General features: G+C 62.5%; 58 protein-coding genes and 1 pseudogene (2 of these 59 only partly in view). 27 read left to right on the top strand and 32 right to left on the bottom strand.

Going from position 1 to position 55,129, the window contains the following annotated elements:
* Both RX328_RS05630 and RX328_RS05625 read right to left on the bottom strand, forming a co-directional pair.
* Positions 1-81 carry the 5' portion of an alpha/beta hydrolase gene (locus RX328_RS05630; protein WP_213253313.1) on the bottom strand. The gene continues 969 nt to the left of window position 1, outside the view, so 81 of the gene's 1,050 nt are visible here — the first part of the coding sequence; it begins with the start codon at positions 79-81; the stop codon falls past the left edge of the window.
* Positions 82-296: 215 nt separating this feature from the next.
* Positions 297-773, bottom strand: coding sequence for a hypothetical protein (locus tag RX328_RS05625; RefSeq protein ID WP_213253312.1), 477 nt, complete (start codon positions 771-773; stop codon positions 297-299).
* Between the two features lie 563 nt (positions 774-1,336).
* On the opposite strand from RX328_RS05625, the gene RX328_RS05620 reads away from it, so the two are divergent.
* The gene (locus RX328_RS05620) at positions 1,337-2,164 is read left to right on the top strand and encodes a metallophosphoesterase (protein WP_213253311.1); all 828 of its coding nucleotides are present in this window, start codon (positions 1,337-1,339) and stop codon (positions 2,162-2,164) included.
* Here the strand turns inward: RX328_RS05620 and RX328_RS05615 are convergent.
* Positions 2,103-2,588 carry a Crp/Fnr family transcriptional regulator gene (locus RX328_RS05615; RefSeq protein WP_213253310.1) on the bottom strand — a complete coding sequence of 162 codons (486 nt, stop codon included), beginning with the start codon at positions 2,586-2,588 and terminating at the stop codon, positions 2,103-2,105. The genes RX328_RS05620 and RX328_RS05615 overlap by 62 nt on opposite strands.
* A gap of 128 nt (positions 2,589-2,716) precedes the next feature.
* Positions 2,717-3,034 carry an ArsR/SmtB family transcription factor gene (locus RX328_RS05610; RefSeq protein ID WP_213253309.1) on the bottom strand — a complete coding sequence of 106 codons (318 nt, stop codon included), beginning with the start codon at positions 3,032-3,034 and terminating at the stop codon, positions 2,717-2,719.
* 55 nt (positions 3,035-3,089) lie between these two features.
* On the opposite strand from RX328_RS05610, the gene RX328_RS05605 reads away from it, so the two are divergent.
* The 3 genes from RX328_RS05605 to RX328_RS05595 all read left to right on the top strand — a co-directional run bounded on the left by RX328_RS05605 (position 3,090) and on the right by RX328_RS05595 (position 7,137).
* Positions 3,090-4,055 (top strand): threonine/serine dehydratase, encoded by a 966-nt coding sequence (locus RX328_RS05605; protein ID WP_213253308.1) that lies wholly within the window; start codon positions 3,090-3,092, stop codon positions 4,053-4,055.
* Positions 4,056-4,251: 196 nt separating this feature from the next.
* A complete protein-coding gene (locus RX328_RS05600) occupies positions 4,252-5,277 on the top strand; it encodes a Fe(3+) ABC transporter substrate-binding protein (RefSeq protein WP_213253307.1) in 1,026 nt (341 codons plus the stop codon).
* 213 nt (positions 5,278-5,490) lie between these two features.
* Positions 5,491-7,137: an iron ABC transporter permease gene (locus tag RX328_RS05595; protein WP_312018058.1), complete on the top strand. Its 1,647-nt coding sequence runs from the start codon at positions 5,491-5,493 to the stop codon at positions 7,135-7,137.
* Positions 7,138-7,306: 169 nt separating this feature from the next.
* Here the strand turns inward: RX328_RS05595 and RX328_RS05590 are convergent, their stop codons facing one another.
* The 3 genes from RX328_RS05590 to RX328_RS05580 are packed head-to-tail and all read right to left on the bottom strand — an operon-like array spanning position 7,307 to position 9,351.
* The gene (locus tag RX328_RS05590) at positions 7,307-7,960 is read right to left on the bottom strand and encodes a GNAT family N-acetyltransferase (RefSeq protein ID WP_213253306.1); all 654 of its coding nucleotides are present in this window, start codon (positions 7,958-7,960) and stop codon (positions 7,307-7,309) included.
* A gap of 3 nt (positions 7,961-7,963) precedes the next feature.
* A complete protein-coding gene (locus RX328_RS05585) occupies positions 7,964-8,614 on the bottom strand; it encodes a CoA transferase subunit B (protein ID WP_213253305.1) in 651 nt (216 codons plus the stop codon).
* On the bottom strand, positions 8,614-9,351 hold the full coding sequence (locus RX328_RS05580) for a CoA transferase subunit A (RefSeq protein ID WP_213253304.1): 738 nt from the start codon (positions 9,349-9,351) through the stop codon (positions 8,614-8,616). The genes RX328_RS05585 and RX328_RS05580 overlap by 1 nt, the downstream gene beginning before the upstream one ends.
* A 265-nt stretch (positions 9,352-9,616) precedes the next feature.
* On the opposite strand from RX328_RS05580, the gene RX328_RS05575 reads away from it, so the two are divergent.
* A complete protein-coding gene (locus tag RX328_RS05575; RefSeq protein ID WP_213253318.1) occupies positions 9,617-11,560 on the top strand; it encodes an AsmA family protein in 1,944 nt (647 codons plus the stop codon).
* Positions 11,561-11,619: 59 nt separating this feature from the next.
* Here the strand turns inward: RX328_RS05575 and RX328_RS05570 are convergent, their stop codons facing one another.
* Together RX328_RS05570 and RX328_RS05565 are read right to left on the bottom strand one after the other, a co-directional pair.
* Complete coding sequence (locus RX328_RS05570; RefSeq protein ID WP_213253303.1) at positions 11,620-12,105, bottom strand: hypothetical protein; 486 nt, start codon at positions 12,103-12,105, stop codon at positions 11,620-11,622.
* Between the two features lie 396 nt (positions 12,106-12,501).
* Positions 12,502-12,786, bottom strand: a complete 285-nt coding sequence (locus tag RX328_RS05565; RefSeq protein ID WP_213253302.1) for a hypothetical protein — start codon at positions 12,784-12,786, stop codon at positions 12,502-12,504.
* A gap of 96 nt (positions 12,787-12,882) precedes the next feature.
* Between RX328_RS05565 and RX328_RS05560 the strand changes: the two genes are divergently transcribed.
* The 8 genes from RX328_RS05560 to RX328_RS05525 all read left to right on the top strand — a co-directional run bounded on the left by RX328_RS05560 (position 12,883) and on the right by RX328_RS05525 (position 19,538).
* A complete protein-coding gene (locus RX328_RS05560; protein ID WP_235984094.1) occupies positions 12,883-13,062 on the top strand; it encodes a DUF3072 domain-containing protein in 180 nt (59 codons plus the stop codon).
* A gap of 305 nt (positions 13,063-13,367) precedes the next feature.
* Positions 13,368-13,529 (top strand): DUF2934 domain-containing protein, encoded by a 162-nt coding sequence (locus RX328_RS05555; protein ID WP_213253301.1) that lies wholly within the window; start codon positions 13,368-13,370, stop codon positions 13,527-13,529.
* A gap of 27 nt (positions 13,530-13,556) precedes the next feature.
* The gene (locus RX328_RS05550; protein ID WP_213253300.1) at positions 13,557-14,111 is read left to right on the top strand and encodes a hypothetical protein; all 555 of its coding nucleotides are present in this window, start codon (positions 13,557-13,559) and stop codon (positions 14,109-14,111) included.
* A gap of 20 nt (positions 14,112-14,131) precedes the next feature.
* Positions 14,132-15,385 (top strand): SDR family oxidoreductase, encoded by a 1,254-nt coding sequence (locus tag RX328_RS05545; RefSeq protein ID WP_213253299.1) that lies wholly within the window; start codon positions 14,132-14,134, stop codon positions 15,383-15,385.
* On the top strand, positions 15,385-15,861 hold the full coding sequence (locus RX328_RS05540) for a DUF2269 family protein (RefSeq protein WP_213253298.1): 477 nt from the start codon (positions 15,385-15,387) through the stop codon (positions 15,859-15,861). Before RX328_RS05545 ends, RX328_RS05540 begins: the two co-directional genes overlap by 1 nt.
* A gap of 362 nt (positions 15,862-16,223) precedes the next feature.
* Positions 16,224-17,603, top strand: coding sequence for an ABC transporter substrate-binding protein (locus tag RX328_RS05535; protein WP_213253297.1), 1,380 nt, complete (start codon positions 16,224-16,226; stop codon positions 17,601-17,603).
* A gap of 214 nt (positions 17,604-17,817) precedes the next feature.
* Positions 17,818-18,690 (top strand): carbohydrate ABC transporter permease, encoded by an 873-nt coding sequence (locus RX328_RS05530; protein ID WP_213253296.1) that lies wholly within the window; start codon positions 17,818-17,820, stop codon positions 18,688-18,690.
* The gene (locus tag RX328_RS05525) at positions 18,687-19,538 is read left to right on the top strand and encodes a carbohydrate ABC transporter permease (RefSeq protein WP_213253295.1); all 852 of its coding nucleotides are present in this window, start codon (positions 18,687-18,689) and stop codon (positions 19,536-19,538) included. The genes RX328_RS05530 and RX328_RS05525 overlap by 4 nt, the downstream gene beginning before the upstream one ends.
* Positions 19,539-19,636: 98 nt before the next feature.
* On the opposite strand, the gene RX328_RS05520 is transcribed toward RX328_RS05525, so the two are convergent.
* Genes RX328_RS05520 through RX328_RS05510 form a run of 3 tightly spaced genes read right to left on the bottom strand, consistent with a single transcriptional unit; the run spans position 19,637 to position 22,481 of the window.
* Entirely contained in the window at positions 19,637-20,452 is an 816-nt protein-coding gene (locus RX328_RS05520) for an ABC transporter permease (RefSeq protein ID WP_213253294.1), read from the bottom strand.
* Positions 20,452-21,366, bottom strand: a complete 915-nt coding sequence (locus RX328_RS05515; RefSeq protein WP_213253293.1) for an ABC transporter permease — start codon at positions 21,364-21,366, stop codon at positions 20,452-20,454. Before RX328_RS05515 ends, RX328_RS05520 begins: the two co-directional genes overlap by 1 nt.
* Complete coding sequence (locus RX328_RS05510) at positions 21,363-22,481, bottom strand: ABC transporter ATP-binding protein (protein ID WP_249726702.1); 1,119 nt, start codon at positions 22,479-22,481, stop codon at positions 21,363-21,365. Before RX328_RS05510 ends, RX328_RS05515 begins: the two co-directional genes overlap by 4 nt.
* 235 nt (positions 22,482-22,716) lie before the next feature.
* Here RX328_RS05510 and RX328_RS05505 point away from each other — a divergent pair, with 235 nt between their 5' ends.
* On the top strand, positions 22,717-23,217 hold the full coding sequence (locus tag RX328_RS05505) for a GlcG/HbpS family heme-binding protein (RefSeq protein ID WP_213253292.1): 501 nt from the start codon (positions 22,717-22,719) through the stop codon (positions 23,215-23,217).
* A 34-nt stretch (positions 23,218-23,251) separates the two neighbouring features.
* On the top strand, positions 23,252-24,562 hold the full coding sequence (locus RX328_RS05500; RefSeq protein WP_249726694.1) for a tetratricopeptide repeat protein: 1,311 nt from the start codon (positions 23,252-23,254) through the stop codon (positions 24,560-24,562).
* Between the two features lie 24 nt (positions 24,563-24,586).
* Here RX328_RS05500 and RX328_RS05495 read toward each other — a convergent pair whose 3' ends face one another.
* The 4 genes from RX328_RS05495 to RX328_RS05480 form a co-directional block, all read right to left on the bottom strand.
* Positions 24,587-25,603: an adenylate/guanylate cyclase domain-containing protein gene (locus tag RX328_RS05495; protein ID WP_213253291.1), complete on the bottom strand. Its 1,017-nt coding sequence runs from the start codon at positions 25,601-25,603 to the stop codon at positions 24,587-24,589.
* A 15-nt stretch (positions 25,604-25,618) separates the two neighbouring features.
* Positions 25,619-27,079 (bottom strand): glycerol-3-phosphate dehydrogenase, encoded by a 1,461-nt coding sequence (locus tag RX328_RS05490; protein WP_213253315.1) that lies wholly within the window; start codon positions 27,077-27,079, stop codon positions 25,619-25,621.
* 113 nt (positions 27,080-27,192) lie between these two features.
* Positions 27,193-28,719, bottom strand: coding sequence for an ABC-F family ATP-binding cassette domain-containing protein (locus RX328_RS05485; protein ID WP_213253290.1), 1,527 nt, complete (start codon positions 28,717-28,719; stop codon positions 27,193-27,195).
* 402 nt (positions 28,720-29,121) lie between these two features.
* Positions 29,122-31,827: an EAL domain-containing protein gene (locus RX328_RS05480; protein ID WP_213253289.1), complete on the bottom strand. Its 2,706-nt coding sequence runs from the start codon at positions 31,825-31,827 to the stop codon at positions 29,122-29,124.
* 258 nt (positions 31,828-32,085) lie between these two features.
* On the opposite strand from RX328_RS05480, the gene RX328_RS05475 reads away from it, so the two are divergent.
* Complete coding sequence (locus RX328_RS05475; protein WP_213253288.1) at positions 32,086-33,189, top strand: NAD(P)/FAD-dependent oxidoreductase; 1,104 nt, start codon at positions 32,086-32,088, stop codon at positions 33,187-33,189.
* A gap of 86 nt (positions 33,190-33,275) precedes the next feature.
* Here the strand turns inward: RX328_RS05475 and RX328_RS05470 are convergent, their stop codons facing one another.
* Positions 33,276-33,461 carry a YdcH family protein gene (locus tag RX328_RS05470; RefSeq protein ID WP_213253287.1) on the bottom strand — a complete coding sequence of 62 codons (186 nt, stop codon included), beginning with the start codon at positions 33,459-33,461 and terminating at the stop codon, positions 33,276-33,278.
* Between the two features lie 239 nt (positions 33,462-33,700).
* Between RX328_RS05470 and RX328_RS05465 the strand changes: the two genes are divergently transcribed.
* The 3 genes from RX328_RS05465 to RX328_RS05455 all read left to right on the top strand — a co-directional run bounded on the left by RX328_RS05465 (position 33,701) and on the right by RX328_RS05455 (position 34,585).
* Complete coding sequence (locus RX328_RS05465) at positions 33,701-33,907, top strand: YdcH family protein (protein WP_028350152.1); 207 nt, start codon at positions 33,701-33,703, stop codon at positions 33,905-33,907.
* A gap of 192 nt (positions 33,908-34,099) precedes the next feature.
* The gene (locus tag RX328_RS05460; protein WP_213253286.1) at positions 34,100-34,306 is read left to right on the top strand and encodes a hypothetical protein; all 207 of its coding nucleotides are present in this window, start codon (positions 34,100-34,102) and stop codon (positions 34,304-34,306) included.
* A 27-nt stretch (positions 34,307-34,333) separates the two neighbouring features.
* The gene (locus tag RX328_RS05455) at positions 34,334-34,585 is read left to right on the top strand and encodes a hypothetical protein (protein ID WP_028350150.1); all 252 of its coding nucleotides are present in this window, start codon (positions 34,334-34,336) and stop codon (positions 34,583-34,585) included.
* Between the two features lie 143 nt (positions 34,586-34,728).
* Here RX328_RS05455 and RX328_RS05450 read toward each other — a convergent pair whose 3' ends face one another.
* A complete protein-coding gene (locus RX328_RS05450) occupies positions 34,729-35,412 on the bottom strand; it encodes a GGDEF domain-containing protein (protein WP_213253285.1) in 684 nt (227 codons plus the stop codon).
* Between the two features lie 151 nt (positions 35,413-35,563).
* Here RX328_RS05450 and purE point away from each other — a divergent pair, with 151 nt between their 5' ends.
* Both purE and RX328_RS05440 read left to right on the top strand, forming a co-directional pair.
* Positions 35,564-36,052 (top strand): 5-(carboxyamino)imidazole ribonucleotide mutase, encoded by a 489-nt coding sequence (purE, locus tag RX328_RS05445; RefSeq protein WP_213253284.1) that lies wholly within the window; start codon positions 35,564-35,566, stop codon positions 36,050-36,052.
* Positions 36,049-37,152 (top strand): 5-(carboxyamino)imidazole ribonucleotide synthase, encoded by a 1,104-nt coding sequence (locus tag RX328_RS05440; RefSeq protein WP_213253283.1) that lies wholly within the window; start codon positions 36,049-36,051, stop codon positions 37,150-37,152. Before purE ends, RX328_RS05440 begins: the two co-directional genes overlap by 4 nt.
* A gap of 121 nt (positions 37,153-37,273) precedes the next feature.
* Here RX328_RS05440 and aqpZ read toward each other — a convergent pair whose 3' ends face one another.
* Entirely contained in the window at positions 37,274-37,996 is a 723-nt protein-coding gene (gene aqpZ, locus RX328_RS05435; RefSeq protein WP_213253282.1) for an aquaporin Z, read from the bottom strand.
* Between the two features lie 254 nt (positions 37,997-38,250).
* Between aqpZ and rpsU the strand changes: the two genes are divergently transcribed.
* Positions 38,251-38,553 carry a 30S ribosomal protein S21 gene (rpsU, locus tag RX328_RS05430; protein WP_028350145.1) on the top strand — a complete coding sequence of 101 codons (303 nt, stop codon included), beginning with the start codon at positions 38,251-38,253 and terminating at the stop codon, positions 38,551-38,553.
* Positions 38,554-38,761: 208 nt separating this feature from the next.
* Entirely contained in the window at positions 38,762-39,406 is a 645-nt protein-coding gene (locus RX328_RS05425; protein WP_213253281.1) for a tetratricopeptide repeat protein, read from the top strand.
* A gap of 306 nt (positions 39,407-39,712) precedes the next feature.
* On the opposite strand, the gene RX328_RS05420 is transcribed toward RX328_RS05425, so the two are convergent.
* The 13 genes and pseudogenes from RX328_RS05420 to RX328_RS05360 all read right to left on the bottom strand — a co-directional run bounded on the left by RX328_RS05420 (position 39,713) and on the right by RX328_RS05360 (position 50,288).
* Positions 39,713-40,735 carry a hypothetical protein gene (locus RX328_RS05420; RefSeq protein ID WP_213253280.1) on the bottom strand — a complete coding sequence of 341 codons (1,023 nt, stop codon included), beginning with the start codon at positions 40,733-40,735 and terminating at the stop codon, positions 39,713-39,715.
* A gap of 174 nt (positions 40,736-40,909) precedes the next feature.
* Complete coding sequence (locus tag RX328_RS05415) at positions 40,910-41,194, bottom strand: cupin domain-containing protein (protein ID WP_213253279.1); 285 nt, start codon at positions 41,192-41,194, stop codon at positions 40,910-40,912.
* 15 nt (positions 41,195-41,209) lie between these two features.
* Positions 41,210-42,306: pseudogene (locus RX328_RS05410) on the bottom strand (calcium:proton antiporter).
* Positions 42,303-43,160 (bottom strand): alpha/beta hydrolase, encoded by an 858-nt coding sequence (locus RX328_RS05405; protein WP_213253278.1) that lies wholly within the window; start codon positions 43,158-43,160, stop codon positions 42,303-42,305. Before RX328_RS05405 ends, RX328_RS05410 begins: the two are co-directional and overlap by 4 nt.
* 18 nt (positions 43,161-43,178) lie before the next feature.
* Positions 43,179-44,576 (bottom strand): NAD(P)(+) transhydrogenase (Re/Si-specific) subunit beta, encoded by a 1,398-nt coding sequence (locus tag RX328_RS05400; RefSeq protein ID WP_213253277.1) that lies wholly within the window; start codon positions 44,574-44,576, stop codon positions 43,179-43,181.
* Positions 44,577-44,623: 47 nt separating this feature from the next.
* A complete protein-coding gene (locus RX328_RS05395; protein WP_161850089.1) occupies positions 44,624-44,941 on the bottom strand; it encodes a proton-translocating transhydrogenase family protein in 318 nt (105 codons plus the stop codon).
* A gap of 11 nt (positions 44,942-44,952) precedes the next feature.
* The gene (locus tag RX328_RS05390; RefSeq protein ID WP_213253276.1) at positions 44,953-46,080 is read right to left on the bottom strand and encodes a Re/Si-specific NAD(P)(+) transhydrogenase subunit alpha; all 1,128 of its coding nucleotides are present in this window, start codon (positions 46,078-46,080) and stop codon (positions 44,953-44,955) included.
* A 134-nt stretch (positions 46,081-46,214) separates the two neighbouring features.
* Positions 46,215-46,367: an aa3-type cytochrome c oxidase subunit IV gene (locus tag RX328_RS05385; RefSeq protein WP_213253275.1), complete on the bottom strand. Its 153-nt coding sequence runs from the start codon at positions 46,365-46,367 to the stop codon at positions 46,215-46,217.
* A gap of 84 nt (positions 46,368-46,451) precedes the next feature.
* Positions 46,452-46,838, bottom strand: a complete 387-nt coding sequence (locus RX328_RS05380; protein WP_213253274.1) for a type II toxin-antitoxin system death-on-curing family toxin — start codon at positions 46,836-46,838, stop codon at positions 46,452-46,454.
* Positions 46,835-47,107, bottom strand: a complete 273-nt coding sequence (locus RX328_RS05375; RefSeq protein WP_213253273.1) for an AbrB/MazE/SpoVT family DNA-binding domain-containing protein — start codon at positions 47,105-47,107, stop codon at positions 46,835-46,837. Before RX328_RS05375 ends, RX328_RS05380 begins: the two co-directional genes overlap by 4 nt.
* A gap of 142 nt (positions 47,108-47,249) precedes the next feature.
* Positions 47,250-47,837: an intradiol ring-cleavage dioxygenase gene (locus RX328_RS05370; RefSeq protein WP_249726692.1), complete on the bottom strand. Its 588-nt coding sequence runs from the start codon at positions 47,835-47,837 to the stop codon at positions 47,250-47,252.
* Positions 47,838-47,939: 102 nt separating this feature from the next.
* The gene (locus RX328_RS05365; RefSeq protein WP_249726691.1) at positions 47,940-49,766 is read right to left on the bottom strand and encodes a M3 family oligoendopeptidase; all 1,827 of its coding nucleotides are present in this window, start codon (positions 49,764-49,766) and stop codon (positions 47,940-47,942) included.
* Positions 49,767-49,934: 168 nt separating this feature from the next.
* On the bottom strand, positions 49,935-50,288 hold the full coding sequence (locus tag RX328_RS05360) for a hypothetical protein (protein ID WP_213253271.1): 354 nt from the start codon (positions 50,286-50,288) through the stop codon (positions 49,935-49,937).
* A gap of 408 nt (positions 50,289-50,696) precedes the next feature.
* Here RX328_RS05360 and RX328_RS05355 point away from each other — a divergent pair, with 408 nt between their 5' ends.
* From RX328_RS05355 to RX328_RS05340, 4 genes are all read left to right on the top strand, one after another.
* On the top strand, positions 50,697-51,038 hold the full coding sequence (locus RX328_RS05355; protein ID WP_317258621.1) for a hypothetical protein: 342 nt from the start codon (positions 50,697-50,699) through the stop codon (positions 51,036-51,038).
* Between the two features lie 117 nt (positions 51,039-51,155).
* Positions 51,156-51,800 (top strand): TerC family protein, encoded by a 645-nt coding sequence (locus RX328_RS05350; protein WP_213253269.1) that lies wholly within the window; start codon positions 51,156-51,158, stop codon positions 51,798-51,800.
* 101 nt (positions 51,801-51,901) lie between these two features.
* Positions 51,902-53,401 carry a sigma-54-dependent transcriptional regulator gene (locus RX328_RS05345; protein ID WP_213253268.1) on the top strand — a complete coding sequence of 500 codons (1,500 nt, stop codon included), beginning with the start codon at positions 51,902-51,904 and terminating at the stop codon, positions 53,399-53,401.
* A 366-nt stretch (positions 53,402-53,767) separates the two neighbouring features.
* Positions 53,768-55,129: the 5' portion of a L,D-transpeptidase family protein gene (locus RX328_RS05340; RefSeq protein WP_213253267.1), read on the top strand. Its footprint extends 786 nt past the window's final position; the window shows 1,362 of its 2,148 coding nt (coding positions 1-1,362); its start codon is at positions 53,768-53,770; its stop codon lies beyond the right edge, outside the window.

Genomic DNA, 55,129 nt, shown 5'->3' with positions numbered 1-55,129 from the left:
CGCTCTGCCGGATGAGAACGCTGCGAACGTGGCCAAAGCCGCGGCCGTCAGCAACGTGACGATTTGTGCTCTGTAAGGCATCGTTCTGAGCCTCCAACAACGGTGAATTTTGGCGGTCGATGTCCGTTCGCGAAGTCGCGGCCCATATGACCGCAAGTGCAGGCGATTTACCCTCACTCTGCCGCGCGATCACGCGCAGACCGCCGAGTCATAGCGGAACCGACAACCCTCCGTCAGATTTGGAACCGCGCCTCACGGCACTAGAGTTGCGGAGGCGCGTCTGTGTGTAGGGCCTTTTACGTACCGGGCGTCTTGACGACCAATTTTATGTCCAAGAGGTTGACGCCCTTGAACGGGTTCGGCACGCTTTCGATACTGCCCGTACCCTTAGCGTTGGCATAGGCACCGGTGTCCGAGAGGATCGTGTATTCGCCCTTTGACAGGCCGTCTTTGGCCAAGCCGGTGTAACGCGCCGTGATCGAGCCATCCTCGAAGGTGTAGGTGCTGTAGCCGTAGAAGGGTCCCGAGCCTTTGAGCAGGTCTGCGGAATGGGCGAACTCCTTCACCCCGATACGGCCGTCCTTGAAGACGGCGACGCCAAAAAACTTGCCGGACATGACCGTCTGTCCTTCGACGTTTGCTGCCTCTGTTACCTTGACATCGATGGGCTTGGTGACGAGCTTGAATTCTAGCACCTGTTCTCCGGCTAGAGCGGTCGACGCGGCAATGACCAGCGCCACGCCAGAAAGGAAAACGGCGAGAGACTTGCGCATAGGCTTCTCCTCCGCTTGCTGGAATTAAGATGTGGAATGCTTGCCGTGCCCGCCAGCGGCTGAAGTTTTGGGGATCGTCCAGCGTGCAGGCTCGAACACAATTACGATCTTAGCACCAGCCGGGGACAATTCCATGTCGAAGCCGCCCTTCACCATCGTCCGGAACCGGCGGAACTGACCTAGTGCCAACCCTCGGTAGGCAGGCTCCGCACAAGCGCTGCACGGCGCGAGCGCGTGAGATAACAGATGCCACTTTGTGCGATGTTCGCGCTGTGCTTGGTCTATTCACGCTGAAATTGATCGGATTGGGGGCCAAGCCAGGGTATGTCCGGATTTGGCACTTAGCGTCGTTCGCTGCGATGCGGAATTTGGTCCGCTATCCCCGCATATCGGACGTCGAGTAGCCATCAAGCTCGATTATGGTATCCGCCCTGGTCCTTCCAGCGGGGCGATGGATGCCGTTTGAAGTCATGACCGGCACAATTCTTGCTCGAATCCAGTCTGCCTGAATACATCCGCCTGCGGGTCGCCTGTTTCCCGGGCATTTTTTGGATTTGATTTTTATGCGTTGCCTTGTCGTTGCCGATTTACATTATTCATTGCCGCAGTTCGACTGGCTGCTTGCGGCAGCGCCTGAATTCGACGTCGTCATTTTCGCCGGCGACGCGCTCGATATCGGATCGTTCGTTGATTTCCGCGCCCAGATTCTGGTGGTGAAAAAATACCTGTCGCTGCTCTCCCAAACGACGCGCGTCATTCTCTGCTCGGGCAATCACGATCTCGACGACCGCAGCGCCGAAGGCGAAAAGGTCGCGCGTTGGATCGGCGAGGTCCGCGAGCTCGGCATCGCCTGCGACGGCGACAGCCTGACCGTCGGCGACGTCGGCTTCACGGTGTGTCCGTGGTGGGACGGGCCGCTGGTCAAGAGCCGCATCGAAACCCAGCTTCGCGACGCCGCGGCAGCACGGGCGCCGCGCTGGATCTGGGTGCATCACGCGCCGCCGGCGAATTCGCCGACGAGCTGGGGCGGCAAGCGGTTCTTCGGTGACGTCGAACTGGTGCAATGGATCGCGCAGTACCAACCGTCGATGGTGATCTCGGGCCACGTGCATCAGTCGCCATTCATTTCGGATGGTTCGTGGTTCGACCGGCTGGGCCCAACCTGGGTATTCAACGCCGGCCTGCAGCCGGGTCGCCCGCCGGTCTATATGGTGCTCGATCTCGATGAGAGCACGGCGTTCTGGCTGCCGGCGGGCGAGGCGCATTACATCGATCTCAAGGCACCCCTGCAGCGGCCGGCCGCGCCGGTCACGATCGTTCCAGCGTGGCTCAAATCCTTGGGTCGGATTGCCGATCCGAGCCTGGCGAGACCTGCGTCGGCGGCAGGTTGATCATGCTCTGCAGGAGTTCGCCGACCATCGAGAGATGGTTACCCTGACCGGCATATTGATGCATCAGGTCGGCCAGATAGGTGTTGGCGACGTTGAGGCGCTGCGCCAGCAGGCGCGCGATCAAGAGTGCCATCGCCGGCTGATCGCGCAGGAACGCCGCGGCGTCGTCGAACTCGTAGACGACGGAATCGGCGGCGGCGCGCACGGTCGCGGTATGCGGCTGCTCGAGTAGCACCGACATTTCGCCCAGCATCGCGCCGGGCTCGGTCAGGACGGCGACGACGCTATCGCCCTTGATGACCTCCAGCCGTCCTTCGAGCAGCACGAACAGATGTCCGGTCCTGCTGCCCTCATGGAGCACGAGCGTGCCCGCCGGCACGGCTCGCTTCGTTCCTCCGGTACAATAGTCCAGCACCGCGCGCATTAGCATCTCCTTGTCGGTCAAGACTAGGCACTGATGATGCCAAGGTCGAACGGTAAGGCACGTCTGGTTGCTCAAAATATCGGCAATGCCAGCGTTCACAGACAGCATCGCCAGAGCAAGCCGAAACTTCAGATTCTCGCGAGCATGGCCGCTTTCAGCTTTGCGATGCGTGCTTCATCGCGCTTGTAGAACGTCCACTGCTTGACGCGCTTGGCGCTCACCAGTCCCGCTTGCGACAGTATTTTCAGGTGCTCGCTCACGGTGGGTTGGCTGACGCCGAGCTTTTCGGCAATCAAGACCCCGCACACGCCGTCCTTGACGAGATCGCCGTCGACCTGCTCGCGAAAATGCGCCCGAGGGCGTTTCAGCCACTCCAGGATCAAAAGCCGCCGATCGTTGGCGAGCGCGCGAAAAGCAGACTCGACGTCGTCTTGCAAAGAAGGCATATTGCCAATTAGCTAAATGACTAATTCCTGTCAATGAGTGGGGGAGCGCCTTGTGATGGCCGCGCCGGTGGATGCCGTAACCTCGGAAACGATCTTACAATGCGAGCGGCTCATTCGACCCTTTATCCGGCGGACGCCGGTCGTCGAAGTCGATGGCGCCGAATTTGGCCTTCCCGGCCGTACGCTGACGCTCAAGCTCGAGCTTCTGCAGCACTCCGGCTCGTTCAAGGCGCGCGGCGCCTTTGCCAATCTGTTGACCCGCAATGTACCGCAGGCCGGCGTGGTCGCGGCGTCGGGCGGCAACCATGGCGCGGCGGTGGCCTATGCCGCAATGAAGCTTGGGAAGCCGGCCAAGATCTTCGTTCCGAGCATCGCTTCGCCGGCGAAGCTGCAACGCATCCGCGACTACGGCGCCGACCTCGCGATCAAAGGTGACCGCTATGCCGATGCGCTCGCGGCAAGCGAGATATGGGCGCAGCAAACCGGCGCACTGCCGGTGCCGGCCTTCGATCAGAAGGAGACCATCATGGGACAGGGAACGATCGGCCTTGAGCTCTCGGAGCAGGCACCTGACATCGATACCCTGCTCGTATCTGTGGGCGGCGGCGGGCTGATCGCCGGGATCGCGGCCTGGTATGCCGGCCGCATCAACGTAGTCGGCGTCGAGCCGCTTGCATCGCCCACGTTGACCAGGGCCCTTGAAGCCGGCCATCCGATCGATGCTGAGGCCGGCGGGCTGGCTGCGGATTCGCTTGCGCCGCGGCGCGTCGGCGAACAGGTCTTCCCGATCGTACAGAAATACGCACGACAAACCGTGTTGGTTTCCGACGCCGCAATCGCCGACGCACAGGCGACGCTTTGGCGCGCCTTGCGCATCGTGGCAGAGCCGGGCGGCGCGGCAGCATTTTCCGCGATCCTGTCGGGCGCCTACAAGCCCGCCGCCGACGAACGCGTTGCCGTCGTCATCAGCGGCGGCAACACCGCGGCAGTCAATTTCGATCTCGCTATTGGCAGCCGATAGGTCGTGCCCCAGCCATCTGCGTCCCGCCGTGCTTCGCGGGTCGCATGGTGCGATGGCTCGCCATGTTTGGAATCACTCTAAACTATAGCATGGAATCCTTCTAAATCGAGCCATTCGCGACATCCAGTCGCTGACGACATCGCAGCCGCTGCGCTACTGAGACTGGCATCTTCACCAGCTTTGTCGGGCAGCTCTCATGATGAATATTCGCGCTACCGCCGCAACCGCAGCGTTGCTTTGTTTTACCGCGTTCGGAGCCTCGCCGGCGTCCGCCGACGGCGAGGTCAACGTCTACACCTACCGCGAAACCAAGCTGATCCAGCCGTTGTTCGAGGCCTTCATCAAAGACACCGGCATCAAGGTCAACGTCGTCTCGGCGAGCTCTGGTCTCGAGCAGCGCATGAAGGCGGAAGGCGCCAACAGCCCCGCCGACGTGCTGCTCACGGTCGATCTCGGCCGCCTCGACGATGCCGTGCAGGCCGGCGTCACCCAGCCGATCAAGTCGGTGGTGATCGACGAGATCGTGCCGGCGCAGTATCGCGATCCGGACGGCCACTGGGCCGGCATTTCCATGCGCGCCCGCGTGATCTACGCCTCGAAAGACCGCGTCAAGCAGGACAAGATCACCTATGAAGAGCTCGCCGATCCCAAGTGGAAGGGCAAGATCTGCATCCGCTCCGGCCAGCACATCTACAACAACGGCCTGTTCGCGGCCTATGTGACCAAGTACGGCGAGGCCAAGGCCGAGGAATGGCTGAAGGGCGTGAAGGGCAACCTGGCGCAAAAGCCCTCCGGCGGCGACCGCGAAGCCGCGCGCGACGTGGCGGCGGGCAAGTGCGATATCGGCATCGGCAACACCTATTACTGGGCGCTGATGATGAACAACGACCCCGAGAAGAAGCCGTGGGCGGAAGCCACCAAGGTGATCCTGCCGACCTTCGAAGGCGGCGGCACCCACGTCAATCTTTCCGGCGTCCTGCTCGCGAAGAACGCGCCCAACAAGGCCAATGGCGTGAAGCTGATCGAGTGGCTCGCCGGTGAGAAGGCGCAGCAGATCTACGCCGATTCCAACTACGAATACCCGATCCGCGCCGGCGTCGCCGTCAACCCAACCATTGCGGGCTATGGCAAGCTCACCGCTGATCCGATGCCGATCGCCAAGATCGTCGCCAACCGCAAGACGGCCTCGACGCTGGTGGACAAGGTCGGGTTCGATAATTGAGCACGACCGTCCGCGAAGCATTAGACCCGTGATTGCGCGGCATACACGAATGCGTTCCCTCCCCCCTTGCGGGGGAGGGTTAGGGAGAGGGGTAAGTCATACGGGCAGTGTCGCTCGCGGCCACCCCTCTCCCCCACCCTCCCCCGCAAGGGGGGAGGGAGCCCACCTGCGCCAGCGGATAAACCTCGGCTTACCTCGCCGACGTGTGACGACGTGAATCCCGTTACCCGCTCGGGCCGCATCGCCGCGTCCATTGCGGTTGCGACCGCCATTCTTGTCGCCGCTCCCGTCATCTCCATCATCGCGCTGGCGATGCAGCCTGCGCCTGACGTCTGGCAGCCGCTCATCGAATATGTGCTGCCGCGAAGCCTGCTCGACACCACGCTGCTGCTCGGCGGGGTTGCCGCGCTGTCACTCACGATCGGCACCGGCACGGCGTGGACGATCTCGCTGCATGAATTCCCCGGCCGGCAAATGCTGCTGTGGCTGCTGCCGCTGCCGCTCGCGATCCCCACCTATCTCGCGGCCTATGTCTATGTCGACCTGTTCGAGCCGCTCGGCCTGGTCCACCAGACCCTCGCGGACTGGATGCCGCTGCGAGATGCGGTGCGCCTGCTTCCCAACCTGCGCTCGCTGCCCGGCGCCATCATCGTGATCGCGCTGGTGCTCTATCCTTACGTCTATCTTTCGGCGCGCACGATGTTCCAGTTCCAGAGCGCGGAATTCGCGGAAGCCGCCAAGACTCTTGGCGCCGGACGCTGGACCATCTTCTGGCGCATCTCGCTGCCGATGGCGCGACCGGCGTTGGCAGTCGGCGTCGCACTCGTATCGCTGGAAACGCTGAACGACATCGGCGCCAGCGAATATCTCGGCGTTCGTACGCTCACGGTGTCGGTGTTCACGACCTGGCTCAACCGCGGCAGCCTTGCCGGCGCCGCGCAGCTTTCCTGCTTCATGCTGGCGATCGTAGCCGGGCTGATCGCGATCGAGCGCTACGGACGCCGCAACGTCACGACAGAATTTTCCGCCGAAAGCCCCCGGCTCACGCAACGGACGCCGCTCACCGGCATCAAGGGCATTTGCGCGTTCGCCGCCTGCCTGCTGCCGGTCTGCCTCGGATTTCTGGTGCCGCTATTGTTTCTTGCGCATCAGAGCTTCAAGCGCGGGCTGTTTGCGAATTTTGACATGACGTTGTGGCGCGACGCCTTCAATTCGGTCGCGTTTGCAAGCATCGCCACGCTGAGCGCGCTACTACTCGGATTTGCGACCATCCTGGCCTGGCGGTGGCGGCCGAACACACTGCGGTTTGTCGCGATGAACATCGCACAGACCGGCTACACGCTGCCCGGGCTGGTGCTGGCGCTCGGCCTGCTCGCGCCCCTGCTCGCCATCGACAACGGACTGAACACGCTCGCCGGATGGCTCGGACGATCGCTGCCGGGATTGATCATCGTCGGCTCCGGCGCCGCCGTGGTCATCGCCTATGTGATCCGGTTCCTGGCGGTGCCGACCGGATTCATCAAGGCGGGGTTCGAGCGAATCCCGCGTGACTACGACGACAGCGCGCGCGCCGCCGGCGCCGGCCAGGCCACGACGATGCGGCTAATTCATCTACCGCTCTTGCGCCCCGCAATGCTTGGCGCGATCATCGTGGTGTTCGTGGATTGCCTGAAAGAATTGCCGGCGACGCTGCTCTTGCGGCCGCTCAACGTCGAAACGCTGTCGACCTCGATCTACCAGTACGCCAGCCGCGGCAGTTTCGAGGAAGGCGCACTCGCCGCGCTCCTGATCGTCGCCGCCAGTATCGGCCCGGTGGCGTGGCTGACGCGGTTTTCGGACGTACCGGCAGGGCCGGCGTGAGTGGACGTCGTAGCAACTATTAGATCCTCATGGTGAGGAGGCGCTTTAGCGCCGTCTCGAACCACAAGGCCGCGCTGGTGCCATTCATCCTTCGAGACGCCGCTACGCGGCTCCTCAGGATGAGGTCTGACAGCACAGCCTATGTCCCAAATCGCAAAGCAGGAGCGTCCTACATCGCCCTCACAAATCTCCGAAATCCCGGCGAACCCGTAATCGCCTCGAACGCCGGGTCGCGTTTTTCTTCGGCGAATGCAAAGCCCGCCTTGGCATAACATCGCTCGGCGGCCTCGTTGCCGATCAGAAACGAGATCGACGCCCGCTCGAATCCCGCGGCTCTTCCGGCCGCGAGCGCGTGATCGATCAGCGCCTGCACCAGCCCGCGGCCGCGATAGGCCGGCAGCGTGGCGACATGCTCGATCAGCCATTCGCCCTCGCCGCCCTGCACCCAGCAATTCGCCCCATAGGTGCCACGCCGGAAGATCGCCTTCAGATCGGTGGCGCTCAGCCCGATCGCGGTCGCCACCTCCCGAATCGCCGCCCGCGCGGCGGCCTCGGTGCCTTCAGCGGGCAGCGCGCAGAGCGATGCCGCCGGCTCACCTTCGACCTCAGCGACGATGAATTGGGTGATGTGCCACCACGATTGCGCTGGCGCGATCGCGATGCATTCGACGAACGAAAGGCATTGTGGCTCGTCCCAGCCAAGCGCGATGTCGAACCAACCGCGCGGGAACGGGCCGCGCTGCGATGACAGGATGTTGCGGGCAATGAAGCCTGCATCCTCGGGACGCGCGGGGCGGACAGTGACAGCCGACCGCCCCGCCATCAGTCAGGCGTTCTTCAACGCGACGCGAAACTCGGCTTCGGTCTTCGCCTTCACCTCGTCCAGCGTGACGCCGTCGGCGAGCTCGATCAGCGCCATGCCGTCCTTGCCGTGCTTGTCGATGGTGAAGACCGCAAGATCGGTCACGACCATGTCGACCACGCGTTCGCCGGTCAGCGGCAGCGTGCACTTCTTCAGGAGTTTTGGGCCGTCCTTGGCGGTATGCTCCATCACGACGACGACGCGCTTGACGCCGGCGACAAGGTCCATCGCGCCGCCCATGCCCTTCACCATCTTGCCGGGGATCATCCAGTTGGCGAGATCGCCGTTCTGCGCCACCTGCATCGCACCGAGGATCGAGAGATCGATATGCCCGCCGCGCACCATGCCGAAGGAATCGGCCGATGAGAAATAGCTGGTCGACGGCAATTCGCTGACCGTCTGCTTGCCGGCGTTGATCAGGTCGGCGTCTACCTCGTCCTCATAGGGGAACGGCCCCATGCCGAGCATGCCGTTCTCGCTTTGCAGGCTGACGTCGATGCCTTCGGGGATATAGTTCGAAACCAGCGTCGGAATGCCGATGCCGAGATTGACGTAATAGCCGTCGCGCAGTTCCTTTGCGGCGCGCGCCGCCATCTGTTCACGGGTCCAGGCCATTAGATTTCTACTCCCGTTGCGGCCGCGGACGCGCTCGACGGGCGCGGCCGGGTATTGCGGAACTCGATGCGCTTCTTTCCAGTTCCGACTTCGATGATGCGTTTGACGAAAATGCCCGGCGTGTGGATGCAGTCCGGGTCGAGTTCGCCGGCTGGAACCAGATGCTCGACCTCGGCGACGGTGATCTTCGCGGCGGTCGCCATCATCGGGTTAAAATTTCGCGCGGTCTTGCGGTAGATCAGATTGCCTGCGGTGTCGCCCTTCCAGGCGTGGACGATGGCGAGATCGGCGAACAGGCCGCGCTCCATGATGTATTTCTCGCCGTCGAACTCCTTCACTTCCTTGCCCTCGGCGATCAACGTGCCGACGCCGGTTTTGGTATAGAAGGCCGGGATGCCGGCGCCGCCGGCGCGGATGCGCTCGGCCAGCGTGCCCTGCGGATTGAACTCGAGTTCCAGTTCACCGGCGAGGTATTGCTGCGCGAACAGCTTGTTCTCGCCGACATAGGACGAGATCATCTTCTTGATCTGGCGGGTCTCCAGGAGCCGGCTCAGCCCGATACCGTCGACGCCGGCATTGTTGGAAACCACCGTCAGATTCTTGACGCCGGAATCGCGGATTGCGTCCGACAGGGTTTCGGCAATACCGCACAGACCGAAACCGCCGGACATGATCATCATGCCGTCCTTGAGAACGCCGTCGAGTGCCGATTTCGCGTCGGGGTAAACCTTGTTCATGTAATATGACCTGATGGAGGGAACGGCTGAAAGCCGGGCATTATCTCCGGATTATTAGGCGAATTCTTCGCGGTGCGTCAATGACGGGTGGATTATGCCGCCGAACTGCCCATCGAGTGCCATGTCGGCCTTGAAAGCGTCAAGAAAAGCCTTCAAGTTGCATGGGTTGGCACGGGCTTAACGTTTGCGCCGCCTGCCCTAATCAACATAGACCTTTTAGCATCAACCGAGTTCGGTTTAGCCAGATCCGGATATGTCACTGACGATGGCCCAAGGAATGAAGCGCCTCGGGATGCCGGTTGCGGCGCTGTTCGGCGTGGCCGTGCTCGCCCTGATCGGAACCTCCTGGTTCATCAACCGCGACGCGCTACGGCAGGCAGTCGAGGCGCAGATCCGCGCCGTCACCGGGCTCGAACTGGTGGTCACCGGTGCGATCGACGTATCGGTGTTTCCGGGCAGCTATGTCTCGTTCCACAATGTCGGGCTGAAGGGCGGCGGCACCGCCGACCCCGCGCTGCAGGTGGAGGTGCTGACCGCAAATCTGCGCCTGCTGCCATTGTTGCTGCGCCGCTTCGAAATCGCAGACGTCATGATGTTGCGGCCGCATATCCACGTCGTCAGAGAGGCCAGCGGCCAGAGCAACTGGACGCCGTTTGTCGAACGCATCGCGCGCACGATGAAGCCCGGCGCCGAAAACCAGGTGTCATTCTCGGAAATCAGGATCCAGGACGGTGTGCTCAAATACGAGGATGCCGCCAACCGTGTCACCGAACAGCTCGGCGACATCGATCTCTCGCTGGCCTGGCCGTCGATCTCGCGCTCGTTCGCCGCGACCGGACAATTCGACTGGCGCGGCGAACGCGTTGACGGCTCGATCTCGGCCAGCGACTTCGTCGCGATGCTCTCAGGCGACCGCTCGGGTCTGAAGGCGCGGCTGGTCAGCGCGCCATTGAAACTCGCCTTCGACGGTTCGGTCGCCAACCGTACCAGCCTGATGATGGATGGCACGGTTACCGTCGACAGCGTGTCACTGCGCAACGCGTTGCGCTGGATGGGACAGCCGGTGCCCGGCAGCGGCGGGTTCGGCCGCTTCGCGCTGAAGGCCCGCGCCAACGTCGTCGGCGCCTCGGTTGCCTTGACCAACGTGAATGTCGAACTCGACGGCAACGTCGCCGAGGGCGTGATGACGGTTGCCAATAACGGCCGCCAGACGCTGCAGGCGACGCTTGCCGCAGGCAACCTGGATTTCACGCCCTATATCTCGACCGTCCGCCTGCTGGCGAGCGGCGCGCGCGACTGGAACCGGCAATTGTTCGACCTCACCTCGCTCTCCGCCACCGACCTCGATATGCGCCTGTCGGCGGCGAGGGTGACGGTCGGCCCGACGAAACTCGGTCGCACCGCGTTCGGCGCCAATCTGCGCGGCGGTGCGCTGGCGCTCTCGGTCGGCGAAGCGCAGATGTATGGCGGCATCGCCAAGGGCTCGTTCGGCATCGCGCGTTCGGACGCGATTGCCGACGTCAAGGCGCAATTCCAGTTCACCGATGTCGATCTGCAGACCTGCGCCAGCGAATTGTTCGGCATCACCAAGCTTTCCGGCCGCGGCAATCTCGGCGTCTCGTTGATGGCATCCGGCTCGAGCCCGTTCGGCCTCGCCTCCTCGCTCGACGGCACCGCCACGCTCACCGGTCACGACGGCGCGATCGCCGGCTTCAATGTCGAGCAGCTCTTGAAGCGGCTGGAGCGGCGGCCGCTATCCGGCGGCGGTAATTTTCGCTCGGGCACGACACCTTACGACAACCTCACCGTTTCGGTGCACTTCAACGACGGCATCGCCACCGTCGAGGATATCCGCGTCGATGGACCGACCACGCGCCTGACGCTCACCGGCACCGCCTCGGTGCCAGCTCGCGAATACGACCTCAAGGGCGTCGCCAGCCTGACCTCAACCGCGGCCGGCGGCGACAAGGGCTTTGAGCTGCCCTTCGTCGTGCAGGGCCCGTGGGATGATCCGCTGGTGTTTCCCGATCCGGAAAGCCTGATTCGCCGTTCGCCGGGCGCAGCGCCCTTGCTCGATGCGGTGAAGGATCGCAAGACGCGCGATGCGGTGCGCTCGGTAATCGAGCGGTTTACCGGTGGAGGATCGCGGCAGGCGGTACCGGAGGCGGCGGCGGACGCGCCGGCCAATGCACCGGCGAAAGCGAATTAACGTCAGCGTAATCCGCCTTAACGACCCCGGGTTGACGGATTGCGCCTTAGCTAATCCGCTTACTGGGCTTGGTAGCTGGAAAACAAAGCGACGACGTCGACCAATGCGGCAGCTCCCGCCGCAACGACGATCACCAACGTGAACGCGTGAAGGAGATACTTCTTATACGCAGGTCGCTTTTCGCGCTCGGCCGCAAATTCTCTTGCGAATGGTTTTGAGAAAACGAGGAGCAATGCGGCAGCCAGACTCAGAACTCCTATTGTCGCGCCCCAGATGACACCGGCATGCACCGGGCCAGTAAAGCCCCAAAATGCAAAGGCGGTAGATCCCGCAGCAAGAAAATAAAATGCCGCACCTGCGTATCGCGCAATTTTGCTGAACAGCCAGAGGCCCAGCAAAACGACCAGCGCTGCCACCGCGTGAACCGCAAGACCATCCCCAAGTCGCGGCAGATACCACTGCGAATAGATGAAAAGGCTGCAATTCACGGCCGCGATCAAAGCCAATAGGTAAAGCGCCGCTCTGTAGCCGCATCGCTCAAGCATGCAACCTCCTCCGAATTATGCTCATGGAATGTTGTCGCTGCGGCGATCACCTATGCTATGCGGCCTGTTGAGAAAGTAATCCCGATTGCCCAGCGCCGCTTCGGCATATTGATCGATCGCGACAACGATTGCCTGGACGTGGGCATGGCACCATCCTTCCCGCGTCGCCCTGATCCGAACCTCCGCCAGGGCTTTTAGCCACGGCGGGTTATCTGCGTTGGGGTTGTACCATCTGAGTGGTCCTGACATCGCCGGCCTCTGTTGATGAAATCTTCCAACTCCGCCCGCTTGCGCGCGAGCAGGAGCTGCGCCCGCGCGTTATCCAGCCCGGATTGATTGAGCTGACGAGCAAGCTGATCCAGTTCGGCAACCCACCGGCGCAGGGCTTGAATGGGATCATCGCTCACGGCGGCCAGGCGCCCCGATCGCGGGCTTCCTGCTGACCGCACGGACCTCCAGCTTCAGCCGCTCATCGACATTGAGCAGCCGCTCTTCGCCGCCAAGCCGGTTCCGTTCGCCGATGAGGCCGACCATGGTGGCCCGCATGGCCATCAGACGCGTTGCGGCTTCCGAACAGTCCTCATCCCGGTTGACCCGTTTGCGGATGTTATCCTCCGCGCTCAGCATCTCCGACCGTAAGAACCTGATTTTTCTGCGAATTTCATTCAATTTGTTGTCCATGGGCCACCTCGCTGCGGTAGAACCCCATAAGAACAAATAAAGAACAAATTTCAAGTTAAGAGTTTGGATCGAATCAAAGATTCTTTGAGGTTCCAGATGTCCCGTCTACCGGACCAGGTGGATGCGCCGATGACGCCGCGCCAATTGGCGACGCTGCGCACGCTCAGCGCCGAGGCCTATCAGCCAAAACTGTTCGAGAAAAACCTGACGGCACGGGAAGCCGAGCGGCGGATCGCGGCGCTTAAGGCAGAGATCGAATTGGCAAATTCGTTTTGAGCCGTCCTTGACCGGGACGATAGGAAGCCGGCGCGCGCTGCCGCAGTCCTAGTCGATTGCGATATCTTTGTTCCAAAACCAACCTAAGCCCGGTTTCATCCAGGAACCTTGCTCCTCGCTGCGCGCTTATCCCGAAATGAACGGAAGCCGTCATGCAGCGCTGCGCGTAGACGCGATGGCGACTGCATGCGTCAGTGAAGGAGGTTGCAGCCTCGCGATGATCGCAAGCTTCGACGTGACGTCCCAATCGCTGAGATCAGCCGCGCGACAGCTACCGTGCAGAGATGGATGGAGGAGACCTTTTGATGACCGAGCCAACCGAACAGGAAATCAAAAAGCGCGCCTATGAGATCTGGGAGCGCAACGGCAAGCCCGAAGGCAAAGAGGACGAATTCTGGCGTCTGGCTGAGCAGGAACTAAGGAATGAGGACAAATCCTCGCCCGTCCGCACTCCCGATACGCTGTGATGCGAGGACCGCTTAGCCGGAAAGCCGATGTCTCATCCCGCCGCGGCCGAAACGATATTGTTGTATTTTGTCCTGCCGGTTTGGTTATTGGCCGGATTTGCCGATTACCTCTGCCATCGCGCTATGCGGATCGAATTGACGAGCGGCTACAAGGAATCGCTGCTTCATCTGTTGATGTTGGCAGAGATAGGCATTCCCCTCATGGCGGCGATGTTCTTTGAGATCAACGCGCTCATCATCGCGATCATGATTGTCTGCTTCGTTCTGCATCAATTGACGGCGTGGTGGGACACGACATTCGCCAGCCAAAAGCGAACCATCCCGCCCATCGAACAGCATGTGCATAGTTTTCTCGAGCTGATGCCTCTCACGGCCATGCTCATCGTCATCGCGTTAAATTGGCCGCAGTTTCTCAGCCTGTGGGGACTTGGCCCCGAGGCTGCGCGCTATGACCTTGTTCTCAAGCAGCACCCGCTGCCCTGGCAATTCGTCGCCGGTTTCTTGTCGGCTTCCGTGTTGTTTGAGGCGCTTCCCTTTCTGGAGGAATTCGTTCGGAGCCTGCGTTCGCGGAAACAGGCGTGACTTTCAATGCGGAGCCGGTCATGAAAATTGCTGTTATAGGAGGGACCGGGCTAATCGGATCGACACTCGTGGCTTACCTGACTTCGCGCGGTCATTCCGTCGTTTCGATGAGCAGGAGCGGCAACGTCGATATCTCCAAGGCGACATCGCCCGCATACTGGCTACCGCATCTCGATGGCGTCGAGGCGGTCGTGAATTGCGCAGGGGTACTCCAGGACAGCCCGGGCGACTCCACGTCAATGGTGCATCACCACGGCATCGCGAACCTCTTTGCCGCTTGCGAGCAGCTCCAGATCCGTCGCGTCATCCATTTTTCCGCCATCGGCGTCGACCGCGAAACCCCGAGCGATTTTTCCCAATCGAAATTGTCAGGCGACAAGGCGCTGATGGAGCGCGATCTCGATTGGGTCATCTTGCGGCCCGCAGTGGTGATCGGCCGCCCGGCCTATGGCGCCAGCGCGCTGATGCGAGGCCTGGCCGCGATGCCCGCCATTCCCGTGATGCCGAACACGGGACAGCTCCAGATCGTCCTGCTGGAGGACGTCGTACGGACCGTGGAGCATTTTCTCGACCCCGCCACGCCGGCACGGCAGGTTGTCGAACTGGTCGGCCCGCAGCGCTATTCCTTCGGCGAAGTCGTCGCGCTGATCCGCCGCTGGTGCCGCTGGCCGCCCGCACGGGAAATTCGCCTGCCGCAGTTCGCTTCCAGCCTCATGTACAAGCTCGGCGACATGATTTCGTACCTCGGCTGGCGGCCTCCCGTACGAAGCACGGCCGAGCGCGAGATGGTGCGCGGCGCCGTTGGCAATCTCGAAGACATGCAGCGGCTCGGGCTGCAGCCCAAAAGCCTTCCGGAATTCTTTGCCGCTGAGCCGGCCTCCGTGCAGGAACGCTGGTTTGCCGGCATGTACCTGGTCAAGCCCGCGATCTTTGTCGTTCTGTCCCTGTTCTGGATCTCGACCGGTTTAATCTCACTCGGGCCGGGCTGGGGTTATGGCATGGGCCTCATGGGCGAAGGCGGCGTCGAAGGCACGGCTGCCGCGCTGACGATAATTGCGGGCGCCTTGGCCGATCTGGTCATCGGAATTGCGATCGCCTACAGGCCGACCAGCCGCTACGGCCTCTATGCGGCCATCGCCATCTCATTCGCGTATGCGATCATCGGTACCATCCTGGTGCCGCGGCTCTGGGCCGACCCCTTGGGGCCGATGCTGAAGATCTGGCCGATCATCGTCCTGCATTTCGCGGCGCTAGCGGTGCTCGAGGACCGATGATGCTCTATTTCGTCCTCAAATATCTCCATGTCGTCGGCGCCGCCGTGCTGCTCGGCACGGGCGCGGGCATCGCCTTTTTCATGCTGGCGGCCCACCTCGGCGGCAAGCCGACCGTGATCGCCGGCGTCGCCCGCATCGTCGTGATTGCCGACTTCATCTTCACCGCGACCGCCGTCGTCGTGCAGCCCATCACCGGCACGCTGCTTGTGCTAAACGTCGGCTATTCGTTCTGGGACGGATGGGTCTTCTGGTCGATCGTGCTGTATGTCATCACCGGCGCGCTGTGGCTGCCGGTGGTATGGATGCAAATGCGCCTGCGCGACCTCGCCGTGATCGCAGCGGCAGAGGGCAAGCCGCTGCCGAACGAATATCACCGGATCTTCTGGCTGTGGTTTGCGTTTGGCATTCCGGCGTTCACCGCCGTTGCGATCATAATGTGGCTGATGATTGCCAAGCCGCAGATCGGGGTTTTCTGAGATGCGTCGGCTATCGCTAGGGATGAACGGTCGTAGCCCGGATGAGCGCAGCGATATGCGGGTCTTTAACTGCCCCGCATATGCGCATGCTATCTGCTGCTGCCCCCAGCAGCGTCTTTGATGCTGAGTAGCGCTGAGCCAAGCCGTCGATCAGCCATGTTCTTCCGGCATCGGAGGACGCAAAAATGATTGAACCAAAATGATTGAACCAAAACGCTTACGCGTGCGCAGACATCTTTGCCGCATTTGCGCCCTGAATATTCCCCTACAGAAGTTTGCATCGCCCATCTGGATCGCGCCGCGCGCATGGGCTAGTCTTTTATCCAACCGGTTAACAAGCCGGCGTTTTCAGGGAGAACAATGTGATATCCAGGAGATTAGTTTCACTCGCGGTCGCTGCCGTCGGCCTGTTTTGCGCCACTGCACCCGCGCTCGCCCAGCAGAAGACCATCACGGTCTGGTTCGGCAAGGGCTTTTACAAGTCCGAAGACGATGCGCTTCTAGAGGCGATCAAGAAATTCGAGGCCAAGACCGGCATCAAGGTCGAGCTTTCGCAATACGCCATTCAGGACATGATCCCGAAGACGGTGGCGGCGCTGGATTCCGGCACCGTGCCCGATGTCGCCTATTCCGACAGCTATGACGTGCAGGCGCAGGGCAAGTGGGCGTTCGAGGGCAAGCTCGAGGATCTCGGCGACATCCTGACGCCGATGAAGTCCGCATTCGCGCCGAACACGCTGGAAACCGCGCTGCTCTATAACGACGTCGCCAAGAAGAAGGCCTATTACGGCTTCCCGCTGAAGCAGCAGAGTATGCACGTCCAGATCTGGCAGGACATGCTGGAGCAGGCCGGCTTCAAGCAGAGCGACATCCCGACCAAATGGGAAGACTACTGGTCGTTCTGGTGCAACAAGGTGCAACCAGCAATCCGCAAGGCCACCGGTCAGCGCGTTTACGCCGTCGGCCAGCCGATGGGCGTGGAATCCACCGACTCGTTCCAGTCGTTCTATACGTTCATGGACGCCTACAACGTCAAGCTGGTCGACGACGACGGCAAGCTCCTGGTCGATGATCCCAAGGTGCGGGAAAACCTGATCAAGGCGCTGAAGGATTACACCGACACCTACATCAAGGGCTGCACACCGCCCTCCTCCACCACCTGGAAGGATCCGGACAACAACGTCGCCTTCCACAACAAGACGATCGTGATGACGCACAACTTCACGATCTCGATCGCCGCGAAATGGCTCGACGACGCCAATAACCCGGCGCTGACGCCGGAGCAGCGCGCGCTCGGCAAGAAGAATTACGATGAGACCATCATCACCGCGTCCTTCCCCAACAAGCCGGACGGCACGCCGATCAAGTATCGCTCCGACGTCAAGACCGGCCTGATGTTCACGGTCGCCAAGAACAAGGCCGAGGGCAAGGAGTTCATCAAGTTCCTGCTGCAGGAGGAGAACATCCGGCCCTATATCGAAGGCGCGCTCGGCCGCTGGTTCCCGGTGACGACGGCCAGCCAGCAGAGCCCGTTCTGGCAGGCTGACCGGCATCGTAAGGCGGTCTATAACCAGTTCACCGGCGGCACCACGCCGTTCGACTTCACCAAGAACTGGAAGTTCACGATTTTGAACAACGAGAACGTCTGGGCCAAGGCGATGAACCGCGTGGTGAGCGAGAAGGTGCCCGTCGACAAGGCCGTCGACGAACTGATCGCCCGCATCAAGCAGGTCGCGGGTTAATACGAACAGCACAGGGCCACTCCTCCCTCTCCCCGTCCTTCTCGGGGAGAGGGTTGGGGTGAGGGGCTCCCTCCGCGAGCGCAACCCGCGGAAAGTCCTGTACCCCCTCACCCGGATCGCAAGAGCGATCCGACCTCTCCCCGCAAGCGCGGAGAGGTTACGAACACACCGGCCGCAGCTTGCGGCCGCCTCATTTTTGTAAGTACGGACGACCATGGCAATCACGCTTTCCGGCGATCAGGCGATAGCAAGCCCGCCGCTATCAGCCCGGCTGACCACCCCGCAAGTCTGGGGCATCGTGCTGCTCGCCCCCTATCTGCTGGTGTTCCTGGCCTTCGTGGTCTACCCCGTCGGCTACGGGCTGTGGCTGGCGCGGCATCCGGCGAGTTATGTCGCGCTCTATCACGATCCGATTTTTGCGCGCGCTGCGGTCAACACGCTGATCTTCCTCCTGGTCGGCATCAATCTGAAAATGGCGATCGCGCTGTTTTTGTCGGGCTTCTTCGCCCAGCAGCGCACCTGGATCAAATGGCTGTCGGTGCTGTTCATCCTGCCGTGGGCGGTGCCTTCGATACCGACGATCCTTTCCGTGCGCTTCATGCTCAATCCGGAATGGGGCGTGATTAACCAACTGATCTTCAAGTTCACCGCCGAGGACGGCCCGAACTGGCTGAACGATCCGAGCGTCGCGCTCGCCATGGCGATCGGCGTGCACATCTGGAAATCGCTGCCGTTCTGGACGTTGATTCTGATGACCGGGCGACTCGCGATCTCGCACGATCTCTACGAAGCCGCCGAGGTGGACGGCGCAAGCTGGTCGCAGAAATTCCGCTATATCACCTGGCCGTCGATGCAGACGCTCTACATCACCTGCACGCTGCTCTCGATGATCTGGACGTTGGGCGACTTCAACAGCGTATATCTGCTCACCGGCGGCGGCCCCGCCGACCTCACCCACGTGCTCGCCACGCTTGGTATCCGCTATCTCCGGCTCGACCAGCTCTCGCTCGCGATGGCTTCCATCGTCTGCGCGCTGCCGCTGGTGCTGCCCCTGGTCTATTTCATGATGAAACGGTTGTCGCGATGAAGCTGCCCACACTCCGCGAAGTCGGCACCGAAGCCAAACTGCTGCTGATCGGCATTCCCGTGTTCATCTGGACCATGGTGCCGATCTACCACATGTTCCTGTTCGCGATCTCGCCGAAGGAAGATGCGTTCTCCGGCAAACTCTGGCCTGATCATCCGACGCTGAACAATTTCAGCATCGTGTTCCACCAGCAGCATTATTTCCTGCGCGATTTCTGGATCCAGTTCTTCAATTCGGTGGTGATCGCGCTTTCAGCGGGCGCGCTGACCTTGATGATCGCGACCGCAGCCGCCTTTTCGATCTCGCGGCTGCGCGTCCCCGGCGGGCGCTGGGTGATGAATCTGGCGCTGTTCACCTATTTTATCCCGGCGGCGTTTCTCGCCGTGCCGATGTACCGCACCATGGGCAATTACGGCCTGTTGAACAATCACTGGTCGCTGATCCTGGCGATGGTGACGATCGCCTCCCCTTACGCGATCTGGGTTTTGAAGCAGGCGTCCGACAAGCTGCCGGTTGAACTGGATGAAGCAGCCACCATGGACGGCGCCACCACACTGCAATTGTTCCGGCTGGTCTATGTGCCGTTGATGATGCCCTCGCTGGTCGCGATCGGCACCTACGCGATCCTGCTCGCCTGGAACGAATATCTCTACGCGTTCCTGTTGCTATCGAGGGATACCGAGATCACGCTCCCCGTGGCGCTTGGCAACTTCCTGGCCGCGGATGACTCGCCCTGGGAATTGCTGATGACCACTGGCTTCATCTACGCGCTGCCGCCGGCCGCCATCTATTATGCGTTCAAGCGGTATATGGTGGGCGGGCTGACAGCCGGCGCGGTTAAATCTTGAACGTTGCCTCCGTCATTGCGAGGAGCGTAGCGACGAAGCAATCCATTCCTCCACTCGCGGCGACATGGATTGCTTCGCTTCGCTCGCAATGACGGCTGCTACAGCGGCGCCGCGCTCTTAACCTCCGCGCCCGACAGTTTCGAGGCGAGTGAGGCGATCACGATCAGCACCGCGATCAGCGCGATCACCATGGTGCAGATCGCGTTGATCTCCGGCTTCACCCCCAGCCTTACTTCGGAGTAGATCCGGATCGGCAGCGTTGCCGAGCCGGGGCCGGTGGTGAAGCTTGCGATCACGACGTCGTCGAGCGAGAGCGTGAAGGCCAGCATCCAGCCTGCGGCGATTGCAGGCAGGATCAGCGGTACCGTCACCCGAATAAACGCCTGCACCGGATCGCAGCCGAGATCCATCGCGGCCTCTTCCAGGCTGCGGTCGAGCGAGGCGAGACGCGATTGCACCACCACGGTGACGAAGCACATCGTTAGCGTGGTGTGCGCGATCGTCACCGTCCAGAAGCCGCGCTCGGCGTTGAGTGCTACGAACAGCAGCAGCAGCGACAGCCCTGAGATCACCTCGGGCATCACCAGCGGCGCGTAGAGCATGCCGGAAAACAGCGTCCGCCCCCTGAAGCGTTCACCGCGAGCCAGCCCCACAGCCGCCAGCGTGCCGAGCAGCGTTGCGATCGTGGCCGATACCGCAGCAACCCGCAGGCTCATCCATGCCGCATCCAGCATGGCGCGATCGTTGAAGAATTCATGGTACCAGCGCAGCGACCAGCCGCCCCACACCGTGACCAGCCGCGAGGCATTGAACGAATAAATGACGAGGATCACAATCGGCAGATACAGAAACGCCATCCCCAGCGCGAGTGCCGTGATGTTGAATGGCGATATCCTGCCGACACGTCGCGCCATCAGCGGCTGCCCTCCAGAGTTCGGCGCTGCAGCCGGTCGTAAAGCAACAGCGGCGGCACCAGCAGCACCAGCAAGGCGACCGCGGCTGCGGCGGCGACCGGCCAGTCCTTGTTGGTGAAGAATTCGAGCCACAGCGTCTGGCCGATCATCATCGACCCGGAGCCGGCCAAAAGATCAGGAATCACGAATTCGCCGATGATCGGGATGAAACACAGCAGCGCGCCGGCGCCGACACCGGGCAAGGACAATGGGAACGTCACCAACCAGAACGCCTGAAGCGGCGACGAGCCGAGATCGCTTGCGGCCTCTAGCAGCGACGCGTCCATCTTCGAAAGCGTCGCGTACAGCGGCAGGATCATGAACGGCAGATAGGAATAGACGATGCCGAGATACATCGCACTGTCGGTCGAGAGCCACACCACCGGCGACGAGACCAGATGCAGCGCGAGCAGAATTTTATTGAGCAGGCCGTCATGCTGCAAAATATTGATCCACGCATAGATGCGGATCAGGAACGAGGTCCAGAATGGCACGATCACCAGCATCATCGCAATCGCCTGCCAGCGCTGCGGCAGCCGCGCCATGCCGTAGGCGATGGGGTAGCCGATCAATAGCAGGATCAATGTCGAGGTTACGGCAACGATCACGCTGCGCAGGTAGGAGCTGATGTAGAGACTGTCCGAGATCAGCAGCCTGAAATTATCAAAGGACAACTGCGCGAAGGCCGCGTTGATCGCCGTCCATCCTTCGGAGAAATCGAAGACGGGCACATAAGGCGGCTGCGCGATCGCGGTCTGCGACAGGCTGATCTTCAGCACGAAGGCGAACGGCACCAGGAAGAACAGCACCATCCACAGGTAGGGCGCGATGGCGGCATACCGCGCCGGCTGCGCGAAGATGCGGCGCGTGCTCATCGTTCCAGCACCACGCAATCGTCGGGCGTGAACCAAGCCACCACGCCCTGACCGGCGCTCAAAGTGTCGATATTAAGCCGCGCGGTATTGGCGATCGACGAGCGCACCACCGCGCCGGACCCGAGCTTGATCTTGTAGACCGTCGAGCCGCCGAGATAGCTGATATCGGTGACGACGCCTTCGAGCCGGTTGATCGCCTGCGAGATGCCCGCGTCCGACGCCGGGCCGCGGCGCGACAGCTTGACCTTCTCGGGGCGGATCGCAACCGAGACGACGGTCTTGCCGACGAGATCGCGCGGCTCGGCGACCACGATGCCTCCGCCGTCGCGGGTCGCAATCATCAGGCGATGGTCTTCGTGCGAGGTGACCTCGCCATCGAACAAATTGACGTCGCCGACGAACTGGGCGATCCAGCGCGAGGCGGGCGCCTCGTAGAGATCGCGCGGGGTGGCGACCTGTTCGAGCCGGCCGGCATCCATGACGCCAATCCGGTTCGCCATCGTCATCGCCTCTTCCTGGTCGTGGGTGACGACAATGAAAGTCATGCCGAGGCGGCGCTGCAGTTCCATCAGCTCGAGCTGCGTGCTTTCGCGCAGCTTCTTGTCGAGCGCCGCCAAGGGTTCGTCAAGCAACAGGACCTTGGGCCGCCGCGCCAGCGAGCGCGCCAGCGCCACGCGCTGCTTCTGGCCGCCGGAAAGCTGATCCGGCCTGCGCTTCTCCATGCCCTCGAGCTTGACCAGCGCGACCATCTCGCGCACGCGGGAATCAATGGCCGCGCGCGCCATCCCGGCGCGCTTCAGGCCGAACGCGATATTGTCCCGCACCGAGAGATGCGGAAACAGTGCGTAATTCTGGAACATCATGTTGACGGGCCGCTCATGCGGCAGCACCGGCGCGATATCGCGGCCACCGAGCAGGATGCGGCCCTCGTCCGGGGTCTCGAACCCGGCAAGCATCCTGAGCAGCGTGGTCTTGCCGCAGCCGCTCGGGCCCAATAGCGCAAAGAACTCGCCCGCCTTGATGTCGAGCGAGAGCCGGTCCACGGCGCGGAAGGCGCCGAATTTCTTCGACACTCCTTCGATGCGGAGCAGCGGCGTGTCGTCGGCCGACGCCATCGGCGTCGTCTGCGCCACGGCCGTATTGATTTTCGCTGTGTCGATCTCAGGCGATTGCCCGCTCATGCCATTTGCCTGCGCCGTCATGGCCGCACGCTAGCGGCGGATCGCCATCCGCTCAACCGGCCCGGAACAAGCAGCCACAATATTCTGGATGCAGCTCCCGTCTCTGGTAAGGTTCGCAGCTCGCAGAAAGCCGGCCGCCGCGCGCGATAGGAGTGATCGGGAGGGATTGATGACCGTTCGGAATTTGCTGGCAGCGACGGCGATCTCTTGCCTGCTCGTCAGCTCGGCCGCCGCCCAGGAAGCCCTCGTCACCTACAAATCGTTGAGCCCCGAGTTGGCGCTCGATCTGGCGCGTGCGACGCTGGCGGATTGCCGGAAGCGCGACTTTCAGGTCACGGTCGCCGTCGTCGACCGCTTCGGCGTGACGCAAGTGTTGCTGCGCGACCGCTTTGCAGGTCCCCACACGGTAACGACCGCTTCGGGCAAGGCATGGACGGCGGTGAGCTTTCGCACCAGCACGACCGAACTCAATGCCATCAGTCAGCCCGGAACGATGCAGGCCGGAATCCGCAACCTGCCCGGCGCCGTCATTATCGGCGGCGGGTTGCCGGTCGAAGCGGCAGGCTCGCTGCTGGGCGCCGTCGGCGTCTCCGGAGCGCCCGGCGGCGATGCGGACGAGGCCTGCGCCAAGGCGGGTATCGATGCCGTCCGCGACAAGCTCGACTTCTAGAACTGACGATGCCACCGCGCCCAAGGACAAGAAAATGAACCGGGACAGGTACGATCTTCCACTGACAACCGCCTCGGATCGCGCCGCGGCGCATTACCGCGACGGCGTCGACTGCATGCTGTCGGCCTGGCACGGCGCCGAGGACGCCTTCGACAAGGCGATTGCGGAAGATCCGGGCTTTGCGCTGGCGCATATCGGCCGCGCGCGGCTGCATCAGCTCAACATGGAGGGCGGCAAAGCGCGCGCCATGGCGGCGCAGGCCCGAGAGCTTGCAGCCGGCGCAACGCCGCGCGAAAGGAATCACGTCGAGATCATCGCCGCGGTGATCGAGAGCAAGCCGAAGCTTGCCGTCAGCGGCGGCGAGGCACATTTGGAAGAATATCCCCGCGATGCGCAGGTGCTGTCGCTGCTGCTCGGCGCATTCGGTCTCTACGCGTTCTCGGGCCGCCCCGATCACGATACGGCCAAGCTCGCGATCTGCGAACGCCACGCACGGCATTATGGCGAGGACTGGTGGTTTGTCAGTTACCTCGGCTGGTCGCACACCGAGGCGGGAAATCTCTCCACCGGCCGGACGCTGTCCGAGCGCGCAATGGGGCTGCGAGCGGCCAACGCCAACGCAGCGCATGGCCTCTCGCATGCGATGTTCGAGCAGGGCGACATGGAGGCCGGCCGCAGCTTCCTTTCGCAATGGATGCCCGCGCATGACCGCCAGAGCTTTCTGCATGGGCACCTGGCCTGGCACGTCGCGTTGACTTTGCTCGACGCCGGCGATCTCGACGGCGCGCTTGCGATCTATGAGCAGCATATCAAGCCGGCAGGCCGGCCCTATCCGCCACTGAACATCTTCACCGACGGCGCCTCGCTGCTGTGGCGGCTTGCGCTAGCCGGCCAGACCGGGCTGGAGGCGCATTGGAGGGACGTTGCGGCCTATGGCGAAAAATACTTTCCGCAAGCCGGAGCCTACTTTGCCGACGTTCATTTTGCGCTTGCCGCGGCGATGACCGGCAGCGATGCGCTGGAGACGCGACTGGCGCAGCTCGAGACACGCGCAGCCGACGGCAAGCTGTTGCCGGGGCAGGCTGCCATCGACCTCTGTCGCGGCATCCGCGCATTTGCGGAAGGCGACAATGACCGTGCAATACGCCTGCTCGAACCTGCCATTTCCGATTTGACGCGGATCGGCGGCAGCCACGCCCAGCGCGAATTGTGGGAGGACACGCTGATCGTGGCGTACCTGCGCGCCGGCCAGGGCGACAAGGCGGCCCGGCGCATCTCGGCCCGGCTCGACCGCAGGCCTTCGGCGCGTGACGAGGCCTGGTCGCGGCAAGCGCAGCGAAACTAGGTGAGGTCAAGCAGGTCGCGACGATCAGGTACGTCGCTCGACGGCAAACACCTCGATAGCCGCCGCCCGCCCCCGCAAGCGAACCTCTCCAAGCGCTTCGACGGCGAAGACGGGCTCGAGTTTCACGCGTCGTAGCAGGTCGGCCGATACCAGCAAGTTCCGGCCGACCTCCTTGCAGTGCTCTTGCAGCCGCGCCGTCACGTTCACGGTATCCCCGAAATAGGCAAGTTGGCGGCGTGAGCTGCCGCACTCGCTGATCACCACGTAACCGGCATGCAGGCCGGCGCGGAAGCTCGGCACCATGCCGAACTCCTGACGATAAAAGTCCGCTCTTTCCGCGATGGCATCGGCAATCGCGAAGAAGCAATCGATGCAGCGTCCTCCCGACATCCTGTCATCGAGCGGCCATGTCACAATGACCTCATCGCCGACATAGGCGTGAACCTCACCGCCATGCGCGACGATCGCGCCGTCAATGTCGAAGAAGAAACGGGTGAGCAGGCCTTGCACCCGCAGTTCTCCCATCGTCTCGGCGAGCGAGGTCGAACCCGCAAGATCGAGAAACATCAGCACGCGCGCTTCCCGCACCGGGCTTCGGTATCGCCCAAGCGCCACGTTGAACAAAACGCGGCTGCCGACCAGCCGTGTCAGTTCGAAGGTGGACAGGACGAGCAGGGACGCGAAGAAGCTAAACGCAACGACAATGGGAAACTCCTCAATTAGCCAGTTCGTCTCGATCCATTCCCAGTATAGCGTTACCTGCAAGACCAGCGCCGCGCTCGCGACGACGATGGCCATGGTCGCGGATCGCACCGCCAGATCCATCAGCAACGGCCATCTGCTGATCCACTCACTTCGTCGCGACGTGAAGTAGAGATGAACGCCCCAGGCGGCCAGCGTTATGCCCATCCCGTGCAAGCTGCTCCGGAGATAATACGACGGCGTTGCTTCGATCGGATCATCAATGAAATAGCGATAGGCTATTCCCCCGAGCAAGCCGATGATCGCCAGAAAAACAGTTGGCCTGATCACGCCGTGCATGTCCCATCCATTTCCTCACACGACCGCCGGCATGAACGCCGCCAGCGCCTCGCGGTCCGCAGGCGGCATGGTGAGGCCAAGCTTCGTGCGCCGCCACAAAACGTCGTCCGGAAAGCGCGCCCACTCCTTTTGCATGAGATAGCGGACTTCGGCGCCCGTCAATTCCGGTCCGAAAGCGGGGCCGAGGTCGCCGCGCTCCTTGGCGTCGCCAAGGATCTCCTTCGCGTTCGTTCCGTAGGCGCCGACCAGGCGTCTCGCCTCCTCCTCGCCGAGGAACCGCCAGCGTTCGCGCAGTTCCTCGACTTCATTGTCGAAGCGGTCCCAGGCAAAATCGCCGCCGGGCAGCGGTGCCTTCGCGGTCCAGCGTGGCGACATCGGATAGAACGGCGTGAGCTTCGAGACAGCCTGCTCCGCACGCAGCCGCGACGTCGTGACGTCGCCGCCGAACACCGTGAGCAGCGGTGCTCTTCCGCGGCCGTTGTCGAGCGTCATCGCCCCGTCGCGTCCGCTCGCGGTGTTCCGCACCATGTTGACCCCGGAAAGCGTACGCACCACGTCGACCGCCTCGATGTGCTCGCGAAAATAGCGGTTCGCCGCATCGCAGAGATAGGCGACGTCACCGGCCGCCATCGCGACGATGGCGGGATCGCCCTTGAAAGCATGGCTGACGGTGCCGATCAGGGTAAAGTCGCGTTCATAAGGACTGGCGAAAATCAGTCGTCCGTCGCTGTTCTGAAACACATAGATGTTGTCGCTGTCGAACAGGCGGCGGACCACGATCTGGTCCATCTGCTCGGCGGCAAGCTTCGGCGGCGGCACGCGCAACACCGTTTCGGCGACGGACGACGTCCAGGCGCCGCTGGCGTTGACGATCGCCCTTGTCGTGATCACCTGGCGAAAGCCGCGATCGATCGTCACCAGCCGCCATTCCTTGCCCCGTTCGGCCCGGGTGCAGCGTGCGCCGGTGCGAATCACCGCGCCGCGCACCGCGGCATCGACGGCCGTGAGCACCACCAGCCGGGAATCGTCCACGACACAGTCGGAATACTCAAAGGCGGTGCCGAACGGCCGCTTCAGCGCGTTGCCGATCGGATGATGCGTGACGTCGACAGTCGCCGAGGCCGGCAGACCGCTGCGCGAGGCCAGCCGGTCGTACAACAGAAGCCGTGAGCGCAACTGCCAGGCCGGGCGCTCGTCCGAATGGGCTGGAATCGCAAAGCGCATCGGGCGTACCAGATGCGGCGCGATGCGGAGCCAGATATCGCGCTCGGCCAGCGCCGTGCGAACCCGCAACAAATGCCGGCGCTCAAGGCTTGCCAGATCGCCATGGATCAGCCGCGGCGAGGCCGAGGAGGCGCCTGCGCCGAGATCGCCCTGCTCCAGCAGGATGACGCGCAAGCCGCGTCCGGCGGCGTCGCGCGCGATGCTGACGCCGTTCAACCCGCCGCCAATGATCGCGAGATCGTAGTCCGCCATACGCAAGGGTGACTGTAGAGAAGCTGACTTCACTACACTAGTTCATGATGGCCAAAAGTGGATGTCGCTCCTGGAAATGAATCAAGCCCGGGGAAGAGCCGGCAACCACCGCTTTAGCTCGTTGCGCTGATGGATGCGAAGAAGCGCTCTGGTCCTTCCAGCTCCATCAGCTTCTTTCTTTCGATCATCCAGAACCGGTTTCCGACCGTTCGCACAAAGTTCCGGTCGTGGGAAACCAGCAGGCAGCTTGCCTGATGCGCCAGCAATTCGTCTTCCAGCACTTCCTGTCCTTCGATATCCAGGTGGTTGGTAGGCTCATCGAGCAGATAGAAGTTTGGCTGGACAAGCCTCAGCAAGAGCATGCCGAGGCGCGCCTTCTGTCCGCCGGAAAGCCGGCTGATCGGACGGCTCTGCATCGCAACCGACAGGCCGGAGCTGGCGAGCAATGCGCGCGCACGCTGATCGCCAACCTCGAAACGGCTGACGATCGTGTGCATCGGCGTATCGGTATCGGCAAGATCGGCAAGATTCTGTTCGCAATATCCGAGAGCAAGCGACTGCGTAACCTTGATGCCGGCTTGCGTGGCTCCCGGATTTTCGATCGCCTGACGCAGCATCGCCACGAACCGGGTCTTGCCTGCCCCGTTCGGCCCCAACAGCACGATCCGGTCTCCCCTGCAGATGAGCTGCTTTCCGGTCTTGAACAGCAACCTGCCATCCGGTGCCGAGACAACGGCCTCGTCGAGCGTAATCAGGACTTTGGCGTGCGTTCCGCGGTTGGCCAGCTTGATCGTCCCCGCGGATCGTTCCAGGTGCCCGGGCTTTGCCGCATCTTCCAGCTTCTCGGCCCGCTGCTTCAGTTGCTTCGTCTTCTGCAACAGAAGATCGCTACCGGAATTGACGCCGATATTGTTGAGCTTTGCAGCGTGCTGACGAAGCTGCTCGGCAGCCTTCAGGTCACGCCGGTAGCGCCGTTCATCCGAGGCATCCGCCTCGCTGAGGGCGGCGCGGGCCCGCGTATAGGGCAACGAAAATATCTGCGACCGCTCGGGCCGCAAGAATACCGTGCGGTTTGTGGTTGCGTCGAGAAAGGCGCGGTCATGACTCGATATCACGACCGGCATATCCCGGGGCAGCGCGTTCAGCCAGGCTTCGAGCTGACAAATCCTAGCGAGGTCGAGGTGGTTGGTCGGCTCGTCCAGCAACAACACGTCAGCCTCGGCCACCACAACGCGGGCAAGCATGGCAAAACGCTGCCAGCCGCCGCTCAGTTGCTTGAGTGGCCTCTCGCGCAGCGCCTCGGGCACCTCCAGCGATTCCAGGGCGATATCGACCCTCCAGCTTTCAATTGCCCGTCGTTCAACGGGAAGCATGTCGAGCACCGCCGCACGGAACGGCGTATCCGCGAGCGCGGACGGTACATCCTGCTCGACATAGCCGATGGTCAGCCCTCGCGATCTGGTGATCTCACCTTCGCCTGGCTCTGCCATGCCTGCAATGCAGCGGAGTAACGTGGACTTGCCGCGTCCATTGGCTGCGACGAGCCCGATGCGGTCACCGGCATTGATGGAAAGATCCAGTCGGGAAAACAGCGGAGCGTTAATCGTCACGCCAAGATTACGAATATTGATAAGGGTCATGATCGTTCCCTGGTCTTGCCGGTCAACGCAACGTCCGGGGCATACAGCCATCAGCGGATGTTCGTGTCGGAGCGCGGCGAGCTACTGAAATGCGGGCGCGAACTCAGACGTTCGACGCCGCATTGCCACGGGGGCAGACCAGGAAGAGATTTGCGAAAGGGTCTCTGGTCAGCCCTGCAAACTCATTTGCAGGGCGCTGACAGGGCCACGCTGGCGATAGTGCCGGAAAAATGTCGTCACCGCACAGCCCTCCCTATCTCGATCGCAAAAAAATAGCCGGGCGTTCGAGGGAAGGCAAGCCAGGGTCTCGTCGAAATCAGATCGAAGAGCCCGAGAGGTCAGGCATGCCATCGCATCTCTGGGCCTTGCTGCCGCGATGCAGCGCGGCGCGATTTCGCTGAATCAGGCGCTGGCGAGCTTGCGCGCAGTCTCGATGTCATTTGCGGCACTGCGGCCGACCAGAACGGCGTAGTGCCCGATCGGCTGGGGCTTGCCGAGGAAGTAGCCCTGCACCGCATCGCAGCCCTCATCGGCGAGGAAGCCGAGCTGATCCTGGGTCTCCACGCCTTCGGCAACGATCGACATTTCGAGGCCGTGGCCGAGATCGATGACGGCGCGCACGATTGCCGCCGATTGCGGATTGCGCCCGAGATTCATGACGAAGGTGCGGTCGATCTTGATCTTGTCGAACGGGAAGGCCTGCAGATAGCTCAGCGAGGAATAGCCGGAACCGAAATCGTCCATTGAGATGCGCACGCCGAGCGCCTTCAGCCGCCGTAGCAGTGCCAGACCGCGATCAAAATCCTCGATCAGCACGCCTTCGGTGATTTCTAGCTCGAGCCGGTCGGGCGCGAGGCCCGTCTCGAGCAGGATCGAATGCACCAGGCTGACCACGTCGCCATGCATGAACTGCGCCGGCGACAGGTTGACGGCGATCTGCATCGGCACCGGCCAGGAGGCGGCCTCCCGGCAGTCTTCGCGCAGGATCCAGACGCCCATCTCGACGATCAGACCGCTTTCTTCGGCAAGTGGAATGAAATCGCCTGGTGACACGAAGCCGCGCACCGGATGGATCCAGCGCGCCAGAGCCTCGAAACCGATGACCTTGCTGGTGGCGACCGTCGCGCCCGCCGCGGCCTGCGGCTGGTAATACAGCGACAATTCGCCGTTCCTGATCGCCATCGAGAGATCCTGGTGCAACACGCGGCGATCGCGGATCTGCTGGTCCATCTCGGGTTCGAAAATGCTGATCGAGCCACGCGACTTCTGCTTGGCGCGGAACAGCGCTGCGCCGGAATTAGCCAGCAGCGAAGCCGCATCCGAACCATTATGCGGAAATACCGAGATGCCGGTCGTCACCCCGGTCCTGACCGACTTGCCGTCGATCACAAACTCGTCCGATAGCGTCTGCGCGAGTTTCTCGGCAAGCGCCTTGCCCACCTCCGGCTGCTTGCCGTCGATGATCAGGCCGAACTCGTCGCCGGAGAGCCGGGCCACCACGCCACCCCGGGCGCAGGCCTGCATGCGGCCCGCAACCTCGATCAGGAGCTTGTCGCCCGTTGCGTGGCCGAACACGTCATTGATTTCCTTCAAGCCGTCGAGGTCGACGCACAGCACCGCGAATTCCTCGTCCGTGCCGGCGCAGGCCTCGATCATCTGGGCCAGTGCCTGCAGGAAGGCGGCGCGGTTCGGCAGATCCGTCAGGCCATCATGATAGGCCATGTGCGCCATTCGCGACTCGGTCTGGCGGCGATCGGTGACATCCTCATGAGTCTTGATCAGATATTGCGGCTCGCCGGCCTCGTCGAGCACCGTCATGCGGCGGGTCAGGAACAGCCGCAGCCCGTCCTTGGTGGATATCGGGTGCTCTTCGGTGAGCAGGCCGCGTTTCTTGATCGCGGCCTCGTCGCGCGCGATGATCAGCTTGGCTTCGCGCGCATTGAAGATGTCGGCGGCGGTCAGGCCGGTGGCATCCTCGCGGCGGCGGTTGAGAATGGTCTCGGCGCTGCGGTTGGCGAGCAGGTACCGTCCATCGCTGACGCGCTCCACGATCAACGACACCGGAATGTTGTCGACCACCAGCTCGAGGAATTTCTTGGTGTTTTCGAGTTCGCGCGACAGCGACCGGCGGTCGGTGACGTCGTCAAACAGCGCGATCAGGAATTCCGGCTTGTTGTTCTCGTTGCGCGCGACTACGCGGTTGGAGGAGAGGACGCGTTTGTCATCACCACGTTCGACGACATATTCGCTGCGCTGATAGCCTTCCGGCGCGGTCAGCGCCGCCTGGTCCGCCGCCTCGATGCTCTTTGCGGTTTCGGGGCTGAAGATCTCGTCGGCGCGCTTACCGATGATGTGATCGCGGGAGAAGTGCGAGAATCGCTCGAAGGCGCGGTTGGCGAAGATATAGCGGCCGTCCTCGATGTTCTTGGCGGCAACGCAGACCGGAACGTTGTCGAGCACCGATTCCAGAAACTTGGTGGTCGATGCCAGTTTGCGCGACAGCTGGCGCTGCTCGGTGCAATCCTCATGCGTTCCGATCGTCCCGCCATGGGGCAGGCGAAAGATCTTCGACAATACCGATCGACCGTCAGGCAGTTCGGTGACGACGCCTTCCGGGCGGCCGGCCAGATTGCGGAACTCCTCGACGGTGAGCTTGAGAAGTCCACGCGCGCGGCGCAGTTCGAGCAGTTCGCGGCCGGTCATACGGCTCGAAATCTCGGTACGGCTCAGCCCGTACATTTCGAGGAAACGGTCGTTGCAGAAGACCACGCGGTTTTGCGCGTTAGTCATCATCACGCCCTGATTGAGATTGTTGAGCGCCGAGCTGATGAAGGCGCTGCGCTGCAATTCGGCGCCCTTGGCCCTGCGCCATGCCGACAAAATCCAGATCGCGATCGCGGCTAGGAAGGAGGCGACGACGATCCCGCCGATCAGGAACTCCCAGACCATGTTGGGATCTAATTCGCCGATATAGCTCGCCAGCACAAAGCCCGCGGAAGGCGCGGCGCCCCATGCAAATCCGCACGGCGCGGCAATGGCGAGCAGACAGATGAGGGCCTGCGCCGGAATCGAATTCTTCCGTCCTGCCTGCCCGTTGCTGTCAGCCATTACCCACCCGAGGTTTGCGGGCGGAGTGTCTGGCTTGACGGGTTTGGATCGGGTAAACGACTACCCGTACAATTCTAAAATATGACCCAAATTACGGCAATTGGCCCGACATGATTAATGCTTCGCTAACGGGACTGCGTGTACGGCGTATTTCGAGGCAAACCAACGCGTTGTTCGACGGCTGCAGCGAACGGAACGATGATTGCCGAGCGTGGCGAGCGCCGGTTCCCGCGCCAGATTCTTGGGTTCTAAGCTGACATGGACAAGGTCGATTGCGTCGTCATCGGAGCAGGGGTGATCGGGCTCGCGATCGCACGGCGCCTGGCCCAGGCGGGCCGCGAAGTGATCGTGCTCGAAGCCGCCGAGGGCATTGGCACCGTCACCTCCTCGCGCAACAGCGAGGTGATTCATGCCGGCATCTATTACCGCGCCGGCAGCCTGATGGCGCAGACGTGCGTCAGCGGCAAGCACGCGCTCTATCGATACTGCCGCGACCACGGCATTCCGCATCGCAATTGCGGCAAGCTGATCGTGGCCACGACGCCGAAGGAAACCGAGAAGCTGCAATCGATCCGCGCGCATGCCGAGGCCAACGGCGTCGACGACATGCAGTTGCTGACGGGCGAAGCGGCGCGCGAACTGGAGCCGGCGTTGAATTGCGACGCGGCGCTGTTGTCGCCGTCCACCGGCATTATCGACAGCCACGCCTATATGCTGGCGCTGCGAGGCGACGCGGAAGAAGCCGGCGCGGCTTTCGCATTTCACACTCCGCTGCTGCACGCCCGAGCCACTGCCGGTCGTATCGAAATCGAAGCCGGCGGCGAGGCGCCGATGACGCTTGCGTGCAACCTGCTCGTCAATTCGGCAGGCTTAGGCGCGCCTGCGGTGGCGCGCAGCATCGAGGGCATGCCGATCGAAATGATTCCGTGCGCCTATCTCGCGAAGGGCAATTATTTTAGCTGCAGCGCGCGGGCACCATTTTCACGCCTGATCTATCCGGTGCCGGAGCCCGGTGGACTGGGCGTGCACCTCACGCTCGACATGGCCGGACAGGCGCGGTTCGGCCCCGACGTCGAATGGGTCGAGAGCATCGACTATGCGGTGGACCCTGCCCGCGCCGAGCGATTCTATCCCGCGATCCGGCGCTACTGGCCGACGCTGCCGGACGGCGCGCTGATGCCGAGCTATTCCGGAATCCGACCGAAAATCGTGCCGCCGGCCGTCGCCACGCAGGATTTTCTGATCCAGGGTCCCGCCGATCACGGCGTCGCCGGGCTGATCAACCTGTTCGGGATTGAATCGCCAGGGCTGACGTCATCTCTCGCGATCGCAGATCATGTCGGCGCGCTGGCGGAGCTGTGACGGAGGCCGCAGCGTAACGACGGGCGGACGAGCGCATCGGCGCCCATCCGGCCGCGTGGGGATTTTCGATACTTTGCTGGACTTAGCTAGTGGAGAGTTTCGTCGGCGGCTTGCTTCAACCGCTCGATCTGATCCTTGACCATCAACTTGCGGCGCTTCAACTCGACAATTTGCAGGTCGTCTGTGGAAAGGTGCACGAGCGCTTCGTGCAATTCATTCTCGAGAATCTTGTGCTTACGTTCAAGCTCAACAAGATGCGCCTGTAGTGCCATACGAAATCTCCTCGGTGGGTGAAACCTCAGATTCGATCCGGACGCGCGAGTGTACACCAGCCGCCGAATCTGTCGATGGGTATCCGGAATCGTGCCTCTCATATTTTCGGATTTATCTGTAACCAATCGTGACTATGGAACTCGATCAGCTTGCGGAGCAGCCTCGCAGCGACGATATTCACCGTCAGCTTCCGAAGAATCCGTTCGCAACCTGATCGCGCTTTCAGCTAACGTACACCATGACCGACGATGATGAGCGCGAGCTTGAAACCGAGCTCGCCAGGCTGCAGCAGGAGCATCGCGATCTCGATGCGGCGATCGACGCGCTGCATCAGTCGCCGGCGCCGGACTTGTTGCGGCTGCAGCGGCTGAAGAAACGCAAGCTGCAATTGCGCGACCGGATCGCCTTCATCGAAGACCAGATCACGCCTGACATCATCGCCTGATCATTGCCGCGTTCTGCCCGCAGTTCGGCGCGCGAAGCTGTCGGCAGATTCTTTTCCCCGACATCCACATGCCGTGGCGCGATAGGCTTGCCGGGGGCCAGCAAAAACAGGCCTCCGGCTGGCGGATGCGGCTTGACTCTACGAGAACAAAAAGAGAACATGCCTTCTGCCGCCAGCCTCGGGAGTCCAGCCATGTCCGCTACACCGCCCCTGTCCGACAACAGCAGTTACGAACAGGCCTGCGATCAGGCGATTGCGATGTGCGACGGCAATCTGCGGTCGACCATCAAGGCGCTGATCATGGCGAACGAGTATCTGGAAATCGAACTGGAGGAGTTGCAGGCCGCGATAGCAGCCGGTTGTGTGCCGGCCAAACGTGCGAGTAGCAACGCGGCCTGATCTGGAGCGATCACACTGGAGAGATACATGGCCGATGTTACCTATTACGTCGCAATGCCATTCCTGCAGGACGATAGCGGCTCGCCGGTGGCGGGCGCCGCGGAAGAATGCCAAAGCCCGACCACCGCGTTGCGGCGCGCCGAGACGATGTCGCGGATGGCCGGCAGCATCGGCGCCGTTGCCTTCAGCCGCAGCGGCGATCCCATGATGGGTGAATTCGGCGACGCGAAACTGCTGCGCAAGTTCGGCAACGTGCCGGACGATCTCAGCGGGTTGTAGATCATCGAATTCGTAGGATGGGCAAAGCCAACGGGTCGCGCGAACGCGCGCCCGATGACAGGCTCCGCGTGCCCACCAACCTTCTTCCATGCTCGTCTGATGGTGGGCACGGCGCGAAGCGCTCCTTTGCTCACTCTACGCCTTCACGACGCCTCATGCCGCCGCAGCGCCTTGCGCACATACATGGCGCTGTCGGCCGCTTCCAGCGCGCGGCCGGCATCGGAGTGGGTATTGAGCACAGAGACGCCCGCGGAGGCCCCCGCGGTAATGGTGCGGCCATCGAACACGAAGCTGAGGCGATCGATCGCCTCCTCCAGCGCGGCCGCCTTGGCCCTGGCGTCGGTCTCGCTGAGATTCCACAGCAGCAGCGCAAACTCGTCGCCGCCGAGCCGGCCCACCACGTCGGAAGAGCGCACCTGCGCCAGCAGCGCCGCGACGATGGTCTTGAGCACCTGGTCGCCCGCGGCATGTCCGAAGGCGTCGTTGATCGGCTTCAGCCGATCAACGTCGAGCACAACCAGGGCGCCGCTGGCGCGATACCGCTTCATGTAGGCGATCGCGCGATTGAGCTCGCGCTCGAAACCGCGCCGGTTCGGGATGCCCAACAGGAAGTCGGTGTCGGCGGAGGCCTGAAGTTCCTCGATCTGCGCCTGGGTCCGGGCCAGTTCCGCCTTCAGCCGGCGAATCGTCGCCTTGGTTTCGTTGGACGCTGCCGGCGGCCGGGATGCCGGTGGCGGTGATCGCCGCGGAGCGGATTTTCGCCCGGAAGCCGCGCTTTTAGGGCGTTTTCCGGCCCTGGAGGCGGTCGCCCTGGTTTTCTTCTTCATGGCCTTCCCTGTGCAGGCACGCTTATGAAGGCTTGCCGGGATTCACCAAGACAGGATAGTCCATTCCTGATCCCTTGCCACGCCTTGGATGAGCCCCGGGCCGACCTTATAATCGGCCTATGTTTCTGGATTCCCGAACAGAATTGACGAGATGACCGCACCGATCGCCATCATTATGGGCAGCCAGTCCGACTGGGAGACCATGCGCCACGCCGCCGAGACGCTGGCGGCGCTCGGGATCGGGTGCGAAAGGCGCATCGTCTCGGCCCACCGGACCCCGGACCGGCTGTTCGCCTTCGCCAAGGGCGCCAAGGCCCAAGGTTTCAAGGTCATCATTGCCGGCGCGGGTGGCGCGGCGCACCTGCCCGGCATGGCGGCGGCGCTGACGGAACTCCCCGTGTTCGGCGTTCCCGTCGAATCCAAGGCGCTGTCGGGGATCGATTCGCTGTACTCGATCGTGCAGATGCCGGCCGGCGTTCCCGTCGGAACGCTGGCGATCGGCAAGGCCGGGGCCATCAACGCCGCCCTGCTCGCGGCGGCTGTACTCGCGCTGAACGATACCGCCCTCGCCACGCGGCTCTCTGCCTGGCGCAAGCAGCAGACGGATGCGGTCAAGGAGCGCCCGGAGGGTTCGGCATGACGGTTTCAGGCAAGGTGAAGCTGAAGCCGGGCGACACCATCGGAATTCTCGGCGGCGGGCAATTGGGTCGGATGCTGGCCATGGCGGCGGCGCGCCTCGGCCTCAAATGCCAGGTGTTTTCGCCGGACCCGGACTCGCCCGCGTTCGACGTGGTGCTGAACGCAACCTGCGCCGAATATGCCGACGTCGAGGCGCTCGAGCTGTTCGCCAACGATGTCGACGTCATCACCTATGAATTCGAGAACGTGCCGGCCGCCACCGCCATGGTGCTGGCTGCGCGCCGTCCGGTATTGCCGGCGCAGAGAATCCTGGAGACCACGCAGGACCGGCTGATCGAGAAAAATTTCGTCAAGCGGCTCGGCATCGACACCGCCGACTATGCCGACGTGTCGTCGGCGGAAACCCTGCAGAGTGCCATTGCCCGCATCGGCCTTCCCGCCGTGATCAAGACCCGCCGCTTCGGCTATGACGGCAAGGGCCAGGCGATTATTCGTGAGGGCGACGACCCCATCCGCATTTGGGAAGAACTCGGCACCAAATCCGCGATCCTCGAAGCCTTCGTTCCCTTCGAGCGCGAGATCTCCGTGATCGCCGCGCGATCGGCGGATGGGCATGTCGAATGCTATGACGTCACCGAAAACGAGCATCGCGATCACATCCTGAAATTCTCGCGCGTGCCAGCCGCGATATCGGATGAGTTGGCTGCACAGGCGCGAGCCGTTGCCGAGAAGATCGCCCATGCGCTCGATTATGTCGGCGTGCTCGCGGTCGAGCTGTTCGTGGTTACCGGAAACGGCGGACCGCACGTGCTGGTCAACGAGATCGCGCCGCGGGTTCACAATTCCGGGCACTGGACGCTGGACGGCGCCTCGATCTCCCAGTTCGAGCAGCACATCCGGGCGATTGCCGGCTGGCCGCTCGGCAAGCCGGTTCGTCACGGCCAGGTCACCATGACCAACCTGATCGGCGACGATATCCTCGACTGTGAGCAATGGCTGACGGTTCCCGGCGCCACGGTTCATCTCTACGGCAAGGGCGCGCCGCGGCCGGGCCGCAAGATGGGCCATGTCACCGAGATTATGCCGGCGAGCAGGAAGTAGTGCTTGTCGTGCTCCTCGCCTGGACCGTAACGCCAGGTGAGGTGAGTACGCACGTCAGACTCCGGTGCGTCCCTGACTAATGGCGAGGAGCAGCCGCACCGCTATTGAGCGCGTTTGCAGATCAGGCCGTCTTCAAGCCTTCGACGACGCCGGCCGGCTCCTCGCTGAGCCAGCGATAGATCGCGCCGCCGAGCGCACCGCCGATCAAGGGTGCAACCCAGAACAGCCAAAGCTGCGCCAGCGCCCAGCCGCCGACGAACAGCGCGGGCCCGGTGCTGCGCGCGGGATTCACCGACGTGTTGGTGACGGGGATGCTGACGAGATGGATCATCACCAGCGCCAATCCGATGGCGAGCGGCGCAAAGCCGGCAGGCGCCTTGCCGTGGGTGGCGCCCATGATGATGAACAGGAACATCATGGTCATCACGACTTCGGTGATGAAGCAAGCCACCAAGCTGTACTGACCGGGCGAATGCGCGTCATAGCCGTTGGCGGCAAAGCCCTTGGCTAGATCGAAGCCGGGCGCGCCGCTTGCGATCGCATAGAGTAGCGCCGCGGCAGCGACAGCACCGATCACCTGTGCGATCACGTAAGGAACGATCTGCTGCGCCGGAAACCGTCCGCCGGCGGCCAGCCCGATGGTGACGGCGGGATTGAGATGGCAGCCGGAGATGTGGCCGATCGCATAGGCCATGGTCACGACGCTCAGGCCGAATGCCAGGGACACACCGACCAGGCCTATACCGACCTGCGGAAAACCGGCGGCGATGACCGCACTGCCGCATCCCGCAAAAGTGAGCCAAAACGTGCCAATCGCTTCAGCGGTATATTTTTTTGTATTCATGCTCGCCTCCCGCATGTTTTTGCACTGCTGGATGCTAGGCAGGTCCCGTGAAGGGCTCGTTATTTGAGGAAACGGGCTGGTCGCGGCCGAATCCAGCCGATTTTCGCAGCTTTCCGGGGCCGGAAGCCGCCTTCTCAGGTAGACATTTACGGATTTGTCTGCTACATGCCCGCGCTCAGGGTTGAGGATCAGGCGTTTCGCCGGCCCTTCGCTTTACCAGAATTCCTATCCGATCAATTGAAAGAGGATGCCGCGTGCAGGTTCTCGTCCGCGATAACAATGTCGATCAAGCCCTCAAGGCGCTGAAGAAGAAGATGCAGCGCGAGGGCATCTTCCGCGAGATGAAGCTCCGCGGCCATTACGAAAAGCCGTCCGAGAAGAAGGCCCGTGAAAAGGCCGAAGCCGTGCGCCGTGCGCGCAAGCTGGCCCGCAAGAAGCTGCAGCGTGAAGGCTTGCTGCCGATGAAGCCCAAGCCGGTGTTCGGCGCCGGTCCCGGTGGCGACCGTGGTGGCGCTGGCGGCCGTGGCCCGGGTGCAGGTCCGCGCGGACCGCGCTAAGCACTTCGTTAGATTTGAATGAAAAACGCGGGCCTTGGGTCCGCGTTTTGTTTTTCGCGATCTTGTTCCTCGGAATTCGGGCGCGCCGGAAAATCGGCGCTCTCAACAACCCACATCGCCGTCGACGCCGTTGCGGCCATTTTGACCGATGCATTTTGCGAGCCATCGGGTTACCTATGCCATGTTCGACGCGCGAGTATTCCGCTGCATGGCCGTTATCGATTGCAATGCCTTTCCCTGCGCTTCGCGCTTCACGGCCGCATCGGTCGCGCTGCTCGCGATCGTTCTCGGCCTGCCCCTCGGCGGCTGTTCGTTCGACCTGGGATCGTGGGGATCGGACAAGGAAAAGCCACAGGCCGTCGAGCAGAAACCGACCGGCACGATCAGCGGACAAAGCGTCAGCGATGCCCAGGGCCACGCAACGCGCGGCCAGACGCTCGCCAAGTCCGGCAAGACCGAGGAAGCGCTCGCGGAATTCGAGCGCGCGCTCGCGCTCGATCCCTACAATGTGCAGGCGCTGTACGGCCGCGGCCTGGTCCATCAGGCCGACAAGCAGCATGAGCAGGCGATCGCGGATTTCACCGCAGCCAATGGCCTGACGCCGCAACGGGTCGAGCCGCTGCTGGCGCGTGCAACCAGCTACCTCGCTATCGACAAGGCGAAGGAAGCCGCTTCCGATCTCGACGAGGCGGTGCAGGCCGATCCCAACAGCGCGCAGGCCTGGTCGGCACGCGGCGTCACCTATGAGCGCCTGGGCGACAAGGCCAAGGCGTTCACATCCTACGGCCGTGCGCTGGCGCTCCGGCCCAAGGATGACGCCGCGCGAAGCGGACTCGCACGCACCGGCGGCTAGACTAGAGCGCGATGATTTTTGGTTAGATCGATTTGGCCGCAGACGCACTTCACCTCTCCCGCTTGCGGGGGAGGTCGGCGCGAAGCGCCGGGTGGGGACTCTCTCCACTCGGGCAGTGTCGCCCGTGGAGACACCCCCACCCAGCCCTCCCCCGCAAGCGGGAGAGGGAGCGCACCTTCTTCGTGGCGCAATCGGATTTGATTGGATCAGGATCTCGCTGCAGCATGACGTGATGCGCTTTCCCGCGCGCCAAGCAAAAGCACCCGATCAGGTCCGAGGGCATGCTTTCGCTCGAAATGCTATCCGCTATTTCGGCAGCACCGCGTGGAAGATCGACTTGGCGGTCGACAGCGCGTCCTCAGCAGCCGCCGTGGCGCGTTCACGCACGGAAGGCTCCGCAACTTCGGCACGCAGATCGAGCGGGCGCGAGACCGGAATCTCGGCGGGCGGAGTTGGGCGGTTCGGATCGACCGCCTCGGCATAAGGCGGCCGCGCCGGCGAAGAAGCCTGACCATGGGGTTCGCCGGCCGGCGTACCCGAGATCATGATTGGCGGCGGCAGCGGGCGAAGCGCGGGCGCATTCGCGGCAGCCGATGCATTCGCAACTCTTGGTGCCTCGGGAGCGCGGGCCGCTTCCGGGGCGCGCGGCGAGGTTTCGCGCAGGCGCTCGATCGCGGCACGCGCCAGATCGTTGGCGTCGCGGCGTTCATCCGGCGCAGCCGCCGGCTCGGCCGGGGCGGCCGGTGCAGCCGCCGCAACCGGGGCGGCCGAGGTCGTCACGGGCTGCACTGGCGACGGCAGCACGACCCGAATCTTTTCCTTTTCGCGCGGTGCCGCTGCATGTCGGCGCTGGTCATCGGCCGGGACTTCGGCCGACTTCACCTCGGGCTTGTTGTCGGAAGACTTGGTATCGGAAGACTTGGTATCAGAAGACTTGGCACCGGCGGATTTGGCATCGGCCGACTTGGCATCGGCTTTGGCGTCAGCCTTGGCTTCGGTCTTTTCCTGCGCCTTCTCGGCGACCGCCGGCCGTTCAGTCGCGGTCTTCTCCATGATGGCCTTCTCGGAGATTCCCCTCGCCTTGACGCCCGCGGCGGGCAGATTGCTGGCAGTGGTGTCGCCCGACCTGGTGTCGGACGCCGTCTTGGCTTCGGATTTGGCTTCGGCCTTGTCGTCCGCCTTGGGATTGGCTGTTGACGCCGCAGCGGCAGCCGGCGCGTCCGCGGCGGGCTTGGTTACGATGTAGTGATTGACGATGTACGCCCCGATGACGGTCGCAGCCACCGAGGGGAAGATGTCCACCGCAAATTTCTTGAGGTAATTCAGCATTCCGGCCACTCCCCGCGGCCCTTTTATTGCTGGAACTTTGAGGCACATTGAGGGATCAAGTGCGACGGATCGATGGCAATTCAGCAGTTCCTGTGCAGGTGCAGCGACGCCCGCCCAACTGCTACGGTTCCCCATCGGCGCGGCACCGCAATCAAGGTGGAACCCTAGGGAGGGTCAGGGCTTCAGCTCGACCTCCAGAAACACAATCTCGCTTGCCGACTCGTTCAGCACGTCGTGCTGGACGCCGGCTTTCCGGAAATAGGACTTGCCGGCCGCGAGCTGCGCCTTGGTGCGTTCGCCGTTCGGCGCCACAATCGTCATTTCACCCGAGGTCACCGGCACGATCACATAGTCCATTTCATGGGTGTGATGTCCGGTGGCACTGCCGGGCGCCAGCCGCCATTCGGTGACGCGGACTTCTGATGTGTCGACCTGAATGTCGGATTTGGCGGCAAGCATTTCATTCTTCTCCGATTACGGCACGAACACCATAAACACGAACACAGCAAACACCACCATATGCAGCAGTCCGAACAGGATGTTGGTGCGGCCGGTGCCGAAGGTGAGAATGCTCAGGAAGAACGTGAGCAACAGCAACACCATGCCCTGACCGTTGAGCCCGAGCACAAGTTCCTTGTCGAGCACGTAGGTGGCCAGGCCGACGGCGGGAATAGTTAGCCCGATGGTCGCCAGCGATGATCCGAGCGCGAGATTGATGCTCTTCTGCAGATCGTTGTTGCGCGCAGCTGCGATAGCGGTGACCCCCTCCGGGAGCAGGATGAGGATCGCGACCAGCACGCCGGCGAACGCCGGTGGGCGCCGATCATCGCGGTCACGACGTCGACCACCACCGAAAATTTCTTCGCCAGAAGCACCACGGCGAGTAGGGAGATAAGCAGCAGCGCGACGCTGAGCGCCAGCATCCGGTTCGACAGGGATGAGGTTTTGGTGGCAGCACCGCCGCCTTCCTTGATGAAATAATCACTGTGCCGGATCGTCTGGGTATAAAGGAACACGCCGTAGAGCATGAGCGTGACCAGGTCCACAAAGCCAAGCTGCGCCGCCGAATAGATCGGCCCCGGCGCCGTCAGCGTATAATTGGGCATGATTAGCGTAATCGTCGACAGCACGAACAGCACGCTAAGATAAAGGTTGGCACCGGAGACCTGGAAATCCTGCTCGCGGTAACGCAGGCCCCCGATGAAGATACACAGGCCCACGAGGCCGTTGCACACGATCATCACCACCGCAAACACGGTGTCGCGCGCCAGCGCCGGCTGCGGCTTTTCGCCGAGCATGATGGTCGCAATCAGCGCGACCTCGATGACGGTGACGGCAAGCGTCAACAGCAGCGTGCCGTAGGGTTCGCCGATTCGCTCGGCGATCACCTCGGCATGATGCACGGCTGCGAACACGGTGCCGAACAGGATCGCCAGCAGAGCGGCCGCGAACAAAAACCCGCCAACTGACGGCGTAAAGTTGAGCCCGAAGCCGGTGGCCGCGGCAAACAGCAGCATCGCCAGCGCCGGGAATATCCAGGCCGATCGTGGCATCGGTCCATGTGCGCTCATGTTCCCAACCGGTTCGTGGACGGAAGATAGGCCCGTCCATGCAGCGACCACCCCTTCGCAAGATTGATGAAATTCCGCGCGATTTCAATCGCGCCGAAATTGTCCAGATCGTTGTGACCTCCCCGGGCGAGGCGGACAAACCGTTTCGGCTCGTTCGCCAGCGCGAACAGCCGTTCGCCAAAAGCAACGGGTATCGTGGGATCGAGCGCGCCATGCATCACAAGCAGCGGAACCCTGATCCGCGCGATGTGCTGGTCGGAGTGAAACCGATCACGCATGAATAGCCGCACCGGCGCGAACCAGAACGCCGACGCGGCGACGTCCACAATGGAAGTATAAGGCGATTCCAGGATCAGCTTTCCGACCGGCTGTTCGCCTGCCAGCACCACTGCAACGCCGGTGCCAAGCGAGACTCCCCATGCAACGATTTTGTCCGGGCTGTATCGCGCTGCCGTGAAGGCATAGGCCGCCGCGGCGTCCTGCAGCAATCCCTGCTCGCTCGGTCGCCCGCTCGAACCGGCATAGCCACGATAGGACAACGCGACGATCCCTATCCCGTCGGCGATCAAGCCGCGAAAGCGGCCGAAGAAGCCGGCGAGAAAATCGCCATTGCCGTGGAAATAAAGGACGACCGGACGTCCAGGTTTGGCCGGAACATGCCAGACGATGACCTTCTCGCCGTCGGCCGTGACGAGGATATGTTCTTCAGCTTCCGGGAAGCCGGCTGCTTGCGGCGACGTGCGCACGCCCGTCGGGACAGGAAACAGCACGGCGCGCTGCGCGAAGAACAGCGCGAGCAGACCACAGATATAACCCGCCGAAACGATGATGAGCAGCCATTTCAGCCCGGTCATGAACTTCCTGCGATCGCGTTACATCCCCTTGACGATGTTCTCGGTGACCTTCTTGGCGTCACCAAGGAGCATCATGGTGTTGTCGCGGTAGAATAGCGGATTGTCGATGCCGGCATAGCCCGATGCCAGCGAGCGCTTGATGAACATCACGGTACCGGCCTTCCAGACCTGCAGCACCGGCATGCCGTAGATCGGCGAGGTCTTGTCTTCTTCCGCGGCCGGGTTGGTGACGTCGTTGGCGCCGATCACGAAGGCGATATCAGCCTGGGCGAATTCGGAGTTGATGTCCTCGAGCTCGAACACCTCGTCATAGGGCACGTTGGCTTCGGCGAGCAGCACGTTCATGTGGCCGGGCATGCGGCCCGCGACCGGGTGAATCGCGTACTTCACCTCAACGCCTTCCTTCTTGAGCATGTCGGCCATTTCGCGCAGCGCGTGCTGGGCCTGCGCCACCGCCATGCCGTAGCCGGGGACGATGATGACCTTGGAGGCGTTCTTCATGATGAAGGCGGCGTCGTCGGCCGAGCCGAGCTTTGCCGGCTTCTGCTCGCCAGAGCCGCCGCCCGCGGCCGCGGTCTCGCCGCCGAAACCGCCGAGGATAACCGAGATGAACGAGCGATTCATCGCGTGGCACATGATGTAAGACAGGATGGCGCCCGAGGAGCCGACCAGCGCGCCGGTGATGATCAGCGCCGAATTGCCGAGCGTAAATCCGATGCCGGCCGCAGCCCACCCCGAATAGGAGTTCAGCATCGAGATCACGACCGGCATGTCGGCGCCGCCAATCGGGATGATCATGAGCACGCCCAGCACCAGCGCGATGATGGTGATCAGCCAGAAATCGAGCGCGCTGCCGGATCGCACCAGTCCGAAAATGAAGAACACCAGCGCCAGCGCGAGCGCGATGTTGATGATGTGCCGGCCGGGCAGGATGATCGGCGCACCGCTCATGCGCGCGGAAAGCTTCAGGAACGCGATCACGGAGCCGGTGAAGGTCAGCGCGCCGATGGCGACGCCGAGCGACATCTCGATCAGGCTCGAGGCATGAATGGCGCCAGGCTTGCCGATGTCGAAGGCTTCGGGCGCGTAGAACGCACCGGCGGCGACCAGCACAGCGGCCATACCGACCAGCGAGTGGAAGGCCGCGACCAGCTCCGGCATTGACGTCATCGGCACCCGCCGCGCGATGACAGCGCCGATGCCGCCGCCGATGGCGATGCCGAGCACGACCAGTAGCCAAGCCACGCCGTCAGCCGGCGGATGGCTCGCGAGCGTCGTGCCGATCGCGATCGCCATGCCGATCATGCCGAACAGATTGCCCTGGCGTGACGTCGCGGGGCTGGACAGTCCGCGCAGCGACAGGATGAAGAGCACGCCCGCCACGAGATACAGCAGTGCAGCCAGATTGGCGTTCATCTCAGGTCCCCATTGTCTTCGTCACCCGCGAGGTGCACGCCGTCATTTCACTTGGCCTTCTTCTTGTACATCGCCAGCATGCGCTGGGTGACAAGGAAGCCGCCGAAGATATTCACGCAGGCAAAGATCAGCGCGACGAAGCCGAAGCCGCGTGCCCAGCCGCTGCCGCTCGAGATCATCGGCACGCCGACCGCGAGCAGCGCACCGACTACGATCACGGAGGAGATCGCATTCGTCACCGACATCAAAGGCGTATGCAGCGCCGGCGTCACCGACCAGACCACGAAGTAGCCGACGAAGACGGCGAGGACGAAAATCGATAGCCGAAATACGAAGGGGTCGACGACTTGGGCGACATGCTCCATGGCTTCTCTCCTTAGGCTTTCGGCTGGAAGTTCGGATGGATGACGGAGCCATCCTTGGTCAGTGCGGTGGCTTTCACCAGTTCGTCTTCCCAATTGACCGCGAGCGCCTTGTTCGCCTTGTCGACCAGCGTCTCGATGAACGAGAACAGGTTGCGGGCGTAAAGGCTCGAGGCCGATTGCGCCACGCGGCCGGCGACATTGGTGTAGCCGACGATCTTGATGCCATCGACATCTACGACCTCGCCCGCCTTCGCGCCTTCGACGTTGCCGCCGCGCTCGACGGCGAGATCGACCAGCACTGAACCAGGCTTCATCGATTTGACCATCTCGGCGCTGACGAGCATTGGCGCGGGGCGGCCCGGGATCAGCGCGGTCGTGATCACGATGTCCTGCTTCTTGACGTGCTCGGCGGTGAGTGCGGCCTGCTTTGCCTGATATTCTTTCGACATTTCCTTGGCGTAGCCACCGGCGGTCTGGGCGTTCTTGAATTCCTCGTCCTCGACCGCGAGGAATTTGGCGCCGAGCGATTCAACCTGCTCTTTCGTGGCCGGACGCACGTCGGTTGCAGTAACGACGGCACCGAGCCGGCGCGCGGTCGCAATTGCCTGCAGGCCGGCAACGCCGACGCCCATCACAAACACCTTGGCTGCGGGCACGGTGCCGGCCGCCGTCATCATCATCGGGAACGCGCGGCCAAAGGACTCGGCCGCCTCGATCACCGCGCGATAGCCGGCGAGATTCGCCTGCGAAGACAGCACGTCCATGACTTGCGCGCGCGTAATGCGCGGCATCAACTCCATCGCAAACGCCGAGACGCCGGCCTCGGCGATCGTCTTCAGCGCCGCTTCATTGCCGTAAGGGTCCATGATGGCGATCACGAGCGCGCCGCGCTTGTACTTCGCAAGTTCGCTGGCCTCGGGCCGCTTCACCTTGATGATGATGTCGGCGTCCTTCAACGCGTCCGCGCTGACGGTGGCGCCGACGGCGGTGAATTCGGAATCCGGCAGGCCCGACTTGATGCCCGCGCCCGGTTCGATCGCGACTTCGGCGCCCAACGCCTTGAATTTCTTGACGGTGTCCGGGGAAGCGGCAACCCGCGGTTCGGACGGATCGATTTCCTTGGCAACGGCAATTTTCATGAGGCCTCCCCGGCGCGGCGGGCGCGCGCAAGCAAACTAGCGTCTTTTTCGCTTAGTTGGATACCGGTTTCACAACCGGCATGCGTGCGAATTTTCTGGCCACCGCCGGGGCCGGCGGTGCAGTCAGCGACGCGTCAGGTCAGGAAATAGCCCATCAGGGCGACAATGATTACCACGGCGATGGTGCCGTATTTGACCAGCATGATGAACCCTTCATAGGTCTGCTCATGGGCCGCATAGTCGTTGCCCTCAGCGGTCGTGTACGCCACTTCGTTATGGTCTGCCATCGGTATCCCCAGTCAAAATCCGCGTTTCTCGCGTGCAATTACCGCAAAGCGTTTGGGAGGGCAACGGCCCCCTTGCCTATCGGGTCATTCGGAAGGCCAATTGTCCCGGATCCAGCGGGCCAGGCTTTCTTCGCTGACCTCGCCCGCGGCGAGGGAGAGGATGATGGCAGCCGCCTCCGCTTCGGGCACAATGAAGTCGATGCCGTTGACGCCCAGAAAGGTGTAGAGCGCCAGCAACGACGTTCGCTTGTTGCCGTCAACGAACGGATGATTGCGTGCGATGCCGAACGCATATGCTGCAGCGAACTCAGCCAGTTCAGCCTTCTCGTAAGCCAACCTGTTTTTCGGTCGATCGAGTGCAGATTCAAGCATGCCCTCGTCGCGCAATCCACTTGCACCGCCGTGGATCGTGAGTTGCTCGTCGTGAATTGCAACGATCATCTGGCGGGTGAGCCAGAACGGCTCGATCATTTGGCAAGCTCAGCCAACGCGTTGTGATAGCGCTTCATGCCGCGCCGGGCGACTTCCATCGCCTTCTCGAAATCCGGGTCATGGGGGGTTAGCCGAAAACCGCCATCGGGCGTGAGAGTCGCGTAGAGCTTATCGCCGACACTGACATGCATCCGAGCAAGCACATCCTTCGGCAGGATGATCCCCGAGGAGTTACCAATCTTTTTGATTTCGACGGTCCCGATCACTTGGCCGCGCGGATCGGGCGCAACTTTCGATTGTTCGTTCATGGCGCGAGCTCCGTTATACAAAACGTATAACATTGCCCGCCGTTCCGTTCAACAAATGTTTTACATCCCGACGTTTGGTCGGGGTCGGTTTCGGCCGTCCGCTTCAGGACCCGCGCTCGGCCGGAGGCTGGGCCGCCCGCCCCTAGCCGACCACGAAATCGAACCGCCCGGCCAGCCACCCCGCGTTCTTTGTCGTTCGCATCAGCAAGTCCTTGCGAAACAGACCGTCGGTGCGGTTAAGCGATTCGCCCGGGAAATAGAGCTGGGTGGTCAGCACGCGGCCGCCGCGCGGCTGCACTTTTACGTGGATATGGCGTGTACGGCCGACATAGGCGCCGGGCACGACGCTGCGCAACCGGTAGCGCCCTTCCGCATCCGAGAACTGGTGACCGCGCAGGCGAAAACCGGAATTGTCATATCGGCCCTTGTCGTCGGCCTGCCAAAAATCCAGCAAGGCTCCGGCGATCGGTTTGCAGGCGCGGGTAAGAACGAAGCCGACCAGTTCGATCGGCTGTCCGGCCATGCCTTCTTCAATCAGCTCGACGCGCTCGGGCGAGGACGGCTTGAAGAACGGCCCTTCGGTCTGCGCCACTGTCACGGCGTCGCCGTCATGGCATTCGGGCGTAAGGGCAAGCGGGGCCTCAGCAATGCTGGCGTCGACCGTGAGCAGGGAACCGGCCGCGAAGACTCCCGCTCCAAGCACCGCGCGCCTTGTCGGGGTTTCGATCATGGGGCACTCCCCTCCTGTCGCCACCATCATGGCCGGCGACGATGGCTGAAATTGTGTCCGCGCCCATCACAAATCCGTTTTACGCCAGCGGCCGAACCCCCGTCAGCCCATCGCTTCCAGTTCGTCGATCATGCCTGCGATGACCGACAGCCCGCCGTCCCAGAATTTGGGATCCTCAGCATCGAGCCCGAACGGCTTGAGCAGTTCGGAATAATGCTTGGTGCCGCCGGCTGCGAGCATGGCGAGATAGCGCTCGGCAAAGCCTTCGGAAGCGTTCTCGTAGACCGCGTAAAGCGAGTTCACCAGGCAATCGCCGAACGCATAGGCGTAGACGTAGAACGGCGAATGGATGAAGTGCGGAATGTACATCCAGAAATTCTCGTAGCCCGGACGGATGTCGATGGCCGGCCCGAGGCTTTCACCCTGCACGCTGAGCCAGATCTGGCCGATGCGCTCGGCGGTCAGTTCGCCGTTCTTGCGCTCGGTGTGCAAGGCGCGCTCGAACGAATAGAACGCGATCTGCCGCACCACGGTATTGATCATGTCCTCGACCTTGCCGGCAAGCAGCGCCTGGCGCTGCTTGGCATTTTTGGTCTGCGACAATAGCCGCTTGAAGGTGAGCATTTCGCCGAACACGCTTGCCGTCTCGGCAAGCGTGAGCGGCGTCGGCGCCATCAGCGCGCCGTTCTTCGCGGCCAGCACCTGGTGCACGCCATGGCCGAGCTCATGCGCCAGCGTCATCACGTCGCGCGGCTTGCCCTGGTAGTTCATAAGCACGTAAGGGTGCGCGGAGGGCGTGGTCGGGTGTGAGAACGCGCCCGGCACCTTGCCCGGGCGCACCGGCGCATCAATCCAGCGGTCGGTGAAGAAACGTTCCGCGATCGCCGCCATCTCGGTGGAGAAGCCGCGATAGGCTGTCAGCACCATCTTCTGCGCCTCGGGCCAGGCGATCGTGCCGGCCGCCGCGAACGGCAGCGGCGCATTGCGGTCCCAATGCGCCAGCTTCTTCTTTTTGAACCAGCCAGCTTTCAGATTGTAGTAGCGGTGCGACAGCCGCGGATAGGCCGCGCGAACCGAGCCGACCAGCGCATCGACGACCTCGCGTTCGACGCGGTTATTCAGGTGGCGCGAATCCGCAACGTCCTGGAAACCACGCCAGCGATCGGAAATTTCCTTGTCCTTGGCGAGCGTGTTGGTGATGAGGGCAAAGGTCCGCTCATTATCCTTGAACGTTTTCGCTAGCGCCTGCGCGGCGGCCTTGCGCTTTTCCGGCGCGCGGTCCTGCAGCAGATTGAGCGTCGGCTCGATCGCGAGCTCCTTGGTCCCGACCTTGAAACGCAGGCCGGAGATGGTCTGGTCGAACAGCCGATTCCACGCGGCATAGCCGCTCTGGGATTTTTCGTGAAACAACTGCTCGACGCGATCCTCTAGCTGATACGGCTTGTCCTTGCGCAGATCCTCGATCCACGGCCGGTAATGTCCGAGCTCAGGTGTCTGCATTGCGCGTTCGATCACGGCGTCTTCGATGCGGTTGAGTTCGAGCGCGAAGAACAAGAGGTGCAGCGAGGCCGCCGTCAGCCGCTCGGAGACGTCGCCGTAGAATTTGGAAATCACGGGATCGACGCTGTCGCCGGCATGAACGAGGCCAGCATAGGAGCCGAGCCGGCCGGCCAAATCGTCAATCGCCTCGTAGCGCCTGACCGCCTCCGCCAGCCAAACACCGCCGTCGTCGCGGGCGAGGCCTTCCGCCAGCTTGCCTTTGTAGTCTGTTTCAAACACGACGCAGTCGGTATCCATCTTCTGCAGGTCGCGCGCGATTTCAGGCGCGTCGATGCCGGAATAAAGATCGGCGAGGTTCCATTCCGGCAATTTGCCGGTTTTGGCTTTGGCTGCGCTCGCCTTGCTTCCCTTGGCGGGCTTACGGGACATCTTGACGGCTCGGGAGGTCGCAGGTTTTGCGCTCATGACACTTTCAAAATTGAGAGGTGATCAGGAAACTGGGCGAGGGATCAGGCGAAAGCCGAAAGCTGCGGTGCCAATTGGACAAGCAACTCCTCGCTTTCGGTGAGCATCGGCTCGATCCTTTCGTGCATCACGCTACGGATCGCGCACCACAACACGATCACGCGTACCATAAGCCACGACGTGCTCGGGACTGCCGCGCGCGTGCAGAACGACCAGATCGAGATTTCGGTGCTCGAAGAGCAGCCGCCCCAATCCATCCTCGAGAATATACCGTCCGCCGATCCGCGACACGGACAACTCGCAAGCCTGATCCGGAAGCCGTCCCAACAGGTAGAACTGGGGATCGCGCTTCTCCGTCATGCCGGTTTCCCATTGGCGTCCGGTGCCCGGCGTAAGCGCTGCATCCAGAGCCGCGACAATGGTGCTGAGCTCTCGCTCGCTCCACTCGCCCGCATTCTCTTTGCGCTCGAACGCAACCACGCTCATGTGCTTTCCGCTCCGAACAGCAGCCGGTGCAATTCCGGTTCGTAATACCTTAACAGATGCCTCGCGAAGGCGGCCGGTTCAAGACCCAATTCGCTGGCCCACGCCCCCATAATTTCAGTTGGAACGGGGCTCAACCCGTTTTCGACCTGTGAGATGAACGTGTAATATTTCAGGCTGAGGCGAGCAGCGAGGGTCCGCCTGCGACAATTCGGCATCCGCCCTTCGCTACTTCAGCCAATCCCCCGGCCAATTTCCGCAACTGCTTGGCTTCCGGCACAGCCTTGCCCGGCAGCCGTTCAGCGAAACCGCCTTGCTGTTTTCCTCGTTTCATGATTACTAAACTAGTCAACTGAATACCGGGATCGGTGAAGTTCCCTACCACAATCTCAGCTCGCGAATAAGATTCCGATGGCCTTTTTGGACTGCAGTCAGATTGCCCGAACGAATGACCCAGCACCTGCGGCTCGTGGCAAGGAGTTGTTTGCCGGCATTCTGATCGTGGTGCTGATTGCGACGTTCGGTATCCGGAACGTAGTGCCGGCGGATGCGCTGGCGCCCGCGATCGTCACCCTGCTGTTTGCGGTTGCTGCTGTGACGGCGGGCTTCGCGCTGCTCTGCCGGCGCGATCGCTACCGCATCATGTCGTTCGAGCTCGCCGGCAGCCTGACGTTCATCGGCGTCGTCCTCTCGGTTCTGATCGAGCCGGACCAGATGATCAAACTTTTCACCCTGTCGCATCAACCAGAGTAACGAGAAGAATCTGCGCAGTTTGACTGCGACGTTTTTTACGCGCGTCCAAGCCCGGGCCCCTCTGGCAGTTCAAGCGAACTGCGATGTCGGATTGGACCAATTCACGGAGTGGCCCGCATGCTTGAAATGATCTCCTCAGAAGCCCTGACAGCGTTTTTCCAGGTCGTGATGATCGATCTGGTGCTCGCCGGCGACAATGCGATCGTCATCGGGCTTGCAGCCGCTGGACTGCCCGATCCCCAGCGCAGGAAGGCGATCGTGATAGGCATATTGGCCGCCACGGCGCTGCGGATCGGCTTCGCCTCCATCACCGTCCAATTGCTGCAGATCATTGGATTGCTGCTCGCCGGCGGCATTCTCCTGCTTTGGGTCTGCTGGAAGATGTGGCGCGAGTTGCGTTCATCGCATCATCATGAGCCGAAATTGAATGATCTGTCGGCTGCCGGGACGGTCGAGGCACCAGCCCCAGCGGGTCATCAAAAGACGCTTGGCCAGGCGATCTGGCAGATCACGCTCGCCGACGTGTCGATGTCGCTCGACAACGTGCTCGCCGTCGCGGGCGCAGCGCGCGAGCATCCGATGATTCTGATCTTCGGCTTGGCGCTTTCCATTGCGCTGATGGGGCTCGCCGCCAACTTCATCGCGCGGCTATTGGAAAAGCAGCGCTGGATCGCCTATGTCGGCCTCGCCATCATACTCTATGTGGCTCTCGACATGTGCTATCGCGGCGCGCTCGAGGTGTGGCCGCACCTCAACGTCTAGCCGCTTCTCAACAAGGCCGTTTTCAACGTTTAAGAGAACGTTAATCGGCATCGGCGAAATTGCCCCGATTCGGTACAATACAGTAGCGTGCGGGGAGAGCCATGGCTGCCACCATTTTGATTGCCGACGACGACGCCGTGCAGCGCCGTTTGGTTGAGAACATGGTGCAGAAGTGCGGCTATGAGCCCCTTGTCGTCGACAGCGGCGATGCGGCCGTGGCCTTGCTGACGGCTCCGGATGCGCAGGCGATTGACGCGGTCGTGCTCGACCTCGTCATGCCCGGCCTCGATGGGCTCGGCGTGCTCGCAAAAATGCGTGAAGCAGGCCTGAGCATCCCCGTCGTCGTGCAGACCGCGCATGGCGGCATCGACAACGTGGTTTCGGCGATGCGCGCCGGCGCGCAGGATTTCGTGGTCAAGCCGGTTGGCTTCGAGCGGCTGCAGGTGTCGCTGCGCAACGCGCTCAACACCTCGGCACTCAAAGGCGAACTGCAGCGCATCCGTCATAGCCGCGAGGGACGGCTGACCTTTGCCGACATCATCACGCGCAGCGAAACCATGGCAGCCGTGCTGCGCACCGCGCAGAAGGCGGCAGCTTCCAGCATTCCTGTTCTGATCGAGGGCGAGTCCGGCGTTGGCAAGGAATTGTTCGCTCGCGCCATTCACGGTTCCGGTGAACGCAAGGCAAAACCCTTCGTCGCTGTCAATTGCGGCGCCATTCCCGACAATCTCGTGGAATCGATCCTGTTCGGTCACGAGAAGGGCGCGTTCACCGGCGCCACCGAACGGCACATGGGCAAGTTCGTCGAAGCTTCCGGCGGCACGTTGTTTCTCGACGAGGTCGGCGAGCTCCCGCTCGCGGCGCAGGTAAAGCTTTTGCGCGCGCTGCAGGAAGGAACCGTCGAGGCGGTCGGGGGCCGCAAGCCGGTGAAGGTCGACGTCCGCATCATTTCCGCGACCAACCGCAAGCTGCTCGACCTCGTGAAGAGCGGCGCGTTCCGCGAGGACCTGTTCTACCGGCTGCACGTGCTGCCGGTGACCATCCCACCGCTGCGGATGCGGCGCGAAGACATCCCGCATCTGTTGCGGCATTTCCTGGCGCGTTTTGCCGCCGAGGAGAACCGCACCATCACCGGCATCAACGGCGAGGCCGTAGCCCATCTCGCGCAGCTTGATTGGCCCGGCAACATCCGCCAGCTCGAAAACACGGTGTACCGCGCCGTCGTCATGAGCGAGAGCGATCAACTCGGCCTGTCTGATTTCCCGCAGGCTATTGGCCATGCCGTGCCGGACGGCCAGTTAGCGCCCAGCGAACCGTTGGTCGTCGCGCCGTCGACGGCGCCTGCAATGGTATCGGGTAGCGAAATACCAATTGCCCCCCTCGCCACTGCCGGCAGCCTTTCGATGCTGACCACCACCGGCGAGGTGCGGCCGCTCGAAGACATGGAAAACGAAATCATCCGTTTCGCGATCTCGCATTATCGCGGCCAGATGTCGGAAGTCGCGCGCCGGCTCAAGATCGGTCGTTCCACACTCTATCGTAAGCTCGATGAAGCTGCCGCCAGCGGCTCGGCCGAAGGCGGCGCGCAGGACGCAAACTGAGGCGCGAACTGAGCGAGCGGTCGCCCCGCGCGATTATGGCGCCCGCATGGCAAAGATCGTGGCGAACCAACGACATCGACCATTCGGAAGCTTTTGAACCGTGGCTTGGCGGTGACAGACAAATGGTGGGGAGCGTGGCAAAACCGCGCTACTCGAATGCAAACGGGTAGTTTGAGGTCAGTTTGTCGTGAGTTGTCCCGCATGGCGCTGGCTGCATGAAAGGGGCACATGTATCGTCTGCGTTGAATCGTGGCGTGCAGGCGTACGACAGAGAAACCGATCCAGGCCGGCGCTTTCCCGCGCAAGCTATGAACGATGCCAACGACTGTTCCATGACGGGGCAGTTTCGCCCAAGGGGGTGTGACGATGCGTGACTGTTCGATGAATCGTGCAGGATTTGACCGCGTGCTGATGGCCGTCGCGGCAACCTTCCTCACGGTGTCAGCGACCTCAGCGCTGGCGGCCCAGTCGACGACGCCGCGCACCAGCGCTGCCGAGCTCGCGATCGACGCAGCAGTCCCCCGTCCCGAACCGGCCAACGTCCCGCCTCCGACCATCGGGGATTTCAAGATGGACTCGACCGGCGCGGTGCCCGATGCGGCCAAAGCCACAGAGAAGCCGGCCGAACCGGGGACCGCCCCGAAAGCGGCTGAACCCAAGACGGATATCAAGCCGACGGAGAACGTCACCGCGCCCGCGGCCAATCCAAGCGACGCCGCAACAACCACACCTCCAGCTGCGACAGCTACCGCGCCCGCCGCCGAACCTGCCAAGGAGCCGGTGAAAGTCAGCACCGTCGCACCGGCCGACCAGCCGGTCGCCGACCGGTTGCGCGACATGCTCGGCGCCCGATCGCTGCGCTATTTCGACCGCAAGAACGAGCGCGCTGCCGTCGAGAAGTTCTACTCGACGCGGGACTATGCGCCGCAATGGACCCAAGCCGGCAAATTGACCGACAGCGGCAAGGGCGTGATCGCCCGCCTGAGGGACGCCGCCGCCGAGGGCCTCAATCCGGCCGACTATCCGGTACCGGATTTTGCCGCCGCCACTTCGCCGGACCAGCTTGCCGAAGCCGAACTGAAACTGACCGCGAGCATGCTCGACTATGCGCGACAGGCCCAGAGCGGCCGGATGCACTGGTCGCAGGTCGCTGGCGACATCCTTTACCCCGAGCACCCGACCGACCCGGCCGAAGTGCTCGCCAACATCTTGACCGCCAAGGATGCTTCCGCGGCGCTCGACGGCTACAATCCGCCGCACAAGCTCTACAAAGATCTGAAAGCCAAGCTCGCCGAGCTGCGCGGCCAGGGCGACGGACCGATGATCCACATCGCCGAAGGTCCGGCGCTGGCGTACAAGGCGGCTACCAAGAAGCAGAGTGAGGTCGCGCCGGAAGACCCACGCGTGCCGCAACTGCGCGCCAAGCTCGGCATTGCCGAGAATCCCGACGGCACGCATTATGACGCCAAGGTTGCCGCCGCCGTGCGCAAATTCCAGGAGAGCGTCGATCTGAAGCCGACCGGCGTGCTTGACGACCGTACCGTCAAGGCCATCAACAGCCCGAAGCGCGACCGGCAGATCGACATCGTTCTCGTTAATCTGGAGCGCCTGCGCTGGCTGCCGCGCCAACTCGGCGCTGCCTCGCTCGGCAATGCCTATGTCATTCTCAATGTGCCCGACTTCACGCTGAAGGTGATGCAGAACGGGGCCCCGGTGTGGACCACGCGC

The sequence above is a fragment of the Bradyrhizobium sp. sBnM-33 genome (assembly GCF_032917945.1).
In the GTDB taxonomy this organism is placed as follows: Bacteria; Pseudomonadota; Alphaproteobacteria; order Rhizobiales; family Xanthobacteraceae; genus Bradyrhizobium.
Note: the sequence above shows the minus strand (reverse complement) of the source record. Positions and strands in the feature narration are given on the sequence as shown.

Excerpts from the sequence above, each read along its gene's own strand:
- RX328_RS05400 (WP_213253277.1), bottom strand. The coding sequence starts at position 44,576 with ATGAACGCCAATCTGGCTGCACTGCTGTATCTCGTGGCGGGCGTGCTC.
- RX328_RS05565 (WP_213253302.1), bottom strand. The coding sequence starts at position 12,786 with ATGGACAACAAATTGAATGAAATTCGCAGAAAAATCAGGTTCTTACGG.
- RX328_RS05385 (WP_213253275.1), bottom strand. The coding sequence starts at position 46,367 with ATGGCAGACCATAACGAAGTGGCGTACACGACCGCTGAGGGCAACGAC.
- RX328_RS05345 (WP_213253268.1), top strand. The coding sequence starts at position 51,902 with ATGGCTGCCACCATTTTGATTGCCGACGACGACGCCGTGCAGCGCCGT.
- RX328_RS05590 (WP_213253306.1), bottom strand. The coding sequence starts at position 7,960 with ATGGCGGGGCGGTCGGCTGTCACTGTCCGCCCCGCGCGTCCCGAGGAT.
- RX328_RS05465 (WP_028350152.1), top strand. The coding sequence starts at position 33,701 with ATGACCGACGATGATGAGCGCGAGCTTGAAACCGAGCTCGCCAGGCTG.
- RX328_RS05555 (WP_213253301.1), top strand. The coding sequence starts at position 13,368 with ATGACCGAGCCAACCGAACAGGAAATCAAAAAGCGCGCCTATGAGATC.
- RX328_RS05355 (WP_317258621.1), top strand. The coding sequence starts at position 50,697 with ATGGCCTTTTTGGACTGCAGTCAGATTGCCCGAACGAATGACCCAGCA.
- RX328_RS05480 (WP_213253289.1), bottom strand. The coding sequence starts at position 31,827 with ATGGCTGACAGCAACGGGCAGGCAGGACGGAAGAATTCGATTCCGGCG.
- RX328_RS05530 (WP_213253296.1), top strand. The coding sequence starts at position 17,818 with ATGGCAATCACGCTTTCCGGCGATCAGGCGATAGCAAGCCCGCCGCTA.
- purE (WP_213253284.1), top strand. The coding sequence starts at position 35,564 with ATGACCGCACCGATCGCCATCATTATGGGCAGCCAGTCCGACTGGGAG.
- RX328_RS05495 (WP_213253291.1), bottom strand. The coding sequence starts at position 25,603 with ATGCACGGCGTGATCAGGCCAACTGTTTTTCTGGCGATCATCGGCTTG.
- RX328_RS05515 (WP_213253293.1), bottom strand. The coding sequence starts at position 21,366 with ATGAGCACGCGCCGCATCTTCGCGCAGCCGGCGCGGTATGCCGCCATC.
- RX328_RS05405 (WP_213253278.1), bottom strand. The coding sequence starts at position 43,160 with ATGACCGGGCTGAAATGGCTGCTCATCATCGTTTCGGCGGGTTATATC.
- RX328_RS05460 (WP_213253286.1), top strand. The coding sequence starts at position 34,100 with ATGTCCGCTACACCGCCCCTGTCCGACAACAGCAGTTACGAACAGGCC.
- RX328_RS05485 (WP_213253290.1), bottom strand. The coding sequence starts at position 28,719 with ATGACCCTTATCAATATTCGTAATCTTGGCGTGACGATTAACGCTCCG.
- RX328_RS05475 (WP_213253288.1), top strand. The coding sequence starts at position 32,086 with ATGGACAAGGTCGATTGCGTCGTCATCGGAGCAGGGGTGATCGGGCTC.
- RX328_RS05505 (WP_213253292.1), top strand. The coding sequence starts at position 22,717 with ATGACCGTTCGGAATTTGCTGGCAGCGACGGCGATCTCTTGCCTGCTC.
- RX328_RS05470 (WP_213253287.1), bottom strand. The coding sequence starts at position 33,461 with ATGGCACTACAGGCGCATCTTGTTGAGCTTGAACGTAAGCACAAGATT.
- RX328_RS05390 (WP_213253276.1), bottom strand. The coding sequence starts at position 46,080 with ATGAAAATTGCCGTTGCCAAGGAAATCGATCCGTCCGAACCGCGGGTT.
- RX328_RS05510 (WP_249726702.1), bottom strand. The coding sequence starts at position 22,481 with ATGGCGTCGGCCGACGACACGCCGCTGCTCCGCATCGAAGGAGTGTCG.
- RX328_RS05415 (WP_213253279.1), bottom strand. The coding sequence starts at position 41,194 with ATGCTTGCCGCCAAATCCGACATTCAGGTCGACACATCAGAAGTCCGC.
- RX328_RS05575 (WP_213253318.1), top strand. The coding sequence starts at position 9,617 with ATGGCCCAAGGAATGAAGCGCCTCGGGATGCCGGTTGCGGCGCTGTTC.
- RX328_RS05380 (WP_213253274.1), bottom strand. The coding sequence starts at position 46,838 with ATGATCGAGCCGTTCTGGCTCACCCGCCAGATGATCGTTGCAATTCAC.
- RX328_RS05580 (WP_213253304.1), bottom strand. The coding sequence starts at position 9,351 with ATGAACAAGGTTTACCCCGACGCGAAATCGGCACTCGACGGCGTTCTC.
- RX328_RS05585 (WP_213253305.1), bottom strand. The coding sequence starts at position 8,614 with ATGGCCTGGACCCGTGAACAGATGGCGGCGCGCGCCGCAAAGGAACTG.
- RX328_RS05370 (WP_249726692.1), bottom strand. The coding sequence starts at position 47,837 with ATGATCGAAACCCCGACAAGGCGCGCGGTGCTTGGAGCGGGAGTCTTC.
- RX328_RS05360 (WP_213253271.1), bottom strand. The coding sequence starts at position 50,288 with ATGAGCGTGGTTGCGTTCGAGCGCAAAGAGAATGCGGGCGAGTGGAGC.
- RX328_RS05425 (WP_213253281.1), top strand. The coding sequence starts at position 38,762 with ATGGCCGTTATCGATTGCAATGCCTTTCCCTGCGCTTCGCGCTTCACG.
- RX328_RS05560 (WP_235984094.1), top strand. The coding sequence starts at position 12,883 with ATGTCCCGTCTACCGGACCAGGTGGATGCGCCGATGACGCCGCGCCAA.
- RX328_RS05440 (WP_213253283.1), top strand. The coding sequence starts at position 36,049 with ATGACGGTTTCAGGCAAGGTGAAGCTGAAGCCGGGCGACACCATCGGA.
- RX328_RS05375 (WP_213253273.1), bottom strand. The coding sequence starts at position 47,107 with ATGAACGAACAATCGAAAGTTGCGCCCGATCCGCGCGGCCAAGTGATC.
- RX328_RS05490 (WP_213253315.1), bottom strand. The coding sequence starts at position 27,079 with ATGGCGGACTACGATCTCGCGATCATTGGCGGCGGGTTGAACGGCGTC.
- RX328_RS05395 (WP_161850089.1), bottom strand. The coding sequence starts at position 44,941 with ATGGAGCATGTCGCCCAAGTCGTCGACCCCTTCGTATTTCGGCTATCG.
- RX328_RS05520 (WP_213253294.1), bottom strand. The coding sequence starts at position 20,452 with ATGGCGCGACGTGTCGGCAGGATATCGCCATTCAACATCACGGCACTC.
- RX328_RS05365 (WP_249726691.1), bottom strand. The coding sequence starts at position 49,766 with ATGTCCCGTAAGCCCGCCAAGGGAAGCAAGGCGAGCGCAGCCAAAGCC.
- RX328_RS05615 (WP_213253310.1), bottom strand. The coding sequence starts at position 2,588 with ATGCGCGCGGTGCTGGACTATTGTACCGGAGGAACGAAGCGAGCCGTG.
- RX328_RS05420 (WP_213253280.1), bottom strand. The coding sequence starts at position 40,735 with ATGCTGAATTACCTCAAGAAATTTGCGGTGGACATCTTCCCCTCGGTG.
- RX328_RS05350 (WP_213253269.1), top strand. The coding sequence starts at position 51,156 with ATGCTTGAAATGATCTCCTCAGAAGCCCTGACAGCGTTTTTCCAGGTC.
- aqpZ (WP_213253282.1), bottom strand. The coding sequence starts at position 37,996 with ATGAATACAAAAAAATATACCGCTGAAGCGATTGGCACGTTTTGGCTC.
- RX328_RS05610 (WP_213253309.1), bottom strand. The coding sequence starts at position 3,034 with ATGCCTTCTTTGCAAGACGACGTCGAGTCTGCTTTTCGCGCGCTCGCC.
- RX328_RS05525 (WP_213253295.1), top strand. The coding sequence starts at position 18,687 with ATGAAGCTGCCCACACTCCGCGAAGTCGGCACCGAAGCCAAACTGCTG.
- RX328_RS05500 (WP_249726694.1), top strand. The coding sequence starts at position 23,252 with ATGAACCGGGACAGGTACGATCTTCCACTGACAACCGCCTCGGATCGC.
- RX328_RS05605 (WP_213253308.1), top strand. The coding sequence starts at position 3,090 with ATGGCCGCGCCGGTGGATGCCGTAACCTCGGAAACGATCTTACAATGC.
- RX328_RS05450 (WP_213253285.1), bottom strand. The coding sequence starts at position 35,412 with ATGAAGAAGAAAACCAGGGCGACCGCCTCCAGGGCCGGAAAACGCCCT.
- RX328_RS05540 (WP_213253298.1), top strand. The coding sequence starts at position 15,385 with ATGCTCTATTTCGTCCTCAAATATCTCCATGTCGTCGGCGCCGCCGTG.
- RX328_RS05620 (WP_213253311.1), top strand. The coding sequence starts at position 1,337 with ATGCGTTGCCTTGTCGTTGCCGATTTACATTATTCATTGCCGCAGTTC.
- RX328_RS05600 (WP_213253307.1), top strand. The coding sequence starts at position 4,252 with ATGATGAATATTCGCGCTACCGCCGCAACCGCAGCGTTGCTTTGTTTT.
- RX328_RS05455 (WP_028350150.1), top strand. The coding sequence starts at position 34,334 with ATGGCCGATGTTACCTATTACGTCGCAATGCCATTCCTGCAGGACGAT.
- RX328_RS05625 (WP_213253312.1), bottom strand. The coding sequence starts at position 773 with ATGCGCAAGTCTCTCGCCGTTTTCCTTTCTGGCGTGGCGCTGGTCATT.
- RX328_RS05545 (WP_213253299.1), top strand. The coding sequence starts at position 14,132 with ATGAAAATTGCTGTTATAGGAGGGACCGGGCTAATCGGATCGACACTC.
- RX328_RS05570 (WP_213253303.1), bottom strand. The coding sequence starts at position 12,105 with ATGCTTGAGCGATGCGGCTACAGAGCGGCGCTTTACCTATTGGCTTTG.
- RX328_RS05550 (WP_213253300.1), top strand. The coding sequence starts at position 13,557 with ATGTCTCATCCCGCCGCGGCCGAAACGATATTGTTGTATTTTGTCCTG.